Source organism: Aliiglaciecola sp. 3_MG-2023, assembly GCF_030548205.1.
GTDB lineage: Bacteria > Pseudomonadota > Gammaproteobacteria > Enterobacterales > Alteromonadaceae > Aliiglaciecola.
In genome coordinates, this window is record NZ_JAUORV010000004.1 from 288357 (window position 1) to 341705 (window position 53349).

The following is a 53349-nucleotide window of genomic DNA, read 5'->3' on the forward strand; positions in this document are numbered from 1 at the left end:
TTGTCATTTTCTATTATCAATTGACAATAATTGTGAAAATTTGTAACCCTGAGATGTCCCATTGTAAAAGGTCTGTTAACCTTGAATATTGAGGGAAGTTTTGCATATTAGAATTGCACTAATAAAAGGTTGAGGACTGGGGTGTTAAAACACTATCTTAAATACGTTATCTTTTTCATTGCAACGAGTTATGCAATACCAACTTTGAGCTGTGAAGCATCTAAATACTGCATTCAAGAAGGAGAATGGGATATTGGTGTGGCGTTTGGATTAGGTTTACGTACAAATCCATTAGTAGACGGCGACAACTTCCCGAACCTTATATTGATTGATGTTGCCTGGTATGGCGAACAGTTTTATTTTGATAATGCTGAACTAGGCTACCAATGGTTGCAAACTCAAGAATTCGGCGTTGAAAGCTATTTAACCCTAGATCGTGAGAAAACATTCTTTGAGCTTTGGCACCCTGGCAACGTCACTGTCCCTGCCGTTCTCCCCTCTTCTCCTTCAGTAGACACGCCTGATAAAGGCTCAGAGGATGAGCCGAATTCTGATAACCTAAGATTGTCTGTTGATGAAATTAGTGACCGCAATTGGGCAATGAATTTCGGTACTCGATTTCACTTCTATAGCGGAAATCATGAAGTCAGTTTCTCCATCGAAACCGATGCAAGCAAAGTGCATAACGGTCAAAAGGCCAATTTATCCTATCAGTATTTTTGGTCAGGTGATGACTGGCAATTTGTCGTTCGTCCAAGTTTAATTTGGAAGAGCGCTAAACTAGCAAATTATTACTATGGGATTAACGAAAAAGATACTATCGACTCCAGCTTTCACTACTCGGTCTCATCTGGAATACAGCCGGGGTTATCCTTTTTATACACCCAAAAGCTGAATGAAGATTGGCACTGGGTAGCTAACCTAGCATATCGTAAACTCCATGCTTCAATGGTTAATAGCCCCATTGTTGAAGAAGACAATGTCAGCAATGTATTTTTAGGCGTGGGGCGTCGATTTTGATGATTCACCGCAAACCAACAACCTTTTTTGGCTACCTATCAATGACGAGTATGTTAGCACTTGCATACTTGCCGAGTACCTGGAGTCAAACACCGAGCTGGCGTGTACAACCAAAAGTATGCATCGTTGAAAACTTAGGGGATACCTGTGAAATGGTTTTAACCCTCAAATTTGAGAATTTAGCACCAGGAACATACTGCTATTATCAAGGGCAAACTCGATTAAACTGTTGGACAGGTGCTGCAGTTAACAAAACCCTTAATATCCGTTTCACAGAAGAAACCACGCTATATCTTAAATCTGAAAATGGTAAGGTCATTTTATCCCATCAACTGGATATCAAAGCCAGAGCGAGTAAAAAGCAAGTTAGACGGGTAAGGCAACCTTGGAGTCTATTTTGAGCAAGCGTATTTTACTAATTGAGGATGACAAACGATTAAGTCAATTAATGGCTAATTTTCTAAATCAGCAAGATTTTGAAGTTCAGTGTTTATATGACTCTGTTAATTTGCCCAACACCATGAGCCAATTTGAGCCGGACATCATTATTCTGGATATCATGCTACCAGGGGAAGATGGTTTCGAGTTATGTAAAAAATTGCGTAAAACCTTTACTGGCCCCCTGCTATTCGTCACAGCGAAAAGTTCCGATTTCGATCAAGTGTTAGGCTTGGAGCTCGGTGCAGATGATTATGTGATAAAACCCGTCGAACCTCGCGTATTATTAGCTCGGATTAATGCCTTGTTGAGGCGTAGCGAAACATTAAGCAATGACACTCAATCCCAAAGCGATCAATTACATTTTGGGCAATTGCGTATAAATCGTAGTTCTCGACAAGTATTTTTAGCAGATGAGACCATCCAATTGACCAGTCATGAATTCGATATGTTGTGGAAATTAGCCAGCAATCCATCCAAATTGGTTGAACGAGAAACCCTTTACAGCGAATTAATTGGCAGAGAGTATGATGGTTTAGACCGATCCGCTGATGTCCGCATTTCTCGTTTGCGCAAAAAACTCAGAGATAATCCGCAAAACCCGTACAAAATCAAAACAATTTGGGGCAAAGGATTCTTCTTTGTCCCTGATGCTTGGGAGTAACTCCATTTTGAACCAATCCCCAGCAACAACATGACTCGATTATTTCTAAGCCTTTATATATTTATCGCCTTATCCCTAGTTGCATTAAGTGCTTTACTCAACCATGTCTTTTTTAACGATGACGCCATTAATCAAAGTGATGCCTTGTTAATTAATTCACTCACGGCTTTGCATCAGCGAGGAGGGATCAGGGCCGATGATTTAGATAACAAGCTGTTCTCCTTAAGAACATTGAATACGAGCGATATGGCATGGAACGATGAAGAGTTAGCAATATTAGAAAAACAATTACCCGTTGTGTTATTTGATAACCAAAAGGGTACTCAGATTTATTTCCAATCACCCGGCGAAATATTGCTTGAAATTACCTTGTTATCTAGTCAAACAAGTAACAGCAAGTATTTACTTTACAGTGGTTTATTTTTCTTTTTATTGGCAGGTGTAATTGCGCTTTGGTTATGGCCTTTGTGGAAAGATCTTCTAAAGCTAAAACAAACAGCCACGCGCATTGGCCCAAGCGGAGATTTCCCACCTATCGAAATCGATCGAACTTCAGTAGTGTACCCAATTGCTATTGCCTTAAACGACTTGGGTAATCGGGTACGAGAATTATTAAATACACAAAGAGAACTAACCGGGGCGGTTGCCCATGAGTTCAGAACCCCTTTATCTCGCTTAAAATTTGCCATTGCAGCTCATGATTATGCTCAAGGGGGCCCTTGGAGCGAGATGAATAAAGATATTGATGAATTAGAAAAGTTAGTACAGGAAATGTTGAGCTACACCAGTATGGAAGTGCAAGAGCCAGAGTTAAACATCACAGAGATCCCCCTTCTCACATTATGTAAGCAGCGGATTAGCTATTTACAGAAAGGTATTCCATCCCAGTTAAAAATTGATATTGTGGGCTCAGATTATACTATCTTAGGTGATGAACACTTCATCGAAAGGGTAATAGATAACCTAATTAATAATGCCAGTCGATATGCGCGATCAACAATTTTAATTCAGGTTTCCCGTGACTCAAAAGGAATATTAGTGCGCATGGAAGACGACGGCTTAGGGGTACCTGAAATTTATCAAAAGCGTATTTTCGAGCCTTTCTTCCGCCCAGACAATAGCCGCGATAGAAAACGCGGTGGCGCTGGATTAGGACTGGCAATTATCAAACGCATAATGCACTGGCATGAAGGTGAGTGCTGGGTCGAAAACGCCAAATTAGGTGGCGCAAGTTTTTGTCTTTTATTTAAAACAGCACCTATGATTAAGTCACGTAGCAATTGACCTCATATCCAGATACAAAAGTTATGTTGCGATGCCCCTAGCCAGACTCGCTAGTTTGTAACAAGGTGGAATGACTAATCGTGTGACAAACCAGCTCTAAGTTTGAGCCATTTACGTAAGGATTAATTTCGCGTTCAACGCAATATTTAGCATGAAAATTCACTAGGTTTTCGGAACTATCGGTAATTTGTAAAATATAATCACGCTGAAAATCACGCATTTGTTCAGTGTAAGGAGCCAAAGAATAACGCACATCTTTAAGTTGCGTTTTTTCCATTTTCATCGATATATCAGTCATGAATTGGGTTAAGCTATTTTGAATATCCGCTAGCAAATACTGAGCAAATGGCGAGCGCAGCGCCATGACTAAGATCACTATTTCCGCTAAAATAATTAAATACCTAAACATAGTTTCACATCTAAACAGGGCAAAAAATGCCCAGAGCCAAAACGGAAGTCTAACTTAGACTAACTAGTCTAGCTTTTAAAGACTCAGGTATTATCCATGCTTATACAAGAGTCTTTTAATCAATACCCATATAAACAAATACTTAGCCCAATTTAATAACCAAATAATTGGTTTGTAAAAGCGGGAAGCGAAAAAGCCTCTATGCTGATTGTGTAATTCAATCACACAGATGATGATATCCCCGTTGGAAATAAACTAAAGCGCCAGCTTGTTCTCTCTGCTTGACAGCGACGACTTCACAGAAAATAACATCGTGAGTAGCAACACTTTGAATATGCGTGATTTTACAATCAAAGGCGACAGCAGCGTCTGCTAACACTGGCGATCCGGTTTTCAACCTTTCCCACTTCCCTATTGCAAAACGATCTGCCATTGCCGCTTTACCACCAAATACATTCGACAATGATTCATGGCCTTCGGTAAGGGTATTTATCGCTAAATAAGGGCTGTCAACAAACGCACTATGTACCGAAGCACTTCTATTTAAACAGACCAATAAGGTCGCCGGATTATCACTTACACTGCAAACCGCAGTTGCTGTAAACCCTACATCTCCAGTGGCACTGGATGTAGTTACAATATTCACTGCACCGGCTAAACTTGCCATACTATCTCGAAAACACTCTGGTGTTATGCAAGGCATCGCTTCAGATTGTGAAGACAACTTTTCTATATCTGGTTTCACTGGACCACTCCTAAATACATTCGCTTTTAACAGCAGAGTAAAGCCATAGGGCTATACAATTTCACAGGCATCATCAAAGGCCAAACGAGGAAGTCGCTTATGCACTTTAGAGCCATCACCGTATCCTAAGTTAATCAAGAAATTAACTTTCCACGTGCTGTTTTCAAAGAAGGTTTGATTAAGCAACTCGGGATTAAACCCTGACATCGCGCCCGTGTCTAGCCCTAATGCTCTGGCCGCGCTAATTAAATAAGCGCCTTGTAGAGAGCTATTACGCATGGCAGTTTCGTAAGCTGCATCCGGACTGGATGTAAACCAACTGCGGGCATCTGCGTAGGGAAATAAAGTCGGTAATTGCTCATAAAATTCACTATCGTAGGCAACAATTACAGTACAAGGCGCACTCATAGTTTGCTCTACATTGCCCTTAGATAAAGCAGGTTTTAGCTTCTCTCTGCCCTCATCGGAACTAATAAAAACAAAACGAGCAGGACTGCAATTAGCCGATGTTGGACCCAATTTAACCAAGTCATACAACTGCAACAGCAATTCTTTGGGTATGATTCGGTCCTGCCAGCTAGTGTGAGTATGAGCTTGAGTAAATAATTGCGCTAATGCCGCATTATCTAATTGTGTTGTCATAATTTATAAATTCCAAATCGAGTTGTGTCATAGTCACCTGAAATTAGGCGTTGATTCAATGACCTTTTAAATAGTGATTGAGATGTTCAAGTAAAAGCTGATTAAATTCATCAGTTATGGTTACTGTACACGCATGCCCGCCATATTCAAAAATATGTAATTTTGAATTCGCAATTCCATCAGCCAAGATGGCTGAACGTTGCCATGGCACTAAGGCATCGTCTTTATTGGCTATTATTAAGGTATTGGCTTTGATTGCATTGAGTTGACCGTCGATATCAAATTGACTCAATGCGGAGATTCGTGCCAGTAAATTTTGTTTATCGGGGAAGTTTTTTAACATATGTTGTTCTTCGACGTTGAGTAATTCGGCATTTTTTGCAATCCAATCCGGTGGATAGAGCATAAGTGCCTGCATCTGCAAATACACGTCGGCAGAACAGTTATGTAATAGTGCCTTGCGAATATTAAAACATCGAAGGGTGTGTGGGTTTGGGCTACTCCAGGCGTTAATGAGTACCAAAGATTGAAGGATCTCTGGACGTTGCAGGGCAATTTCTAACCCCACTAAACCGCCCAATGCATGGCCAACAAAATGACATTGTTGTATTTGGATATCGTTTAATAATGCGAGTAATTCTCTGCTCATCGATTTTATCGAATAGTCGTTAGGTAAACTCGCTGGACTTCTTCCTGTTCCATTATGATCATAAACAATTACCCGCCATGAGGATTCTAAAACCGGTATTAGTGTTTCCCAAAAATGCCCAGAGCCACCCAGTCCCGAACTTAAAACCACGGTGGGCGCAGTACTATCTTGCAAACCAACTACTTCGTAAAACATGTTGCTCACTTATTCATTTAAGATAGTTAAAATGCATGCACTCAAATGAAAAGCATTGCCTAGGGCAACACCATACTACTAAATGCATCGGATTATTATCCTTGGTCTACATGCGCAACACTGGCAATCTCAACCAGTGCATCCGGCTTCACTAAGCCACATTGGATACAATAACGAGCGGGTTTTTCGCCAGCAAAATATTCTGCATATACTTGGTTGATGGCGGCATAATCCTCCCAATCACGCAGTAGTATAGTATTGAAGGTAATATCATCCATAGTTCCGCCAGCAGCCTCAACGACACTTTTAATACTTTCCAATACATGACGCGTTTGCGCTTCGGCATCACCAACGTGTACCACATTGTTGTCTTTATCAAAGGCCAAAGTACCTGAAACATACAAAATATTATCAGCCATTGAGCCAGGCACATAAGGTGCTAAAGGCTTGCCTGTACCTGCTGGTATAATTGATTTTTTAGTCATACTGAATTACCTATGTTTTAGGGTTTAGGAAAGTTGAGTTAGCGTGTTTTGCCATCATTAGGCAACGACTTTGCAGAAGTCTTCGACGGTTGACACCCAACCAAAAAATGTAGAAATGTTATATAGAGCTGACTCTTGAATCATATCGGGGCCAGCTTGATGGGTTGCATCCGCTAACACCACACCAAAATACTCCAAGAAAAAACCATCCCGTAAGGTAGATTCCACACATACATTGGTTGCTATGCCGGTGAACACTAAATTTCGAATACCGCGACTGCGCAGCATGCTGTCTAAATTTGTATTGAAAAAACCACTGTAGCGGGTTTTGGGAATAACAATGTCACCTGGTTTTGGACTGAGCTCATCAACCAACTGATAATCCCATGACCCTTTTGCTAGCAAAGTACCTTTTAGTTCAGGTTGCTTACGCATTGTTTTTAGCGCATTAGACTTGTACCAATTGGGCGAACCAGGTCCGCCCGCTTCAGCATATTCTGCGTCCCATCCATTTTGGAAAAACACCACGGTTATGCCTGCTTTTCTCGCTGCGGCTATGGCTTTAGTGATATTAGCAATCACTGGACCGGTACTCGATATATCAAAACCCGCTTTATCTAAATAGCCGTCTTTGCTGGCATAAGCGTTTTGCATATCGACCACGATAAGCGCTGTTTGTTTAATATCCATTGCTAAAGGCTCTGGTTGCGCCGACAAAATGACTTCATTGCTTTTATCTGCGTTGCGAAGCCCAGCAATACTCAATTCACCGTTATTCAGCATCAGGCTTCCTTAGCTTGAGGTTGGGCAGTAAGAATATGTTGGCGAGATTTCATTAATGGTTGTATTTTTTGACCAAAATCATCCATTCCTTGAATAAAATCATCGAAGGTGAGGAGCACGCCTTCGCAACCGGGGACGGTGTCAATTTCATCCAACATTGCGGCCACCGAAGCAAATGAACCAACCAAGGTGCCCATATTCAAATTAACCGCAGAAGTGGGATCTGTCATATCACGAATGTTAGTGTCTTTACCTGACTTTTTGTCCGCAGCGCCTTGAGTCGTCATCCAATCCAACGCACTTTGGTCTTTGCCATCTTTATATAATTGCCACTTTGCCATGGCGTTTTCATCGGTATCTGCGGCGATCACCATGATTAAGACCACCGAGCCTACATTCCGACCCACTTTTTGGGCCGCATCCTGCAATCTTTCAGCAGTAGACGCAAAGGCAGTTGGCGTGTTTAAACCTTTTCCGAAACAGAAGTTGTAATCGGCATGTTGCGCAGAAAACGCCATTCCTGCGGCACTTTGACCAGCACAAATAATTGGGATGTTTTTTTCAGGTTTTGGCAGCATCCTGCAATCATCCATTTGAAAATGTTCGCCTTTGAAATCACTCTTACCGGTTTCCCATAGTTCTTTACAGACTTTGATGTATTCCGCAAGATACTCATAACGATTAGAGAAAAACTGATCCCCAGGCCACATTCCCATTTGCGAATATTCAGGTCTTTGCCAACCAGTTATTAAGTTGATCCCAAAACGACCGTGTGAAATAGAATCTATGGTTGTAGCCATTCTTGCAACAATGGCAGGCGGCATAACCAAGGTAGCGGCGGTCGCGTATAATTTGATTTTTTCTGTCACCGCGGCCAAGCCCGCCATTAGCGTAAAGGATTCGAGGTTGTAATCCCAAAACTCGGTTTTGCCGCCAAATCCTCGCAATTTGATCATCGAAAGCGCAAAGTCCAAACCATAATGTTCAGCCTTAACAACAACATCTTTATTCAAATCAAAACTAGGTTTGTACTGGGGTGACGTACTTGAAATTAACCAACCGTTATTCCCAATTGGGATAAATACACCTACTTCCATTGTTGCCTCACTTATTGTTCATTAGATAACGAGCAGCCAACCCCTTAGACATTTTGTTTAGTCAACAGCATTTAGCAACAGCGGGGGTTTGAGATACCGAAGTTTATTGATAGCACTAACTGAAAAGCACAAAGTGCGCCAACCAAATATAAAGCATAAATAACAAAGAGTTACTGCAAACCCACCAAAAAACATGGACCATTTGGTCTACATTGAGGCACTAGGTTTGTGCAATTTGCGCACAAATGATGCAGCACCTTGTTGGGTTATTTATTTAAGTTTAAAATCAGTTAGGTTTGCTTAATAACAAAATCTTGGTTAAAACATAGTGGACAGGGAAACATTAAAATAGGATATCCATAGTCAGATGAGTTCTACTCCAGCAAAAAAATCATTAAAAAAGTCGACACGCGAATCAAGCTCTAAAACGCAAAGTAAACGTATTGAAGCAAAACGAAATAAGCGTAAAATTATTATGCAAGCTGCGCTAGATTTATTTTCTAGCAACGGGGTTCACGGCACCAGTGTTGAACAAATCGCTGATTTAGCCAAGGTATCAAAAACCAACTTACTGTATTATTTTGCCAGTAAAGAGCTGCTTTACGTTGAAGTGATACAGCAGTTATTGGATGTATGGTTAGTGCCACTTAAAGGATTTAATTCAGAGCAAGATCCCATAGAGGCCATTGCAAATTATATAGAAGTAAAATTAGCGTTATCGCGCGACAACCCTAAAGAGTCCCGTTTATTTTGTATGGAAGTAGTGCAAGGTGCGCCACTTTTGTTTAATCAATTGGGATCACCATTACGAGCAATTGTCGAAGCAAAAGTTCAAGTCATTTCAGATTGGATTAAAGCCGGAAAGTTAGCGCCTATTGATCCCTACCATTTAATTTTTAGCATTTGGGCCACAACCCAACATTATGCAGATTTTCGTGTCCAAGTGGAGGCCGTTACTGGACAAAGTTTAGACAATCCTGAATTTTTTGCCGCTACATTACATAGCATTCAGACAATTATTCTTAACGGTGTTAGGCCCCAACATAGCTGAAACGCTAAAAAAACCAGTTAATTGATTGATCCAGATTAACAATAAGCGAACAGTCTGTGCGATAATAGGGAGATAATTTGTTAACTTATAAAAATTTCGATTTAATCGTAATTTTTAGCAGTCCCGTAAAGGATAAATGAATGAGTGAACGCATTCCAATCAAAGATGTCACCGCCGTAAAAGTTCACCAACCAGAAGCCAGTAAGCATGAAAATGCTTATACACCACGAAGTCGAATTTATGTCCGCGCAGTTGAGGGGACGTTAGAGACTTTTCGACGCTTCTTCGGCTTAATTTTTCTAGGTATTTTTGCAGTCATCCCTTGGATTCAATACAATTCAAATCAAGCGGTTCTATTTGATATTGGAGCCCAGCGCTTCAATATATTTGGCCTCACCCTTTGGCCACAGGATTTAACCCTACTCGCCTGGATTCTGATTATTAGCGCCTTCGCGCTGTTCTTTGTCACCACCTTTGCTGGCCGAGTTTGGTGCGGATTTATGTGCCCGCAAACCACTTGGACATTTATTTATATTTGGTTTGAAGAAAAAATAGAAGGAGCTAGAAACAAGCGCATTAAACTTGACCAACGAAAAATGGATTTCGACAAGTTTTGGCGCAAATCGTTAAAACACTTTGCTTGGATAACAGTGGCGTTGCTGACAGCTCTTAGTTTTGTAGGTTATTTCACCCCAATAAACCAATTGTTTATGGACTTTTTCACCTTCAATGTCAGTTTTTGGGCGGGGTTTTCAGTTATCTTTTTTACGGTTTGTACCTATGGAAATGCTGGCTGGATGCGAGAAATCATGTGTACTCACATTTGTCCTTATGCCAGATTTCAATCTGCCATGTTTGATAAAGATACTTTTACCGTTGCTTATAACCCTAGCCGGGGAGAAAAACGCGGACCCCGTTCACGGAAAACCAGTTACGAAGAAATCAAACAAAAAGGCATTGGTGACTGTATCGATTGCAACTTGTGTGTTCAAGTATGCCCAACAGGCATCGATATTCGCAATGGTCTTCAATACGAATGCATTAATTGTGGTGCCTGTGTTGATGCATGTAATGGGGTAATGGAAAAAATGAATTATCCCAAGGGGCTAATTAGTTTTACATCGGAACATGAATTGGCCGGCGGTAAAACTAAGATATTCCGTCCAAAATTGATTGGATACGCCGTCGTACTATTAATTATGACGTCTCTTTTAACCTACGAGATTGTCTCCCGTGTGCCACTTGAAGTCGACGTTATTAGAGATCGCAATTCGTTGTTTAGAGAAACCAATGACGGTTTAATTGAAAATGTCTACACCTTAAAAGTATTAAACAAATCTCAGACTGAACACACCTATAAAATTGATGTAGTCGGTTTAGAAGGTAATAAATACATAGGTCCAGAACAAGTAACAGTTGCAGGCGGAGAAGTATTAAACTTACCAATTAGCCTTGCCATTGACCCTTATGCATTAGATGAAACAGTTACTGAGTTTAAGTTTAAAGTGACTTCTATCGATGGTCATGACGCCCCAATTGAAATGAGTGAAACCAGTAAGTTTATCTATCGATGAGTGACTCAATTGCCACTACGTTTGATTTCGCGCAACTGGGTCCCGATACAATTTTGGATGCTATTGAGTCTAAAGGCTATTTAGTAGACTCAGGCTTACTGGCGTTAAACAGTTATGAAAATAGGGTTTATCAATTTGTTTGTGACGATAAACGGCGCTATGTGGCCAAGTTTTATCGCCCTCAGCGTTGGAGTCGCGAACAAATTCAAGAAGAACACGACTTTGCCCAAGAACTAAATGACCATGAAATCCCGGTGGTTGCGCCCTTGCGCACTGATAATGAATCATTGCATAGCTATCAGGGGTTTCATTTTGCTATCTTTCCATCTGTAGGTGGTAGGCAATTCGAAGTGGACAATCTTGACCAACTGGAATGGATGGGACGCTTTATCGGTCGCATTCATCAAGTATCAAAAGGTCATTCGTTTGTTTATCGTCCGACCTTCAGTGTACAGGAGCACTTGCTTGATGCGGTAGCAACCTTGCATAAAACGGAACTCATTCCCAGCAGTTTACACACCGCATTTTTCACCATTTTAGAACAAGTAAGCGGGTTAGCAGCAAGCTTATATAAACCTAACACTAGCATACGTCTTCACGGTGACTGTCATCCGGGCAATATTCTATGGCGAGATGGTCCAACCTTCGTAGATTTGGATGATTGCAGAATGGGCCCAGCTATTCAGGACTTATGGATGATGTTATCTGGTGACACTTACCAGCAACGAATACAAATGGACACACTAGTTGAAGCCTATGAAGAATTTTCCCAATTCGACAGCGCACAACTTAGCTTAATTGAACCTTTGCGGGCAATGCGCATGGTTCACTACATGGCGTGGTTATCCCGTCGTTGGCAAGATCCCGCATTTCCTCAAGCGTTCCCATGGTTTGCCGACGCTAAATATTGGGAACAACAAATATTGGCCTTAAAAGAACAATATTCCGCCCTTCAAGAGCCCAGTTTGACGTTATTTTAATAACAGAAAAAATAAAGACCTATTTTTTTAAGAACAGATGGATATAATGCACTCCTCTTAGGTGCCACCATAGGTGGTTAAACGGGAAGACAGTGCAATCAGATCTTTATCTGATTTATGCTGACGCTGCCCCCGCAACGGTAAACAAGTGATACCCAAAGGTATAGTTGATTAATAAGTCACCACTGTTTGAAAGAATGGGAAGGTATTAATCAAGTCTTTATTAGGCACTTGTGAGCCCGGATACCGGCCTGAGAAGCATAGGTTCGTGATTAAAACCACGAACTGTCACTCATATGATCTAGTACTCGGGCGGAGTACTTAACAAGGCTTAACAAAATGCAAAATAAAACGACTCTTATAGGGTTAAGCGTTAGCTTGGCACTAGCATCCTCCAATCTCTATGCTCAATCAAACTCGCAAGAACAACAAGACATTGAAAAGATGACCGTTGTTTCTAGCCGAATTCAATTACCAACTAATCGACTCGCTACCAGTGTTTCTGTGTTAGATGAAAATGACATTGAAATGCAAACCGCAATCAATGTCACTGAAATTTTGCGTCAAACCCCAAGTGTTGGCGTGTCAAATTCAGGCGGTTTAGGTAAAAGTACCGCTGTCAGAATTCGTGGTGAAGAAGCATTCAGAACCAAATTATATATTGATGATGTTGAATTAAGTGATACCTCATCGCCACAAGTCGCGCCGATTTTTGATGATGTATTAATTAATCAGTTATCTCGAATTGAAATTTTAAGAGGCACCCAAGGCTTGTCTTATGGCGCTGATGCTGGCGGTATTATAAGTCTATACAGCAAGCAGCCGGTAAAAGGTTTTGAGGCCAGTGGCACCCTAGCGGCAGGCTCATTTGATACCCAAATATTTAATGCGGATATTGCCGCAGGAAACAACTCAGGATCATTCTTTTTGTCCGCATCAAAGGTGGAAAGTGACGGTTTTAATGCTAAAACCTCTGATGATAGCGGCGAAAAAGATGGTTATGACAACCAAACAGTGCATTTTAAAGGTCAATTAGCTTTAACTGAAAATATCGCTGCTTCTGTAGTGTTTCGTAATGTCGATGCCGAAAATCAATACGACGGTTGCTACGATAATGCCACTTTCGCACTCATCAATTCTTGTACCACTGAAGCCGAACAGCAAACCGTTCGTGGCGCGTTAAGTTATCAGGGAAGTCACAGCCAACATCAACTTGCCTATAACAAAACGGATGTTGACAGGGATTTTTTCAATAATGGCGAGTACGGGTTTAGCAATTCAGGTAGCATCGACAAGTTTGAATATCTAGGTAGCCTGAACTGGCAACGGCATGATTTGGTATTTGGCCTTGAAAAAGAAACTCAAGAAATCGAAAACAGTGATTTAAGTCGAGATCAAAAATCCCTATTCGTTGAATGGTTAGGCCAGTTCGACAATCAACTCGCCTTTAACCTTGGTTATCGATTCGACGATAATGACACCTTTGGAAAACACAATAGTGTGCGCTTAGGTGCAGTCAAAGTCCTGCCCTTTGATTTTGCTGACGTAAAGTTTAAAACGACCTATGGAACGGGTTTCCGCGCGCCAAGTATTTATGAGCAAAGTTATAACGACGGCCCTTATGCATACGGTGAGGCTGCCGGTTTACAATTGGCCGAAGAAAATAGTGAAGGCCTCGACCTAGGCGTTGTTATCGATACAAAAAATGGATTGAACGCGGAAATGGTCTTTTTCAAACAGTCCATAGAAAATGAAATTGTTTTCGATTTGGCATCTTACCAGGGCTACTTGCAATCCAGTGGAAAAAGTAAATCTAAGGGAATTGAAACCCGTGTTGAGCAAGTATTTGCTAACGGCTTAAGATTATGGGCTAATTACACCTATAACGATGCGGAAGACAGTGCTGGTGAAGCCCGCTTGAGAAGACCTAGAAACAAGTTCAACTTAGGTATTAGACACGGCTGGTTAGACGATAAAGTGTCAGCAGAGCTTACCTATAGAAGTGTTCGAAACGCTGTAGACATAGCGGGTGCTGAGATTGAAGACTACCAAGTAACAAACCTAAGTGCCCGTTGGCAAATCGTTGAATCAGTTAGTATTAAAGCCGGTGTAAATAATCTTTTTGATGAAGATTATCAGGAGGTAAATGGCTTTAATACTGCCGGACAAAACTTTTTTGTATCCACCACCATTACCTTGTAGAAAAGCCTAGATTTATAAAAACCGCTTCTTAAAGCGGTTTTTTTATGCATTTCATCTGCAGATTGTATTCATCTGACTGATTAACTATACCTAATCTTTTACTAGCTATGATAACCTTTAGCAAATTTTTGAAGGAATTGATTGATATGAAAAAGCTATCAACTGTATTAGCGCTATTTTTACTTTTATCACTACAAGCATGCTCTAAGGAGAGCTCATCAGAACAATCGGCACCGCCTTCTAAATGGAAAGAAGGTACCCACTATCAAATCATTAGCGACACGGCATCAGAACAACCCGAAGTACTAGAATTCTTTTCTTTTTGGTGTCCACACTGTTATAACTTCGAACCCATTGTTGAACAGATAAAACTTAAAATAGATAAAGATGTCACATTCAAAAAAGTGCATGTGAATTTTATGCGTTTTACCAGTCCACAAGTTCAAGATGCGGCGACTAAAGCCCTTCTGATTGGCAGAACGATGGATAAGGAAGAAGAAATGAATAGCGCTATCTTTAGTTATATTCATTTACAACGTCAACTGATCACTGGTATTCCAGAATTAAGAAACATTTTCCTAGCCAAAGGGATCGACAGTGATGAGTTTGATAAAATGGAGTCGAGCTTTCAAATTAATAACCTACTCAAACAAAATAACCAAACTATTGAAACCTATCGTGAACATTTAAGTGGTGTCCCTAACTTTATTGTGAACGGGAAATATCAAGCCCAAGTCGTTGAGGGTATGACCAGAGACGATATTGCAGAATTGGTTGTATGGTTATCTAAACAAAATTAATAACATTACTTTTTACAGGATTTTATTTTTATGATTTTCAAATTGACGCGCAATCTTTTAATAGCATTTGTATGCGCAGTTCCAGCTCTTGCTATGGCACAATCCAAATGGGAAGAAGGTGAACACTACACAGTGTTGAAAGAGGTACCAAGCCAAACTAAACAGGTTCGCGAAGTGTTTTCATTTTGGTGTCCACACTGTTTTACGTTTGAAAGCATTGCAAAAGAGCTTAAAGGTAAATTACCCAGTGATGTGACATTTACCAAAGCCCATGTGAACTTTATGGGAGGCGCAACTCAAGAGACTCAGGTTGCAGCGACCAAAGCGATGTTAGCTGCACGACAACTGGGGCAAGCAGATAAATTTAACACAGCACTATTTACCGCGATTCATAAAGAGCGCAAAAGCATTGCATCCATGGATGATATTTTGCAGGTTTATACACAAGCAGGTGGTGATAGTGCTAAGTTGAAGAAGTTAGCCAATAGCTATGGCATACGCGGCGCTGTGCGCAAAAACGATAAGTTAACCCAAGGCGTACGCAGTGTTCCAACCTTTATCGTGAACGACAAGTATAAGGCAATCTTTGGCGCAAAAATGACTCCAGATGAGTTTGTTGAATTAGTTATTTGGTTAACGACGCAAAAATAGTTTGTCTGTTAAGGGGGCGATTAGCCCCGCAAGGGACATTTGAACCCCATGGCCTAAAGACCATGCTACAGGTGATGACAAATTTCCTCCTGTAGGCGGGCGCTTTAGCCCCGCGATATGGCCTAAAGACCATACTACAAATTTCCCCCTGTAGGCGGGCGCTTTAGCCCCGCAAGGGACATTTGAACCCCATAGCCTAAAGACCATGCTACAAAGAAGCACTTGTAGGCGGGTGCTTTAGCCCCGCGATATGGCCTAAAGACCATGCTACAGGTGATGACAAAATTTTACCTGTAGGCGGGCGCTTTAGCCCCGCGATATGGCCTAAAGACCAAGCTACAAATTTCCCCCGTAGGCGGGCGCTTTAGCCCCGCGACAATGTCACAGATGCGGTTTCACCCTTCCACGGCTAAATAAACTGAATCTGTCGTCATAAAAAAAGGCCGATATTAATTACCGGCCTTCTAATAGGATACTGCTTTAGGGAAATCCCCTATTAATTTTTTAACCTAATTTGTCAGATGCGATGCGATAACGTGGGTCTTCATTCACGTTCATTTCCACATAATCTTGTGCCTTGGTTAGCAAATTACTGCATTCGGGGCTAATGTGACGAATATGCAATTTTTTACCCTGGACTTTGTACTTATCTGCCAAACCATCAATGGCATCCAAACCTGAAGAATCCCAGATTCGTGAATCACGGAAATCAATTACTACATCCTGCGGATCATTCTGAGGGTCAAATAAATCTCTAAAATGTAAAACCGAACCAAAGAACAACGGCCCTTCAAGATCGTAAACCTTCCAACCATCTTCATCTGTATGAGTTTTCGCGCTAATATGAGTTGCGTGTTTCCAGGCAAAAACCAACGCTGAAACAATTACACCAACAACGACCGCAATGGCTAAGTCGGCAGCAACGGTAATACCCGTAACCAAAAACAACACAAATGCGTCTTCTTTGTTTACCCCACGCACGATGCGGAATGAAGCCCACTCAAAGGTGCCAATTACAACAATAAACATAACACCCACTAATGCGGCTAAGGGGATCATTTCGATTAACGGTGCGGCAAAAAGAATAAAACCAAGTAACACTAAAGCAGCGGTAATACCTGATAAGCGTCCACGACCACCTGAGTTAATGTTAATCATGCTTTGACCTATCATCGCACAGCCCCCCATACCACCGAAGAAGCCATTAACAGTATTGGCAACGCCTTGACCAACACATTCTTTGTTACCACGGCCTCGGGTATCTGTCATTTCATCTATTAACGACAAAGTAAGGAGTGATTCTATTAGCCCCACCAAACACAAAATGACGGAGGTAGGTAAAATGATATACAGGGTTTCCATGTTCAACGGCACCATAGGCACAGTGAAGCTGGGTAATTCACCTGCTAAGGTAGCCGTCGCTTTTTGATCTTCAGGTAACATGCCTCTCACAAAATCAATTACTGTGCGCGCTTCTAAATCTAAACCATGAACTAATAAGGTAACAGTCACAATGGCGACAAGTGAAGCCGGAACAGCAGTGGTTAGCTTAGGTAAAAAGTAAATAATAGCCATAGTTAATGCCACTAAACCCAACATCCAATACAGCATGCTGCCTTGCATCCACTCCTGAACGCCAAGCTCATTAACTACTTTGAATTGGCCTAATTGGGCAAGAAATATTACGATTGCTAAGCCATTTACAAAGCCCAGCATGACTGGGTAAGGCACCAAACGTATAAATTTCCCTAACCTGAAAACACCTGCGAGAATTTGCAAAATCCCGGCCAGAATGACTGCGGCAAATAAGTATTGAATATCATGCTCAGCAACTAACGCGACCATGACCACGGCCATTGCGCCCGTAGCACCAGAAATCATTCCAGGTCTACCACCAATTGCAGATGTTATTAAGCCCATCATAAAAGCGGCATAGAGGCCCACCATAGGCTCAACGCCGGCGACAAAGGCAAAGGCAACCGCTTCAGGAACCAATGCCAAGGCAACAGTTATTCCTGATAGCACGTCATTTTTGACGTTACTGTCACGGTTGGTTATCAGGTCAATCATTTACTACCCCAAGTTTGTTATTTTATTAATTTAGTTGTTTGATCGCACATTTTAGCAGCTAAGCCAGTACAGGTCTTTTAATGGTTTGTTAAAAGACACAAAAAAAGGCCGGAAAAATCCGACCTTTTCAATGGATATTTGCTATTACTAAGCAACGATATCTAATAGTTCCACATCAAATACTAACGTACTGAAAGGACCAATTGCACCACCTGCACCTTGCTCACCATAAGCTAAGTCGTGTGGTACGTGTAGACGCCATTTAGAACCAACAGGCATCATTTGTAATGCTTCTGTCCATCCTTTGATAACTCCGTTTACTGGGAACTCAGCAGGTTCTCCACGCTCGTATGAACTATCAAATACATTACCGTTAATTAAAGTACCGTGGTAATGTGTACGTACTTTAGAAGTCGCAGCAGGTTTTTCACCTTCACCGGCAGTCAATACTTCATATTGTAAGCCTGAAGGAGTGACCGTAATTTCTGCACGCTTAGCATTTTCAGCTAAGTATGCGGCACCTTCTTCGATAGCACCTTTATGCTGTTCAGCTTTAGCAGCTTGCATGCGTTGGTGAATTTCGTTGAATGCAGCACCCAAGGTCTGATTGTCAACTTGGGGGGCTTGTTTAGCAAAAGCGTCTTCTAAGCCAGTTTTAACTGCTTCGATGTCAAGACCTTCAAATGGATTAGAAGCCAATTGTTCGCCCATTTGGTAACCAATACCATAACTTGCTTGAAGCTCAACACTGTTATATTTTTCTGTCACGTTATATCCTGTTTTGATTGGGAAAAGATAAAACGGCGATGATAACATAATTAAGGTGTTGCCTTGTACCCCAAAAACTAATTGGTTAGATACAAAAAGAGTAAAATAATAAAAGTCGTAAAATAAGCATCAAAATAACCATAAAAACTTATTCAAACGGCCTAAATATATAAGAAAGTTTTAACTTTGTACCCGAACTAAAACATATTTAATAAATAATAAATTCTAATTTGTATATTCAGTTTGGAGGATATGTGAAAGAGCAACTAGCAGTTCAATTAAAGGAATCAGTACGATTTCTAGGTTCGACTCTCGGAGACACAATTAAAGCTCAGCTTGGTGAAGAGTGGCTTGAACGAATAGAGTCAGTGCGTATCGGAGGACGTAAGTCTCACTTAGGCGATACCGATTCAACTCAGCAGTTAAAAGATCTATTTGCTGAACTTAACAATGAAGATCTTCTGACAGTAGGAAGAGCATTTTCACAATTCCTAAATTTAGCCAATATTGCCGAACAGGAATTCAATAGCATTTCCATAACAGATGACCCTGTGGAAAAGTTATTTGAACATTTAGATGACGCTAAAATCGATCAGAAAGATTTTGCGGATGCTTTCGAGCAGCTTAAAATTGACTTAGTACTTACCGCTCACCCAACAGAAGTGACCCGTCGTACCTTAATTCATAAACACGGTGAACTGGCTCGTTGCTTACGTGAAATGCATCAAAGCATGCTTTCAGACGACGAACGTGGCGAAATAGAAACCCGCATTGCCGACCTAATTAGTCAAGCTTGGCATACTGAAGAAATACGTTCTGTGCGCCCGACTCCAGTGGATGAAGCTCGCTGGGGGTTCTCGGTCATCGAAAACTCATTATGGGATGCCGTTCCTGCCTTTATCCGTACTTTAGATAAAAAAGTAAACAACAAATTCGGTATTTCTTTACCCATTGATGCATCACCGGTGCAATTTAGTTCATGGATGGGGGGTGATCGCGATGGTAACCCTAACGTTACATCAAAAATTACCCAAGAAGTTTTATTATTAGCCAGAAAACGGGCGGCTAAACTCTTTGCTAAAGATATTGACGGTCTGCAAGTAGAACTGTCTATGGGTGATTGTAATCAAGCCTTAAAAGATATTGTCGGTGAAGATAAGCTAGAACCCTATCGAGCCTTACTACGCCCTCTTTATCATAGGCTCGCTAAAACTCAAGAAGGTATCGAAGACTTCTTAGCTGGTCACCAAGTAGATGACAGTAATTGGGTTACCTCCCAAGATGAGTTACTTTCACCTTTGTTAGTTTGCTACGAATCCTTGCATGCATGCGGTATGCAAGTAATCGCTGATGGCAAATTACTCGACACCATTCGACGAGTACATTGTTTTGGTGTGCACTTACTCAAGCTTGATATTCGACAAGATTCAGAGCGTCACGCTCAAGTATTCGGTGAATTAACACGTTACTTCGGCATGGGTGACTACATGCATTGGAGTGAAGAAGATAAGCAAGCGTTCTTATTAAAGGAATTAGGCTCAAAACGGCCATTAATCCCAGAAAATTGGGAACCATCAGCAGAAGTCCAGGAAGTATTAGATACCTGTCGTATTATCGCTAAAAACAATCGACAAGGCTTTGGCATTTATATTATTTCAATGGCAAGTTTACCCTCTGACGTACTTGCCGTGCAGCTTTTACTTAAAGATACGGGTGTGGATTGGCCTATGCCTGTTGCCCCGTTATTTGAAACATTGGATGACTTAAATAACGCCGCATCGGTCATGACCCAATTACTCAGTATTGATTGGTATCGCGGCTACATTCAAGGCACTCAGTATGTCATGATAGGTTATTCAGATTCGGCGAAAGATGCAGGGGCTTTAGCCGCTGGTTGGGCACAATATGAGTCTCAAGAAGCCTTAGTGAAACTCGCAGATGAATTTGATACCAAGTTAACCTTGTTCCATGGTCGTGGTGGTACAATTGGCCGAGGCGGGTTACCTGCTCATGCTGCCATCCACTCACAACCTCCAGGTTCACTTACTGGTGGTTTCAGGGTCACTGAACAGGGTGAAACAATACGCTATAAATTTGGTATGCCAGAGCTTGCTAAAGGAAGCTTAGGTTTATATGCAAGCGCGATTCTAGAAGCAATTTTGTTTCCGCCCCCTAAACCTAAACAAGAGTGGCGAGAAGCCATCACGTCCATGGCCAACGAAGGCCGTGATAACTATCGCAAGATAGTTCGTCATGATGAAAACTTTGTCCCTTATTTCAGAGTGGCAACCCCAGAGCAAGAACTTGGAAAATTGCCCCTAGGAAGTCGCCCCGCGAAACGCAAACCCACTGGCGGTATTGAAAGCCTTAGAGCCATCCCATGGATCTTTGCCTGGGCGCAAACTCGCTTAGTATTGCCGTCTTGGTTAGGGTCTATGAAAGCTGTGACTGATTACTATCAATCAGGTCAACAACAAACCATAGATGACATGTTGGAAAACTGGCCCTTCTTCCACTCGCGCTTATCGATGCTTGATATGGTGTTTAATAAAGCAGACACCAGAATAAGCAAAGAATATGATGATCGTCTTGTACCGGCTGAATTGCAGTATTTTGGTGAAGCATTGAGAACCGAGCTAGATGAAAGCATTGAATCTTTGCTCAAATTATTAGGCCAAGAGACTGTAATGGAAACGGATCCGCGAGGAAAAGAATCCATGAGTATTAGAGCGGGTTACTTGCAACCTTTGCACTTCTTGCAAATTGAATTGTTATCTAGAATAAGAAAATTAGATGACAGTCAACACGATGCGTTATTGGAAAGAGCAATGATGGTAACCATCGCAGGTATTGCTGTGGGCATGCGTAATACAGGTTAATTCTGGCTGAACTAGCCTGCATAAAAAAGCCCCTTGTAGTTAACTACAAGGGGCTTTTTGTTAGGTTCGGTAATAGGTTAAATGCTTAACCTTTTACGAATTTAACACCTAACTCAATATCGCCACGCAAACCGTCAAGCATTGAATCTTTTGCGTTTTGTTCAAATTCACTCAACTCACCGTAGGGTAGAATTTCTTCTACACCGTTAGGACCTAGTCTTACAGGGTGAGAGAAGAATACTGCGTCGTCTGAGTTGGTTTCAACATAAGTATATTCAACCACGTTGTCGCCTTTCATAGCAGCTACTAGAGACAAACAGAATCTTGCCGCAGCTTGACCCATTGACAAAGTAGCAGATCCGCCACCGGCTTTTGCTTCAACAACTTCAGTACCAGCGTTTTGAATGCGAGTAGTTAAACTTGCTATTTCATCATCGCTAAATGTCACACCTTCAACTTGTGAAAGTAGAGGTAAAATAGTTGTACCAGAGTGACCACCAATAACTGGAACGTGCACACTAGTAGAGCTCAAACCTTTCAATTCAGCTACAAAAGTTTCAGAACGGATAACATCAAGAGTAGTTACACCGAACAATTTGTTTTTGTTGTAAACACCCTTAGCTTTTAACGTTTCTGCAGCAATCGCAACAGTAGTGTTAACTGGGTTGGTAATAATACATGTACATGCATCAGGACAGTTATCCGCAATACCTTCAACTAGGTTCTTAACGATACCCGCATTGATATTGAACAAATCAGAACGATCCATACCTGGTTTACGAGGTACCCCTGCTGGGATCAAAACAATATCACAACCTTGTAACGCAGTTGCTAAATCATCTTTACCAAAACCTTCAACTTTTACGTCTGTAGGGATGTGGCTCAAATCAACTGCCACTCCTGGCACAACAGGTGCAACATCATATAAAGCTAACTCGGAACCAGCTGGTAACTGGGTTTTCAATAAAAGAGAAAGGGCCTGACCGATACCGCCTGCAGCACCTAATACCGCTACTTTCATAGTTGTCTCCTGTGGGACTATTAAATTGACGGCAAACCATAGAGTAAGCCGCATGAAAAAACAATTTATTGTGGTGAATGTTCACTATCTGTTTTGCAATATAACTCTTTTAGCCTAACATTCAGTTAGTTTTTAAGGCTTAACAGAATATATGGGTTAGATGCTACGAATTCAATACTTAGTAGTAACTCAAAACAGACACTTTAACTATATGATATTAATGCAAAGTATTTTGCTGCTTGTAAACAAGGCTACCTACCCTGTTTAGATTGTGTCAAACTATAGCAGTTAATAGCGAGGGTGGCATGTCTAATACAAAACAAGAAGAATTGGTCAAAGCATTTAAAGATATTTTAAAAACGGAAAGCTTTGGCTCTCAAGGTGAAATTGTTGATGCACTAACGGAACAAGGCTTTGGCAGTATTAGTCAATCCAAGGTTTCCCGTATGCTAAGTAAATTTGGCGCGGTACGCACCCGCAATGCGCGCGGTGACATGGTTTACTGTTTGCCACCAGAGATGGGAATGCCCACGGCAAAAAGCCCATTGCGTCAATTAGTATTAGATATTGTGCACAACAATGTCATGGTAATCATTCGTACCAGTCCAGGGGCCGCGCAACTAATTGCCCGCTTACTCGATTCTCTTAGCCAAAAAGACGGCGTACTAGGCACTATTGCTGGAGACGATACGATTTTTATCGCACCTGCTGACATCAGCAATATTGAAGAAACCCGTAAAAAAGTTGAAGCCCTATTTGAGAATGTTTAACGATTTTCACTCTAACAAATAGGCAGCTACCCGTTTCAACTATAAATTAAAACGTGACATTACCCTTTAGAGATCCTTTCGTATAATTGTGAGTTGTTTAGCAATGATAACTATCGAGCATTTTCATCATCCTAAATTAGCCGTAAAATCTTGGCGAATTTGTAAACATAGCGCCGTAGCGGTGTTAGGCAAAAATGGTTCAGGGAAACAATTTGTCGACCAACTTCTGTTAGGAAAATTAAATAATGCCGAATACAGCAGCTTAAATTTACCCGCAAGGGATTTAGTTGCACTGGTGTCTTTTGAAACCTTGCAGGCCGTATATGAAAACGAATTAAAGATTGATGAAACCGATATCACCGATGAAATTGATTTTGGCACTCCGGCAAAAGACTTTTTACCCCAAGACAAACTTGACCACCCATTTATTGCCAGCTTCCACTTAGAACATCGCCTTGATACCGGTTTTCGACAGCTCAGTACTGGCGAGTCGCGCAAGCTGTTAATCTTAAAAGCGATATTATCTGGCGCTACCTATATTATTTTGGATAACCCATTTGATGATTTAGATCCATCATCAAGGGCGCAATTAAGTCAGGTGTTAAGTCAGCTAAAACACCAAGATATCACCTTGATTATATTACTCAGTAATCGTCAAGACATCCCAGACTGGATCACAACATTCGCGCTGGTAGAAAATAATAGTTTGCATGATTTGAGTGGATTATCAGTAAGTGATGCGCAAGCCACTATCGACACCATATTTGCTTTTGATGCACTAGATAAATCATTACTTGAGCGGATGATATCCGATAAACATAGCCACAATAAAAAACCGCTAGTGCGCATCAATAACGCAAATGTTATTTATACCGAAAATCATGCACTCAAAGCCGCCAATTTAAGTATTGATACGTTCCAGCACACAATCATTACCGGACCCAATGGATCCGGAAAATCAACATTACTGCAATTGGTTACCGGTGACTGTCCACAATGTTTCAGCAATGATGTCATTGTTATGGGCTATAGGCGCGGTACCGGTGAAACCATCTGGGATATCAAAAAACACCTAGGGATAGTTTCCCCTGATATCCACCGTTCGTATCGAGTAAGCTGCAATGCATTAACCGTGGTACTGTCAGGATTCATGGACTCTATTGGTTTGTATAAAGACGTCACTTCTAGCCAGAAACAACAAGCATTAGCATGGCTAGATTTGATTGGTCTTAGGCCACTGGCCAACAGTAGCTTCAAACAGCTTAGTTTTGGTGAACAGCGTTTACTACTCATTGCCAGAGCCTTAGTTAAGTTCCCATCACTTTTAGTGTTAGACGAGCCCACACAAGGTTTAGATGAAATTAATCGGCGCTTAGTACTAGATGTGATTACCACTATTGCTAAAAAACAGTTGGCAACCATTCTCATGGTTAGCCATCGTGAAGATGAACGCTTGCCAATCTTTGCCCAGCACAAAGAATTGCAGGCTGGATAGTCGCAAGGGTTAACCTACAATATGTAGGTTATTTCAACTCAACTTCGCGCCACACTAGGCGATGATCAGATGATGCTTGTCGTTCTTCAACTAATTCACTACCTGGCTCACTTTTACTGGGCCAGAATACCCCTGAGTCGAGTATTGAAAGGCCAGCTTTAGATGGCAGCACATAGTCAACAGTTAAGCCCCACTTTGCGGTATGATATTTGGCATTAGGGTTATTCAAGGTAGACTCTTTCGCACCTGCACTTTTGGGTAATTCGTGTTGAGCAACACGGGGATGAGCAAGTAAATCAGCCATCATAGTGCGTTCTCCATCGCCTTCATTTGCAGATGCATTCAAATCCCCTAATATAACAAAACGCTCGCCACTAAAGCCGCCTCTGTTGCCCTTATCATCATAGATATAGTCAGCTTTTGAACCGGCGTCTAAATAATCATTCCAAAATTGAATTTCATCATGATTTCGCAAACCATTACGATTTTCCGGCCCATCAAATACCGGAGGAGTTGGGTGACTTGCAAGTATATGAACCACTTTCCCTTCTACCTTGATGGGAATATCCCAATGGGATTTAGACGATAATCGCAGAATTTGCGTTGCTTGAGGTGAATACCAAAGTGAGCCGTCGTCGTTCTGAATTTTCGCCAAACTATTATTCGGCATATCTTTCCACAAGAACTTTTGGAACGTTCGTGCGCCTTCTAAATCTATAGGGTAATGACTGAGTAATAACATTCCATATTGCCCAGGATAACGACCATAACCAAATGCATCATTACCTGAATTTTCTATTTTACCGTCGTTATTTAAGTCAACGCCGCTAGCAACCCCTGTGTTGACCGGAGCATAGTAAAAATATGGGTAATCAATAGCCCGCTGCCCTTGCTGTGAAACCTGCAAATAATTGTTGATAAAAGCGTCAGGACCCAGCGACGGATCGCTGCTGTAATCAAACTCATTTAGCAGAATAATATCAGGTCGAATTCGTTGAATAATCTGTGCAATATTTTTTATCTGTTGGTTATCGCCTGTGGCTAAATGCTTAAACAACAAAGTCGGATCATGCTGGTCTTGCTGCGCTTCTGTCCCTCGATAATTATCCGCTTCCATACTCACATTAAAGGTCGCCACTCGAATTGTTGGTTGAGAATTAGCACAGCTAACTAATTGCATTGCGATTAGCACTCCTAAGATTATCGAAAAGAACTTCATTTTTTATCAACCCGCATATTAAATACCTCGAATCTATTAGTATATCTTACCTTCAAACACAAAAAAGCCGGTCATAAAGACCGGCTTTTACATTGGTTTAACTTACAAATTAGAATTTGTAGCTAATACCTAAACGCATTTCCCATAAAGAAGCATCACCTTGACGACTTTCAGGTGAAGTGTCACCTAAGCGCGCAGTGTTATAGTTAACTTCTTCTAAGATACCCCAATCATCATTTAGCATGTTAGTAAAGTTGTCGATAGTTAAACTTACTGATGCTGAATGATCTTCAGAGAACGCTGGAATTTCTTGTCTAACGGCAATATCTACCTTAGTCCACCAGCCACTTTCTTCGCTGTTACGCTCAACACCGATTGGCAACACACTGTCGCTATCTAGGTAAGGAGTATATCCAAATATGCTATTACCATCTGTACGGGCAAAGCTATAAGGACGACCAGACTGAGTCAATGCATACATATTGAAGCGAGTATCCAATCCTGGGATTATCTCAACAACATAACTAAAGTCTGCAGTAAGACGGTGTTCAATGTTCCAATCTGATAACGAAGAAACGTCTTCATTAGGATTAGTGAACGCTCTGTATTGGTAGTTAGAGAATGCAACCGAGCTAGTCATTGGTTGTACATCTTCAGCATGGTTATAAGAGTAACCCGCTACCAAACGTATACCGTTGTCCCACGACTTTTGAAGTGTGGTAGTTAATGAGTAAGAGGTTGATACTTCACCAGAGTTAGTTAGTTCAAGTGAACCATAACCATTGCGGTCGTAATCAATATACCCTTCATCAGTGAAACCAACTTCTTCAATACCTACGTATTTGATCATTGCTTGATCTTGGGTAAACGACACTAACAAGTCTGCATTTAAAATGTAATCAGATTCAGTTACGTGAGTCACACCAGCAGATAATTTCCACTCACTAGGCATGTCAAAATCAGGGTCTAGGTTGTTAGACTCAAAGTTAGAAGCAACGCCGCTATCCATCAAGGCATCTAGTTCAGACGGAACACCGTAACCAGGACCTACTGGAGCACCATCTTCTACATTTGTCCAAACAACATCGTCGTCGAACAAGCTGCGTGAACCATCGTCATAACCGAAGTCACCGCCGTCAACTTCACCACCAGCTACGTTAGTACCAGAGTAGTTATTTGACATCCATACGTTAGGGTTACCACCAGAGAACAAGCCAATACCACCACGGATTTCAGTGCTGTCATTTAACGTATAGTTAAGACCGATACGAGGTTGAAGCAAGCTAACACCGTCTAGGTTGGCAGAATTACTGTAACCATTTTGCGCAAGAAAATCTGCATTCTCTTCAGGATAATCAGATGAAGTGATCCAGTCGTAGCGTAAACCAGCAACGACTTTCAAATCATCAGTTAAATAAAACTCGTCTTGGATATAAGTACTGTGAGCCGTATAACCCCAGCTAGCAGCGCGGTCGTCTAAGTTACCAGAGAAAGCACCACCATATTCAACATCACTTGCGAAACCGTTTTCGAAGTCTTCGATGCTATCAAATGAAAGTGACGTTTCAGCATGTTGAATGAAAACGTTAAATACGTCTAGCTTGTCGCTTTCGTAACCGAAGGTTAGTGTATGACCATTATCGAAGTAATAGTTACCGCGGAACATTAGACTTAATGCATCCCAGTCCAAATCATTGGCTTGGCGACTATCATCTGAACCTAGGTAAACAGTTACGTCATCTAAGTAAAGTTTAACTTCACCGAAATCGTTTCCATAAAGGGTTCCATCACCGGTAAGTGAATTTTGACGATTGTCTAAATCTGTGTAAGAAACACGTACTTCAGTGGTGAAGTTATCTGTCCAATCTGAATAAAGCACACCTGAGTAAGATGTCATTTCAGCGCCACGCTCATACAAGTGACTTGAAAGTTCAAATTCATCAGAATCACCATCAGACTCAGAGTAGTTGTTACCATCATTGTAATTGTATGTGAATGAAGCACGGTGCTGCTCGTTAATATTCCAGTCTAGTTTAATAAGAATTTTTTCATCTTCATTTGCAAGACTTGAAGGAGTAGTACCTGGGTCAAATTGATATAACTCGTTAGAAATACGGATAATTTCATCTAACTGAGTTTGTGTCAGCGCAACTTCGTTGATAGCGCCTGAATCAATAACACCACGGTCGAATAAGTTAGCGCCTTCTAATTTCTCATAAGCAGCAAAGATAAATAATTTATCTTTGATTAGAGGAGCACCGATACTGAAACCGTAACGTTTTTCAGAGTAATCACCGATATTAACGTCTTCACCTTCTAAAGAGTCGCCTCTAAAGTCATCACTTCCGTAGTCGTAGAAAGCGGTACCGTGAACTTCGTTAGTACCTGTTTTACTTACTGCACTAATGTTACACGCTGAGAAACCACCATAGATTACGTCAAAAGGTGCGATTTCAACTGCAACACCTTCAATGGCGTCGTAAGAGAAAGGCATTCTTTCAGTTGGATAACCATTAGAATTAAGACCAAACAAGTCATTCATGCGAACACCATCAACAGTCAAGCTGTTGAAGCGAGGGCTTTTACCGACACATTGAATTCCACCGCTACCGCCTTCATCTACATATATACGAGGGTCGATACGAACAATGTCAGTAATATCACGGTTTATGGCTGGTGCATTTTCTAAAGTAGAAAGGTCAAAGTTAGCGCCTGGGCCAATTTTACCAAAAGATAAACTGCTAACTTGAGAAGCCGTTACTGCAATACGCTCAACGCTTTCAGTAGAAGCTAACTCACGGTAAATTGATGCTGTTTCACCCAAGTTCAAGTAAACATCATTGATGGTTTGATCAGAGTATGTATCTGAATCAACTTCAATAGTGTAAGGACCACCAACTCGAAGGCCGTCAAGGTTGAAAGTACCGGCTGCGTTAACAGTTGTTGTTTTCACGGCACCTGTAGGTACGTGAGTAACTTTAATGACTGTTCCTTCAGCTGGATTGCCATTTGGCCCGACAATTTGCCCATTCATACCTGAAGAGGTAACTTGAGCCATTGCTGCTGTTGACATGCCAACAGACATAGCCACTGCAATCGCAATACGATTCAGTTTGGTTTTTTTAAACATTGTGTTTTCCTAAGTAGTGTGTGTTCTTTTCTGCCTATCCAGTTTTCATTCACAGTCTTGTAGCGCTGCTTCATGAAACTATGATGCTTAATTTCAAATCGGGCGTATTGTATCAGTTCAATTATTACACTTTTATGACTCTGGTGTCAGCAATAAAATATAATTGCAAAATTAACCCCAAAGCCACATGGTTATAACCTTCCATTTACTTTCTTGACCAACTGGTCAATCCGATTTAAAGTAAAAAACAATAAAATCTAGACTAAACAGTCACATACAAATCAGACCATTTAGTCTAGGGTTAATTTATACTTAATTTTTGAACAAATTAGTATAATTTTTTTTGATTCAGACTGACTTTTTTTGCGATGACTGGTATCTTTTGCCAAGTTTTTATTGATTCAGGGTCGAAATGGCTTCTCCACTTATTATCGCAATTGCTGGTGCTTCTGGTTCTGGTAAATCTTTGTTTACAGAAAATCTTCTCAATGAGTTTGCCCAACAAGGTCGACCTGTTCAAATTTTGCGCGAAGATCATTATTATCGCGCGCAAGATCATTTGCCTATGCATGAACGTGAGAAAAACAACTACGATCATCCCAAAGCATTTGAGCATGAATTGTTGGTTAAGCACTTGATGGACTTGAAAGAAGGTAAATCCATCGAGTACCCGACTTACTGTTACAAAACCCACACTCGACTGCAACAGAGAGAGGTTTTGGATTCTGCACCCGTAATCATTGTTGAAGGTATAATGTTGCTGGCAAGTCCTGCATTGGAACCGCTATATGATGTCAAAATCTTTGTAGATACGCCGTTGGACATCTGCCTTTTACGAAGAATAAAACGAGACATTGCAGAACGGGGAAGGACCTTAGAGTCGGTAGCTCACCAATACGAAAGTACTGTGAAACCTATGTATCATCAGTTTATTGCGCCAAGTAGATTTACCGCAGATGTGATTGTCACCCAAGGTGGTGAAAACTATATCGCTCTGGATGTTATTAAATCGCACATCCAGCAAGCATTACTTAATGAATAAAAATCAACTAAAAAAATAATAATAAAAAGGAAATACCATGATCGGTTTACTTGGAATTGTGGTGTTGATAGCCATAGCATATGGCTTATCGGCCCACCGCAAAAGCATTAACTGGCGAACAGTTGGCGGTGCTTTTTTTATACAAGCAATTGTAGGAGCTTTGATTCTTTATGTTCCTGCAGGCAAAGATGCACTGCTTAAAATGTCTGCCGGGGTGCAGTGGATTTTGGATATGGGTCAAGCAGGTATTGATTTTATATTTGGTCCTCTTGGTAATAAATCAATGGGATTTATTTTTGCTTTCAATGTATTGCCGGCAATTGTATTTTTCTCATCTTTGATAGCTGTTTTGTACTACATCGGTGTAATGCAGTGGGTAATTCGCCTAATTGGTGGCTTCTTACAGTTTTTCCTAAAAACTAGTCGGCCAGAGTCCATGTCTGCAGCGGCCAATATTTTTGTTGGTCAGACAGAAGCGCCCCTTGTTGTGAAACCATTTATCCCACAAATGACCCGTTCAGAACTATTTGCAATTATGGTTGGCGGTTTGGCGTCGATTGCAGGTGCAGTGATGGTAGGTTACGCCCAATTGGGTGTGGATATTAAGTTTTTGTTAGCAGCCAGTTTTATGGCCGCACCAGGCGGTTTGCTTATGGCTAAAATTATCATGCCTGAGACAGAAACCTATAAGAACGAATTAGACGAATTGCAAAAAGAAGATGACGGTTATGCAAATGTTTTTGATGCCGCTGCAACGGGTGCCGCATCAGGTTTACATTTAGCTTTAAACGTTGGGGCAATGCTGTTGGCATTCATCGCCTTAATTGCAATTTTAAACGGCTTAATTGGTGGTATAGGCGGCTGGTTCGGGCAAGGTGAGCTAAGTTTACAAATGATTTTAGGATATCTATTCCAACCCTTAGCATGGGTATTAGGTGTGCCATGGGACGAAGCCAATTTGGCAGGCAGTTTTATTGGCCAAAAAATGGTCGTAAATGAATTTATTGCTTATTTAGACTTCATTAAATATCAAGAAGAATTATCCCTTAAATCTCAAGCTATTATCACCTTTGCATTATGTGGATTCGCCAATTTTTCTTCCATTGCTATATTAATGGGTGGAATAGGCGCTCTTGCTCCTACACGACGTAAAGAAATCGCTCGTTTAGGTTTAAAAGCAGTCATTGCAGCAACCTTATCTAACCTGATGAGTGCCACGCTAGCAGGTCTTTTTGTCACCTTATAGGTAAGTTTTTTACCGGTGTCATTTACAAAATTTGCAGCAATTTATGGGTATTGCTGCAATTGACAGGAAATATTATGAAATTAGAAGCAGTAGATTATACAAAGCCAGGGGCTGACAAGTTATTTGTTGAGTCCTTGCACAAAACAGGGTTTGGCGTATTAAAGAACCATCCCATATCGCAATCATCCGTAAGCTCCATTTACCAAAACTGGCAGGCTTGGTTTGATTCCGAAGATAAACAAAACTTTTTGTTTGATAAAGAAACCCAAGATGGCTTTTTCCCTATCAGTGTTTCTGAAACAGCTAAAGGTTTTAAGAAAAAAGATATTAAAGAGTATTTTCATTATTACCCTTGGGGTAAATGCCCTGCTCACCTGAAACAAGAAGCTGCAGCATACTATCAAGGGGCTATGGATTTAGCTGCCGAGCTGCTTACATGGGTTGAAAAATACTCTCCTGCTGATGTCGCTGAACGATACAGCCAGCCACTTAGCAACATGATAAAAGACAGTGAGCAAACTTTACTTAGGATTTTACATTACCCACCACTTACCGGTAATGAAGAAGCCGATGCTATCCGTGCCGCTGCACATGAAGACATTAACCTGTTAACGATTTTGCCAGCCGCGAATGAGCCAGGTCTGCAAGTAAAAGGCACGGGCGATGAATGGATTGACGTACCAAGTAATTTTGGCAACCTAATCATTAATATTGGCGACATGTTGCAAGAAGCCTCTGGTGGTTATTTTCCTTCTACTACCCACAGAGTAGTTAACCCTGCGGGCGCAGATATGACTAAATCTCGTATCTCTTTGCCACTATTTTTACACCCTCGTCCCGATGTGGTTTTATCAGAACGTCACACCGCGGATAGCTATTTGAAAGAACGTTTGCGAGAGCTCGGAGTCGCTTAATAGATAAACGGATACATAGCATCACTCACAAGAATTGAAGCACTTACTCTGTTTAGACTAAGTGCTTTTTTAGCGTGGTATGTTAGTCCGTTAATTGGTCCATCAATTTTAAGATGTTAAAACTGGTCTCTACTGCAGCTTGAAAGAAGTTCTGATCAACGGTTTCTACGATATCCTTTTCCGTGTGATAGTACTTGTGTTCTCCCACCCCAACAAATAAATAGGGAATATCCACTTTGCCAAACGATGCGTGATCACTGGCTTTACGCCAATCCGGCCCCATAGCCATTGCATAACCCCGTCGATTTCTTCTATGTTGATTCACCAAGCACAAGCCGGCCTCTTCAATAGCTTTAGCAACAACCCCTTTGAAAGGAGAATAATATCGTGCGCCAGAAACATATAATCGGCTTTTTTCTTGGTTCTGAGAGATCATATCTAAATTCAGATTATATTTAATTTGTTCTAAGGGAACCGGTGGGTTTTGTACAAAGGCTTTAGAGCCATACAATCCTTTTTCTTCGGCGTCTGTGGCAAGAAAAATAATAGAGTGTTGTGAACCCTGCTGGGCAATTTCATCTGCTATGGCCAACATAGCTGAAACGCCAGATGCATTGTCATCGGCACCATTGAAAATTTTGTTGCCGCGCATTCCTAGATGATCATAATGTGCCGTTATTACAATATATTGCTGTGGGTAGGTTGTGCCAATAAGATAGCCGCCAATATTGACACCATCAATATGTGAAAAAGTGGTTTCGTAGCGAAACGGCATGCGAAATGTCTGATTTTGGGAAAGTGTTTTTAAGCCTATTTCTGTAAAACGAGAAATTAAGAATTCCTGAGCCAACAATGAACCAGACGAACTGTTTTTACGCCCTTGCATGTCATCGGATGCTAAATAACTAAAGTCTTCCCATAAACGCTCACTATCAATAGTGTTATAAAGTTCAAATTTGTTGCAATCTGCGTAACCAATTACTGGCAATAGCAAGCACAAGCTTGCAATTAATCTAATGTTTTTTACTATCATCTCGGCTAAGTAAATCCAACTTTCCTTGGTATCTGTCTTGATCTTGATAACTACGCGCACGATTCTTGGCTTTCTTAAGATATAACTGACTGCGACGCACATCCCCTAATTCATAATAAACTTTTGCCAATCCAAAATAAATTTCGTGTTTGCTTCTATCTAACTTCAACGCATTTCGATAATGTTGCAGCGCCAATTCAAATTCTTTATTTTCAAAAGATTGCTCGCCTTGAATAAAGTGATGGAAGGGGTTGTCACTTCTCACTCTTTCGATCCTGCTGGTAATCGCTTCGGCCTCATCTCTTCGCCCAACCGTTTCGTATAAAAACGCCAGATTTTCCCAACCTGTTAGATTATCTTCATCTAACTGAAGTGCATGCTTGTATGTGTTCTCCGCCGATTCATAGTCGCCAACTAAGCGATAAAGAATGCCCAGATTAATCCAGGTAGAAACAAAGTCAGGCGACAGTAGCGCCGCTTTTTTAAAGTATGCGTAAGCTTCAGAATAAGACTCAGAAAGTAGTGCATCAGCCCCTTTATTGTTGTAGAACATAGAGGTAACAGAGCGTTTAGTGACTATCCGCTTAGGAAAACTTTTCTGCGGGTTTTGCGGATCAAAATCAACTTGCATACCGGTGTTGATTAAGTGAATGACTCCTGGCTCACGGGGCATAATCATGAGGTTAATGTGGCCATTGAGCAAACTATATCCCGCCCGGCGCGTCCAGTATTCAGGAATTTGAACATCTTGGAAACGTACCGAAAATCCAGCCTCTTTGGCCAACGCATAAGTCATAATAGACATAGATAAACAATTTGCTGCGCGACGTTGAAAGGTTTCACTTGCTACTGTGTTGGCGCTGCCCATATACAGTAGATTAAACTCTGAACGGTCAAATATAAGCCTTACCAAGGTCTCCATTCTATCAACTGGATCTTTGACAACAGCAACCTGCTCACTGATAAACTCTTCAGCTTCTTGGTTTAAAGCAAAAATATCTTCTTCACTTTCGATTTCGATGGTTTGATACTCAGGAAAAGTGTCGTCGTTGAGTAAATGACGAGACTCAATAGCGATGTGGTTGGTGGTGCTTTGGCATCCAACTAAACAAAGTAAAGTGCTACATAAGATTAAAAACAGTTTCATACACAACTCCTAAAACTTACTATAACCATAGTACATTACCCGACATTAGCCATATTTTTCGTCGTCTTTAAGCCGCTACTCGTCTGGATAACAATAATCTTCGGTGAGCAAGAGTTACCTGTAGGAGTTATCAGATTCATACGCTCTCCAAGAATTGAAACAGAATTTGATGAGCACTAAGTGCTAGTCCAATTAACATGTTATGATTCAATTTGTTAGCTTAGATAGTATGTAACTTAACGCTGATAAAGATCGCGTTACCTTATTGACCATAATAGGGGTCACTGCCCTATCCACTTTGTCTATGATCCTCTACCCAATCTTTGCGTCTCAACTGAATCTAGATCAGACGCAAACGGGAATTTTTCTAGGTGCCACAATTCATTATGTCGCGCAAGTAGTAGGGGCGGGTTATTCAGTGTCAGATCATAGTGGTGACTTAGCCACATTGACAAAATTAGTTCGCGTCGCCTTCTTAATGCCTGTGGTGATTTCAGTTTTACTGGTTTTAAAATTAAAGTTTAAACACGTTGGGCAAATAAAGCCCCTGGCATCCCTGGGTTTCTGATTATTTTTGTTGTTCTGATGATTATTAACAGCGTATTTTCTGTTCCCACTGACATCACCGATACTACTTCTCATATTTCGCGCTTTGCTTTGGTTGTTTCAATTGCTGCAATCGGTATGAAATCTAATTTAAAACAACTGGTTGAAGTTAGCACTAAACCAATATTACTACTCGTAATTGAAACCGTTTGAATTGCTTTACTGATTTTACTGAGCATCCCAATTTGATAAATTCACCACGCCCCAGTCCATTAGTTTTTCTAATACTAAGAGTGCAAAAAATGTTCATTGCGCTGACACTTTGAAGGTTCTACAATCCGCCAATCAAATAGCAGTTATCTAGCAAGGGTTAGATAAATTATTGTGTTAACTAAGTCTTCATAGAATTCTTAAAATCTAAACAGTAAGTGGCGAAGCAGTGGACAAATCGGAATTTATTCAAATACGCAGATTTATACTTAAATTGGGCAAAATGTTGCACAAATACGGCTCGCCGTCGTTTCGGCTTGAGGCGTATTTGAGTGAGATCGCCGCATATTTGGGTGTAAATGCTTCCTTTATTTCCACGCCAACGTCATTGTCAATTGTCTTGTGGAGCGACCGACACGAAGAAGAATATAACCATGCCGCCCGCATTGAACCCGGCGAATTGGATATGAACTCTTTATCACTGACCGATGAACTGGCTTATCAATTATTAAAAGGTGAAATTAGCCTAGCTGATGCAGACAAGCGTTTGGATCAAATTGATGCTATGCAAAGTCCCTATAATAAAACCTTAACTGGAATAGCGTTTGGTACTTCAACCAGTGCCTTTGCGATGCTGATGGGAGCGGGTTGGCCAGAAATATTCTGGTCCGGCGTATTAGGATTGGTTGTATATTTTTGGACACTTTGGTCACTGCGCTCAAAGCGAGTCAACTTGATGTTGGAATCAGTGGCGTCTTTTACGGTTGGCTTTGCTGTCTGCACCATAAATTATTTTTTTGAGTCTGGACTGAATATTTGGCTAATTATTTTATCGTCGCTAATAATATTAGTACCAGGTTTGTCCTTAACCATCGGCCTTGCGGAACTATCATCCCGTAACTTGGTTTCAGGTACCGCCAGGGTCATGGATGCCATTATGCAATTATTTAAATTGTATTTTGGTGCGTTTATCGGTATCACCCTAGGTTACCAGCTCTATGGCCAGCAAGAATTGCAGGTTGCAGATACCCTACCATTTTGGGTTAACTGGCTAGGCGTGCTGCTGTTAAGTATTGGACTAGTAGCCATATTTCGTACTCGAATGAAACATGTGCCTTGGGCTGTTGTTTCTACATTTATTGCTTATGGAGCGTCAACCTGGAGCTCGGCATATTTGGAAAATGGTTTAGGTGCATTTGTCGGAGCCTTCGCCTTAGGCGTCTTTTCAAACTTATTTTCTAGGATCATGAATGCGCCATCAACCATAGTTGCCATGCACGGTCTGATTGTGTTGGTGCCAGGTTCAAAAACCTACATAGGTCTGAATTCATTTATCTCCGGGCAAGATTTTATAAAGGCAGACCATATAGGTCAGGAGACATTTTTGATTTTAATGTCCTTAGTCGCCGGATTAATTTTTGCCAACATCGTAATGCCCACCAAAAAAGCATTGTAAGAGGGTGCTTTAACCCCGCAGAGACGTCCTGCCCTCCATGGCCTAAAGACCATGCTACTGGTGATGACAAAATTTTACCTGTAGGCGGGTGCTTTAGCCCCGCAAAGATGCCCTGCCTTTCATGGCCTAAAGACCATGCTACAGATGATGACTAAATTTTACCTGTAGGCGGGTGCTTTAGCCCCGCAAGGGACATTTGAACCCCATGGCCTCAAGACCATGCTACACAGTCTAGGGGTTAATTCTTTGAGGCCTTACTGTGCCTTTAAACACTTTTAGTGCGCCTGTTCCTGTCAATGCCGACAGCGGCTCCCTGCCCTTACTATCTAACTGACTTAATTGCGCAAATAACAATTCCATGGTGGCGACTGCGTCATCAAGCGCGTTGTGAGCCGGCGCTAAAGGTAAATTATGACGCTGTCGACAAGAAGTGAGTGTTGCCGCGTTCGGCGCTGGTACACTCTCTGATTTGCGAATTTGATAAAGCGCTAACTGCAAGGTATCTAGAGTCACAATATCCTCTAAGGGCATGCCTAATTTCAAAAACACTTTATTAAGTACTGACATATCTAAATTGGTATTGTGAAACACCCAAACATGTGACTCTGCATAGTGGCGTAATTTCTCCAATGCGACTTTTACCGGCTCTCCTTGAGCAATGTGTTCATCCAATAAGCCATGGATCACTGGGCTTTGGTTTAATGAGGCTTTGGTGGCTATAACCTGGTAATAACAGCTCGCCAAAGCGATGGAACTTTGCTTACCTTCAACCCAACCTATAGATAGAATATTAGACTCTTTTGCATCCAGTGACGTTAGCTCGAGATCAATGGCTAAAAACGGAATTTGCTGCCAAGGCAGATGACGAAAATGCGCTGGAATAGTAAATTTAGGTAAAAACCAATTTTTCAGTGTTTGCCACATCGAATGCTAATCCTATTTAGTCGACATTTGTGTTTTATCGCATTTTTTAATTAATAACCTAACGCTAACCATTCCATAGACCGTATTTAACCACCCGCAAACTTCATGGAAACACCTTGCTGACTGCGTTTAATGGTTTTAAACGCTGCTTTTAATTGGTGGCGTTGTATGGAAGATAAGTCGCTAATGGATACATAGTTATTTGTCACACTATTTTGTAATTGATGACGCCAACGTAATCGGTTTAGAAACAACCAAATATCCCGTAAATCATTGCCATCACTTTCAGTCAATTGGGACTCCTCTTTTAAATTATCCAAACGCCCTATGGTTGATGGCATTTCCAAGCCTTTTGCTAACGCATAGATCCGCACCAAATTATTAATAATCGCAATGGCGTTTACTTTTAAGTCGATGCAATCTTCCGGTTGATGACCCTTTTGAAACACAAACTTTTGAAATACAGATAAAGGAACGGCAACGTCTGCCGCTTGGCGAGCCAAAGCAGAGAGAAATAAAGGCTGTTTCAATAGCGGCTTCCGGGCGGCTTGTAACGCGGTAAACAAGTCCTTATTACCAGCAACAGCGCGCACATCTAAAAAGATATTAAAATGTAAAATAGCGTCTAAAGTAGGTTCTTTGACCCACTTTTCTGACTCGTTAATGGCGTCTTCGACGCTAAGCCGCAGCTCAGGGTTTGACGCCATAATGTTACCATCGCACAATTTTATGCCACATTTTCCTAAACCTTCACACACATACTGTGACATCTGCGCGAAATACTCATCCTCCTGTTGATTGGGACGTCGTTCTAACAATAATCCATTATCTTGATCTGACCCCATATTTTGATCTTCACGAGCTTGAGAGCCATACACCAGCCAACAAAAATCAAAAGGTGGATTGCCATTTTGTTGCTGAAAAAAAGTTAAAAGTTTGCGAGTCATAATGTCCGTTGCTTGGGAAAGTACTTTCCCAGCCACATCAAAATCACCTAAACGCTTAGCATGTTTGGCAAAATAATGAGGCAATTGCCAACTCAAACGAGTTAGTTCATATAAGTTTTTCGCTTTTGCTAACTCATCAATTAAAAACAGAATATTGCCCCGCTGATGACGGATCATATCGCTGGAGGTTAACATTCCCAGAGGAGTGTGGGTTATTCGGTCAATGACTGGAAGGTGATGAATATTGTGTTCTGTCATCATGCACAAAGCATCAAAAAGTGTTCTATTCTCGGTAATCTTAAATGGCTCTTTAGTCATCACTTCAGATACAGGTAAGTGAACACTTACCTCCTTTGAAACCACTCTATTTCTTATATCTCTATCTGTTAAAATTCCAACCAGCTTATCGCCTTCGGTGATTAATAATGAGGAAATGCTGGCTTCCGACATTTGTTGAGTTGCACGCAATATCGAGGTATCAGTGTCACTACTGATAACGGTATCAGAGATAACCTCGCTAATGGGTTTATACAACCACATAGATTTAGAATCCGCCACAGCATCATTGTAAAGCTGATCACTATGGTAGGTTTCAAAGAACTTTGCCACTGCCGGATTTTCGTTACATAAACTATCAAATTGTGCCGCCGGTAAACAATACAATAAACCTGCACTATCCACCTTAATATCAATAGCATGATTCAATTTATTGAGTAAGTTACCGACCCCAAAGAAATCCCCTTCACTCAGGTTTTGTTCAACTTCATTGGAGTCTTTAACGGTAAATTGGCCGCTACTAATTAAGAACAGATTGTTATCCCTGTCTGCCAGTATTTGTGCAGCATTCTCAGACGTTAAATAGGCAACAGTAATATGCCGCGCCAGCGCCATCAACCTTTCAGTTGATAGTTGATCAAAAGGAGCAGAAGCTTTTAAAAAATCCAGCGATTGTTGGGGAATGCTAGTCACTTGACTCTCCTATTTTAGGTTTAGTGTTGAATTTAAAATAAAAAAGCCCGATTGAAGTCGGGCTTAATTTATTTTTAGTTTTACCCGTCTCACTTAGTGAGCAGAAGCTTCCCCTGATCCTTTCGGATAACGAATATCTTCTACTAGTTGTTGAATCTCTTCTGGTGAATCACCGGTGAATTTCAACACTACTAATGCTACTGCAAAGTTAACCAGCATACCTATAGTACCGATACCTTCAGGTGAGATTTCAAATAACCAGTTTTCAGGAACATTTGCAGCAGGATTTACAAACTTGAAGTAGATAATGTAAGCAGTAGTAAATGTAATCCCTGCTAACATACCAGCAATTGCCCCTTTGTCGTTCATTCGCTTCATGAATATTCCCATAATAATCGCAGGGAAGAAGGAAGACGCGGCTAGACCGAACGCGAAGGCAACCACCTGTGCCACAAACCCGGGGGGATTAATCCCGAAGTAACCAGCAATACATATGGCGACCCCTGCTGCTAAACGTGCATAAAACAGTTCTTTCCTATCGGTTATATCCGGCATCAAGTTTCGTTTCAATAAATCATGGGAAACTGAGGTAGAGATTACCAATAGCAGTCCAGCTGAAGTCGAAAGCGCTGCGGCAACACCACCGGCGGCGACCAAAGCAATTACCCATGCTGGTAAGTTTGCAATTTCAGGATTGGCCATCACCATGATGTCACGGTCCACATCCATTTCATTGCGTTCATCTCCAGAGTAAAACATTTTTCCATCGTTGTTTTTGTCGTCCCAAGTAATCAACCCGGTTTTTTCCCAATTGGTGATCCAGCTTGGCGCTTCACTGTAATTGGTGCCCATTTGATCGGTACCATTAATGGTTTCGATCATGTTGACCCGTCCAAAAGAAGCCAAAGATGGTGCAGTGGTATACAAAATGGCGATAAATGCTAATGCCCAACCTGCACTGTAACGCGCATCACGAACCTTAGGCACAGTGAAGAAACGCACAATAACGTGTGGTAAACCGGCAGTACCAACCATCAAGGCGGCAGTAATACAAAACACATCGATCATACTTTTGTTACCCGTCGTGTATTCGTTAAACCCTAACTCCAAGGAAAGTCCATCGAGTTTGTCTAGCATATACACCCCCGAACCATCAGCGAGTGTCGCTCCAAATCCGGTTTGCGGTAAAATATGACCAGTTACTATCATTGAAATAAAGATGGTAGGCACAAGATACGCGAAAATAAGTACACAATATTGAGCGACTTGAGTGTAGGTAATACCTTTCATTCCGCCCAAAACGGTATAGAAGAAAACGATTGCCATACCAATAACGACACCAGAAACAATATCCACTTCAAGGAAGCGACTGAATACCACTCCTACGCCCCGCATTTGTCCAGCTACATAGGTGAAACAAACAAAGATGGCACAGATTACGGCTACGGTTCTCGCTGTCTGTGAGTAATACCTATCACCAATAAAGTCTGGCACCGTAAACTTACCGAACTTGCGTAAATATGGCGCAAGACAAAGGGCAAGTAATACATATCCGCCTGTCCATCCTAATAGGTAAACTGCACCATCGTAGCCCATAAACGAGATTAATCCCGCCATGGAAATAAACGAAGCAGCTGACATCCAATCGGCAGCTGTCGCCATGCCGTTGGCAATGGGATGCACCCCGCCTCCAGCCACATAAAACTCATTGGTTGAACCCGCTCTGGCCCAAACTGCGATACCGATATAAAGTAAAAATGAAGCACCGACTATAATAAAAGTTAAAATTTGTACGTCCATTTGAGTTCTCCTACTCTTCGTCTACGCCGTAGCGTTTATCTAGAACATTCATTTGACGAACGTAGACAAAAATCAACGCCACAAATACGTAAATTGCACCTTGCTGTGCGAACCAGAATCCAAGTTTGAAGCCGAAAAATCTCACTTCATTTAGTACATCTACTAGCAGAATGCCGAATCCAAACGATACAACAAACCATACAATCAGCAGTTTTAACATTAACGAGAGATTGTCTCGCCAATAGGCTTTTTTATCTTCTTCTGTTTTAAACGCCATGCTCATTTCCTCTTGCTTTTAGTCTGGCAATTAACCTTGGAATGGCACAAACGCAAAAAATAGTGCCGCCCAAAGCCTTGAATTTTTTCAATCAGAATGACTGCCATTCCGAACGTTTTCTAATCTATCCATGTATTACTAGTAGTGAAATGAGACTATGGTCGTAGTACCACAATTTATTTTTCAAAAGTGTGCTAAATTACTAATATCGATAGTGTTTTAGGTACAGAATTAAATGACATTGGGTTGGGTTTTATTAGCCTTAATTTATCTAACAGGGTTATTTTGGATCGCTCGCTGGGGTGATAGAAACACGCCTTTGGCGCGTGCGATCACGTCGCATCCAATCGTATACTCCCTTGCTTTAGCAATTTATTGTTCAGCCTGGACATTCTTTGGCATGGTGGGAGAGGCGTCTCGGAATCAATGGCAATATATTGCTATTTTGTTAGGGCCAATATTGGTTTACCTGTTTGGTTATCGCTTCATTTATAAGTTGATTTTGGTCAGTAAGAGACAAAATATTACGACTATTGCCGACTTCATTGCCTCTCGGTACGGTAAGCGACAAACCGTTGCCTTGTTAGTCACCTTTATTGCGCTTTTGGCAACGATTCCCTATATGGCACTGCAACTCAAAGCTATTGGCTCGGCATTTCAATTAATTACCGAACAACAACACAGTGAAGTCATTGTGTTAATCGCCTCTGTATTTATTGCATTCTTTGCGATTTATTTTGGCACACAACACTCAGATGTGACTGAATACCGAAGAGGATTGATGCTCGCCATTGCTTTTGAGTCCAGCATAAAACTCATTGCTTTAATCGTAATCGCCTCCCTCGCTTACGTTTGGGCGGTAGTCGACAACCCCGAAGAATTTAGCAAAGCACTTTCAAAATTTAACTCAGCTGCACAATTCAGCACCTTACCATTTTTCGCTCAAACCTTGATGTCTGCTGCTGCCATCATCTGTTTACCACGGCAATTTCATGTGGCTGTCGTAGATAATTTAAAGCTATCTCACCTGAAAACTGCGCGCTTCTTATTTCCACTTTATTTAGCTGTCACTGCCGCTGTTATCCCCATCATTACCGCAGCTGGACAAACCTTGATTGGTGCTCAAGAACCCGATACCTACGTGCTTAGCTTAGCCATATTGTCAGACTCACTATTCGTTAAAATCTTGGTCTTCATGGGGGGCTTATCCGCGGCAATGGCGATGATTATTATCGCCACCTTAACCCTCAGTACTATGGTTACCAATGACGTAATCTTACCTAAGATGTTGTCTCGTCAAAATCACAATGCGCCTTTGTTTAATTATGCTAAAACCATTCTGTTAGTCAGACGTTTGGTTATCGCAACACTCATTGCCCTAGCCTATTTCTATCATCAACAAATGACTGGCAGTCGTTCATTACTGTCCATTGGATTAGTGGCATTTTCGTTAGTTGTGCAGTTATTGCCTGCTATTTTAGGCGGACTTTATTGGAAAAAAGGGCATGCCCATGGCGTTTATGCGGGCTTGCTTGCGGGTTTTTTAACTTGGGTGATGTGGTTGATGTTTCCCATGTTAAACGAGGTCACCACCTCTCAATTACAGTCAGAAGTAATTAGTGTGGCGGCAATGGTTAGTTTGTTCGCCAACACAAGTTGTTACTTGCTCTTTTCCCATTTTGCACAAGATCGCTTAGTTGACCGAATTCAATCTCAAGCTTTTGTGTCTCCGCGGGAAGAGAATATCGAAGAGTCTCAAAAGCAGCGCAAGAGCGCCACTATTGGCGATCTTTCCACACTATTATCTACTTTCCTTGGGGAGTCTAGAGTCAAGATTCTAATGGAGGATTTTGAAAATCGAGCCAAAATAAAACTGCATGACCAACAATCCCCCGATCATGAATTTCTCCAGTATTGCGAACGGGCATTAGGTGGCGCATTAGGCGCTTCAAGTGCAAAAGCCTTAATTGATAGTGCTCTGGGCGGAAAAAAATTAGATTTTGAAGAAGTGGTTAATTTTTTCGATGACACCACTCAAGCAATGCAATTCAACACCACGGCTCTATTCACTTCAATAGAAAGTCTAGATCAAGGAATAAGCGTCATCGACAAAAACCTGAATATGGTGGCTTGGAATAGGCGCTACCTAGAGTTATTTAATTACCCTGCTGATTTGGTTAATGTTGGCACCCCCATAGAAGATTTGGTTCGTTACAATGCTCAACGGGGTGAATGCGGTGTGGGTGAAATTGAGTCTTTGGTTCAAAAACGCGTGGCACACTTGAAAGCAGGCCATCCACATAAATTTATTCGTCAGCGCAGTGACGGCAAAATGATTGAAATGGTTGGAAATCCCCTTCCTGGTGGTGGTTTTGTAACTAGTTTCAACGATATTACGGCCCATATAGAAATTCAAAAAGCCTTAGAAGAGTCAAAAATAAACTTAGAACGTCGTATTGAAAAAAGAGGTGAAGAAGTTCAAGCAATTAACGCTGAATTACGCAGTGAAATAGAACGCAGAGCTCAACTTGAAGAAGATTTAGTTCAAGCTCGCAAAGCTGCTGAAGATGCTAATGCAAGTAAAACACGTTTTCTTGCTTTGGCCAGCCATGACGTTTTGCAACCATTAAATGCCGCTAAATTATATTTGTCAGCATTAGGTGAAATCGATGTTGATCGTGAAGCTAAAGAGATTCTCAACAAACTTAGCGATAGTGTCAATTCCAGTGAAACCCTGATTGCCACTTTGTTAGATATAGCTCGCCTCGATCAAGGTGAAATGAAGTTAACCATGGAAGATGTGTTATTACCCGAACTACTCAGCTCTCTAATAGATGAGTTTGCCATGAAAGCAGAACAAAAAGGATTACAACTGCGCACCCAAATTCCAGCTTATTGGGTCAACACAGATAAAACCCACTTGTATCGTATTGTACAAAACCTGCTTTCAAATGCGGTGAAATACACAAAAAAAGGCAAGATACTATTGAGTGCAAGAAAACGACAAGGTCGCATACTCATTCAAGTTTGGGATACAGGAATCGGGATTTCAGCTGCAGAACAGAATAGAATATTTAACGACTTTTATCGCGTCGATGGTAGCCCTCAACATGGAGTAGGTTTAGGTTTGGGTGTTGTCACCCGTATGTCGAGTAAACTTGCGATTAATGTCAGTGTTCGTTCTACCCCAAACAAAGGCAGTTGTTTTAGTTTTGACCTCCCATTAGGCGAGTCACATTCACAACAACCGGACACAGTAACCACTAACAAAACTGGCTTGAAAGACATGCTGGTATTATGTATTGATGACAAAGATGAAAACCTGGATGCCATGCAAACGGTATTAAGTAAATGGCAGGTGAATATCATCACGGCATTGGATCTTCCGCAGGCTAAAGTGCAGTTAAACTCGCGTATACCGGATGTTATTTTGGTTGATTATCATTTGACAAATAACGTGAATGGATTGGATGTGATAGAAGCCCTTCGTAACCAATTTGGTGAGAACTTACATGCTGTTTTAGTGACTGCAAATCAACAAACTGAAATTGTAGATCTTTGTAAAAAACTCAATATTAGCTATTTAAGCAAACCCGTTAAACCCGCTAAATTACGGGCTTTATTAAATAGTTTTAGGCTTTCCATATCACCCCAATAAGTCCAAATATGGCAAATAGTATGGGTTGATGTACAAGATAAATAATTAAACTATGTTTACTGGCAAATAATACTATTTTACTGCGCGCTAATGTGCGCGCAGGATCCCGTAAAAACCAGTCTTGGTAAGCTAGCCAAATACCTATTAAAACTACTCCCGTCCACGGAAACAAGCCAACGTAATCGTTCGTGTATCCAGGCAATAAATGCCGAATTGGCTGAAATGGCCAAATACTTCCCACCCAGTTCAAATTAAACGCAAGGATAATGAGAATGCCAATGAGTAATGCGCTTTTAGGAAATCGAGAAAGGGGTACACAAATTAAACTAGCGACAGTAATGAAGTGCAACACACCAAAGAATATCCAATTGTTAGGTGCCATTATCAACGATGAAATCGTCACTGCTGCAGACGCCAATAACAACTGTATCAATCGCTTAACAAAGTGCTTCTGTCTAAACCCTGAGCCATGGACTGCCGCAAGTGAAAACCCGACACATAAGAAAAACAGGCTCAAAATTACGTAGCGAAACTCACGCCAGCCTTCACCATCAGGAATAGAAGAAGGTACCCAACCAAAAAATTTGAGATCATAAATAAAGTGAAAAATAACCATTAGAACAATGGCTAAAAAGCGCATTAAATCGACAGTATAAATGCGTTTAGAAGCAGGTTTAGCAGACATTAGCGCACTCTAAAACAATAAGTTTGACTATTGTAATAGGAATTAACCTTAATTTCGCGATTATTCCTTTTTCATAAAAAGTGCGTCGCAAAACTGAATCACTTCATCACTGAATAATAGGCGAGTTTATTTATGACACAACTCAGGGGCCGGTGGAGTAAGCTCCAGTTGCGAAGCAATTAATACTGCTTGGGTACGATTGTTAATGCCAAGCTTCTTAAATAACGCAGTTACATGGGCCTTTACCGTCGCCTCAGCAATATCTAATTCAAAGCCTATTTGTTTATTTAACAAACCATCTCGCATAAAACACAAGACTTTGTATTGGGCGTTAGTCAAACTAGAAACTTTGTCTGCTAATGCGGCAAATTCACTATCCATTTCATCAATTTCGTTAACCATGGATTTCGGGATCCAGGTATCGCCATCGAGGATAGTTTCAACTGCATTGGCAATATCTTCAGAACCCGTTGTTTTAGGAATGAATCCCATAGCACCAGTATTAATAACTTTGGATACAATGTTTTTATCTTCAAGACCTGAAACCACAGCAACAGGTAACTCGGGATAAAGTTTGCGAATATGAATTAAACCAAATAAGTCATTACTGCCGGGCATGTGCAAATCTAACAGCAGTAAATCGACGTCATTATTTTGAATAATATCGAGAGTTTGCGTTAAGTCACTAGCTTCTAAAATCGTTAATTGATGTTCAGATAAATTTAGCGCAAAGCGCAATGCATCTCGATAAAGGGGGTGATCATCAGCAATTAGCAATGTGAACATAGTGTTATCAGCGTGTCTATAAAGTGTTCTAATTGAATCAGGACAATACGCTTAAATCAACCAAAAATCTCGAACTTAACGAATAAAGGGGCAAATATTGCCCCTTTATTGTTAGATCAGACTAATTATCACCAATTACTTCTTATTTAGCGATTTAACCTAAGTTCAATTAGACTATCTACCACACTAGGATCGGCTAATGTTGAAGTGTCACCTAATTGTTCATATTCATTGGCTGCAATTTTACGCAATATTCTGCGCATAATTTTACCAGAGCGCGTTTTAGGTAAGCCATTTGTCCACTGAATCAAATCGGGGACCGCGATTGGACTTAATTCTGTGCGCACCCATTTACGGATTTCAGCAGTCAACTCATCTGTTACTTCCACACCTGAAACAGGGGTGACATAAACATAGATGGCCTGACCTTTAATATCGTGAGGATAACCCACTACAGCAGCTTCAGCTATGGCGTCGTGAGACACGAGCGCACTCTCAATTTCAGCGGTACCAAGGCGATGTCCTGAAACATTCAATACATCGTCCACTCGACCGGTGATCCAATAGTATCCATCTTCATCACGGCGGCAACCATCACCGGTGAAATAAGTATTTTCGTAAGTACTAAAATACGTTTGTACAAAACGAGCGTGATCGCCGTAAACCGTTCTTGCTTGAGCTGGCCAACTATCTTTGATAATCAGATTACCTTCAGTAGCGCCGCTGAGCTCATTACCTTCACCGTCAACTAGTGCAGGTTGAACCCCAAAAAATGGAATCGATGCCGCACCGGGTTTAAGAGCAGTAACACTAGGCAATGGCGTCATCATGATGCCACCTGTCTCCGTTTGCCACCAAGTATCGACAATCTGGCAACGACTGCGGCCAATAGTTTCGTAATACCATGTCCAAGCTTCTGGATTAATGGGTTCCCCAACCGAGCCTAGCAATCGAAGTGAATCTCCTGTAGTGCCTTCGGCGGCAAATTGCCCTTGTGCCATTAGCGCTCGAATAGCCGTTGGTGCAGTGTAAAGAATATTAACATCATGTTTGTCGACAATTTGACAAATACGGCGCACATCAGGGTAAGTTGGAACACCTTCAAAAATTAATGTGGTTGCACCATTAGCCAGGGGGCCGTAAACGATATAAGTATGACCTGTGATCCAACCCACGTCGGCGGCACACCAATAAATTTCCCCATCTTGATAATCAAATACGTATTTGTGCGTCATCGAAGCGTAAACTAAATAACCACCTGTGGTGTGCACTACGCCCTTAGGTGTGCCAGTTGAGCCTGATGTATACAAAATGAATAAAGGATCTTCTGCATTCATAACAGTGGGCTCACAAGTAGCTTCGCATTGAGCAGTTAACTCGTGCCACCAGACGTCTTTTTCTCCTACCGCAACCTCATTACCAGTATTTTTGAAAACAATCACGTTTTCAATACTGGGACAACGATCATTTTTAAGGGCATCGTCCACATTTACCTTTAGAGGCACGCAGTTGCCTCCTCGTCGACCTTCATCAGCAGTAATAATTAGCTTAGCATCAGAATCATTAATTCTATCTGCAATGGCATTGGGAGAAAAACCACCAAAGATAATTGAATGAATCGCGCCAATACGAGTACAGGCCAACATGGCAACAGCAGCTTCGGGGACCATTGGCATGTAAAGGGCTACGCGATCGCCCTTCTGAATTCCCAGCTTTTTCATACCATTGGCAAGTTGACACACTTGATCGTGAAGCTCTTGATAGGTCACTTTACTGTCGGTATCTGGAGAATCACCTTCCCACACAATAGCCACATCATTGGCTTTCTCAGGAAGATGTCTATCAATACAGTTATAACTTACGTTTAGTTCACCATCTTCGTACCACTTGATACTCACATCGTCTTTGGCAAAAGAAGTATTTTTAATTTTAGTTGGAAAAGTAAACCAATCTAAGTTTGCCGCTTGCTCCTTCCAGAACTGATCGGGCGATTCTATTGATTGCTGATACATCTGCGCATGCAGTTCGGGGGTTAAGTGGGAATTTAGCTTAGCGGTCTCTGGGACCGGATATAGTGTATCTGTCATAGGGTTCTCCAACACAATTTTTAGCAACTGCACATACTGTAACGTTAATATTAAAGAGTGGAATGCGACTTTGGTCTTAGCGAAGCTGACTTTGGTCTTACTTAGTTAAAAACATCCAGGTTATTCATCAAGAATTAACTTTATAGACTATACGACTATGGTCTGATAGACCATCCGCTTATATGTAAAAACTGAATCTTAGTTCAAAATTTACTGAGCATTAAACTGCACTAGGAAAAGTCATGAAAACTAAAATTACAGCAGCAATCACGCTAGCACTCGGCACTTTGTATGGTACTGCAACCAATGCCAACCTATTAGACAAAACAAATGTTCAATTTAGCGGCTATTTAAAAGCCGATGCCATGTTCAGCAGCTATAGCGATGGTACTTTAGCCTCTGGTAGTATCGGAAGAGACTTCTATTTACCCAGTCTCACCCCCGTCGGCGGTGAAGAAGAATCGACTCAATTTGATGCCCATATTAAGCAGACACGGTTTAGATTCACTACTAATACCGATCTTGATAGTGGCGATAAAGTTGTCGGCGTTCTCGAATTCGATTTCCAAGTCACCCCAGATGGAAACGAACGTGTAAGTAACTCTTACGAGCCCAGAGTCAGACATGCTTTTATTAAGTATAACGATTGGATGATAGGACAAACTTGGACTACCTTCATGGATGTCAGGGCGCTTCCCGAAACCCTAGATTTCATTGGTTCAACTGACGGTACAATATTTGTTCGACAAGTCATGGTTAAGTACTCAACAGGAAACTTTGAAGTTTCGTTAGAAAACCCAGAAACCACGGTTTCTCCATTAGGTGGTGGTACTCGCATTGTAACTGACGATAACCCCGTACCAGATTTAGCCGCACGATATACTTTTAAAGGTGATTGGGGTCACTTTGCAGTTGCAGGCCTCTTACGCCAATTGTCCTACGTCGACAAGCAAGGGGAAAATGATATTGACACCTCAACTACCGGTGCTGGTATTAGCTTAACTGCTAAGTTTAATCTGGGCCAAGACGATATTCGTATCGCTGCCAATTATGGTCAGGGTTTAGGTCGATATATGGCGCTTAATGCTGTCAATGGTGCAGTTCTGAACGCCGATAATGAACTAGAAGCCATTGATTCCGCAGGCTTCAGTATTGCTTATAGACATGTTTGGGATCCTCAGTGGAGAAGTAACTTCACCTACTCTATGTTTAGCGCTGACAACGAAATAGCGTTGACTGGCAGTTCAACTACCAAGCAAACATACAGTGCTCGTGCAAATATTTTGTATTCTCCAAGCAAAGAACTTACTTTCGGTGCAGAATATGCCTATGCGAAACGAGAACTTGAAACGGGTGCTGACGGTGATATGAGCCGCCTACAATTTTCAGCAAAATATGCTTTTTAAATCAAATAAAACGACGTTTACTCTTTGAAGGCTGCAAGGTTATTGCCAGGCAACTTTCAAGTCTAGTCTAAAATAGTGGCCCTATAGGGCCACTATTTTTTTAGCTACCAACCTACCATTTGTTGATAATGTTTATCTAATTTCTTAGCAAAATCTTTACCGCTTATTGCCACCTTTTCAAGCATTTCTTCTTCTTTGCTGTGTGGTGTAAACGTGGGGACTTCAACTGGAGTGCCGTCTTCATCTATGGCCATAAAAGTAATAAAACAACGGTTTGTATCAGTGATTTCCTCTTTTTTCGGATCCGATGCCCTTACAACCACATAGATATGCATACTGGTTCTGCCGGTATGCACAATGCGAGCAGTAATGGTCACCATTTGCCCCACTAAAATGGGCTGAATAAAACGAATTGCATTGGCAGAAACCGTTACACAATAATGTTTACTCCATTGTGCAGCACATGCATAAGAGGCTTGATCTATCCATTTCATAACCATTCCGCCATGTACTTTACCGCCAAAATTAACATCTGTTGGCTCGGCTAGAAATCGAAACTCAGTCTCGCTATTTTTATTCATAATCAAGGCCTTATATGTCAACTTGTCGATTTACTATACTTTAGATGACAAAAAATGTTCAATTTAATTTTATTTGTCTCCGAAATGGCCTATCTATTATTTGTTGCCCTGAATTTACCATGTTAGATTCAAGCAAATTACATCCAACAGGATATTTATTTGACTGTTTAAGGTAGAATAACGTCAATCAACAGAAATTGGCCTTTTTATGAATCACAACGATATTTTACGCCGTCTGCGCTTTGCCCTCAGTCTTGACGACCCTGCGACAATCGCTATTTTTAAGTTAGCAAACTATGAAATGGAAAAAGACTACTTATCGATGCTCATGAAAAAAGAGGAAGAGCCAGGGTTCATGCTCTGTCGCGACAAGATACTCAGTCTTTTTCTAGATGGATTAATCATCCAAAAACGCGGTAAACAAGAAGGTGTTGAGCCTGTTGTTTTAAAAGGTAGCCAGCGTTTATCCAACAACGACATTTTACGCAAAATACGTATTGCCATGAGTTATCGCGACGAAGACATGTTGACGGTATTAAAATTAGCTAACTTTCGTTTAAGTAAAGGTGAGTTAAGCGCGATGTTTAGGAAACCTGATCATCGAAATTACAAAGAAAGTGGCGATCAAGTAGTACGTTACCTGTTAAAAGGTATGACGGTTAAGTATCGTCCAGATGCCGCAAAAACAAGCACTACTCCTGTTGCTAAGAAAGACAAATACAAAAAAGCCAATACAATTCGTCAAAAAGAAAGTGCAAAAGATAATGCTAAGTCTCCCTCTGTCGAAAATAACTCTGTTTGGGGTAAGGTCGATCCTAAATGAAAATAGCGCAAGTTGGAGAAGCAATTCTAAGAACCCCGGCGGTAGCTGTGCCACCGTCAGATTTGCTAACAGATGAATTGAAACAATTTATCTTGGGCTTAAAACAAACCATGTTAGACGCTAACGGTATCGGCATTGCAGCTCCGCAAGTATTTGATCCACGAGCAATAATGATTATTGCGTCGCGACCCAACGCCCGTTATCCAGATGCTCCACATATGGAACCCTTAGTTCTGATTAACCCGAAAGTGATAGCCAGCAGTGATACTCAGGAAAAGGATTGGGAAGGGTGTCTATCTGTCCCAGGTTTGAGGGGGAAAGTAAAACGCTTTACATGGATAGAAATTGAATATCTGGCCGAAAATGGCGACAGGGTAAAGCGTTTATTTGAAGGCTTTGTTGCACGTATATTTCAGCACGAATATGATCACCTTATAGGTAAAACCTGGCTTGATCACATCGAATCTGCAGAAGATATTATGGCTAATGAAGTTTGGCAGAATAAGTACGCCTGATCCTTAAACAGGCGATCTAGCCCGTCATTTTATTCATCCTATTCCATAACCTGTAGGCGGGTGCTTTAGCACCGTGGCGTATTTGAAACATTCCATGGCCTGAAGACCATGCTACAAAATTGTAGGCGGCGGCTTTAGCCCCGTGACGTGTTTGAAACATTCCATGGCCTGAAGACCATGCTACAAAATTGTAGGCGGCGGCTTTAGCCCCGCAGCGCATTGGAAACATTCCATAACCTGTAGGCGGGTGCTTTAGCCCCGCAGCGCATTTGAAACATTCCATAACCTGTAGGCGGGTGCTTTAGCCCCGCGCTAAATGGAAACATTCCAAGGCCTGAAGACCATGCTACAAAATTGTAGGCGGGTTCTTTAGCCCCGTGACGTGTTTGAAACATTCCATAACCTGTAGGCGGGTGCTTTGGCCCCGTGACGTGTTTGAAACATTCCATGGCCTGAAGACCATGCTACAACACCTGCACCAACAGTACGGCCACGTTATTCCATACATCCATGTATTCCACCCCTTCGGGGCCAGCCTTCGGCTGTTCTAATTTGTTCCCGACAAATTAGTCACTCCGTTCAGGTGGCCTAAAACAAAAAAGCCGCTCTAGGAGCGGCTTTCTTAATTTTTTAGCTATTATCGAGATTAAGCGATGATTTTAGCTACAACACCTGCACCAACAGTACGGCCACCTTCACGGATTGCGAAGCGTAAACCTTCGTCCATCGCGATTGGGTTGATTAGCTCAACTTTAAATTTCAAGTTGTCGCCTGGCATTACCATTTCAACACCTTCTGGTAACTCTACTGCACCAGTGATGTCTGTTGTACGGAAGTAGAACTGTGGACGATAGCCTTTGAAGAATGGAGTATGACGACCACCTTCATCTTTAGACAATACATACACTTCTGCTTCAAACTGTGTGTGAGGAGTGATTGAACCTGGCTTAGCCAATACTTGACCACGCTCTACGTCATCACGCTTAGTACCACGTAGTAGTACACCAACGTTCTCACCTGCACGACCTTCGTCAAGCAACTTACGGAACATCTCTACACCAGTACAAGTTGTCTTAGTAGTATCTTTGATACCAACAATCTCAACTTCTTCACCTACTTTGATGATACCTTGCTCTACACGACCGGTTACAACTGTACCACGACCTGAGATTGAGAATACATCTTCAATTGGCAAAATGAATGGCTTATCAATGGCACGCTCTGGCTCTGGGATATAGCTATCAAGGGCTTCTGCAAGCTCAATGATTTTTGCTTC

At 41.4% G+C, this 53349-nt stretch carries 45 protein-coding genes, 1 pseudogene and 1 riboswitch; of the genes and pseudogenes, 22 read left to right on the forward strand and 24 right to left on the reverse strand.

Going from position 1 to position 53349, the window contains the following annotated elements; all coding sequences use genetic code 11:
* Window positions 1–141 precede the first annotated feature (141 nt).
* Genes Q4574_RS06510 through Q4574_RS06525 form a run of 4 tightly spaced genes read left to right on the forward strand, consistent with a single transcriptional unit; the run spans window position 142 to window position 3406 of the window.
* Complete coding sequence (locus Q4574_RS06510; protein WP_303472752.1) at window positions 142–1020, forward strand: MipA/OmpV family protein; 879 nt, start codon at window positions 142–144, stop codon at window positions 1018–1020.
* A complete protein-coding gene (locus Q4574_RS06515) occupies window positions 1020–1421 on the forward strand; it encodes a DUF3019 domain-containing protein (protein ID WP_303472852.1) in 402 nt (133 codons plus the stop codon). Before Q4574_RS06510 ends, Q4574_RS06515 begins: the two co-directional genes overlap by 1 nt.
* Complete coding sequence (locus Q4574_RS06520; RefSeq protein ID WP_303472754.1) at window positions 1418–2122, forward strand: response regulator; 705 nt, start codon at window positions 1418–1420, stop codon at window positions 2120–2122. The genes Q4574_RS06515 and Q4574_RS06520 overlap by 4 nt, the downstream gene beginning before the upstream one ends.
* 30 nt (window positions 2123–2152) lie before the next feature.
* Window positions 2153–3406, forward strand: a complete 1254-nt coding sequence (locus Q4574_RS06525; RefSeq protein ID WP_303472756.1) for an ATP-binding protein — start codon at window positions 2153–2155, stop codon at window positions 3404–3406.
* Window positions 3407–3443: 37 nt separating this feature from the next.
* Here Q4574_RS06525 and Q4574_RS06530 read toward each other — a convergent pair whose 3' ends face one another.
* The 7 genes from Q4574_RS06530 to rutA all read right to left on the reverse strand — a co-directional run bounded on the left by Q4574_RS06530 (window position 3444) and on the right by rutA (window position 8411).
* The gene (locus Q4574_RS06530; protein WP_303472758.1) at window positions 3444–3815 is read right to left on the reverse strand and encodes a hypothetical protein; all 372 of its coding nucleotides are present in this window, start codon (window positions 3813–3815) and stop codon (window positions 3444–3446) included.
* A 217-nt stretch (window positions 3816–4032) separates the two neighbouring features.
* A complete protein-coding gene (locus Q4574_RS06535) occupies window positions 4033–4560 on the reverse strand; it encodes a flavin reductase (protein ID WP_303472760.1) in 528 nt (175 codons plus the stop codon).
* A 51-nt stretch (window positions 4561–4611) separates the two neighbouring features.
* On the reverse strand, window positions 4612–5202 hold the full coding sequence (locus tag Q4574_RS06540) for a malonic semialdehyde reductase (RefSeq protein ID WP_303472762.1): 591 nt from the start codon (window positions 5200–5202) through the stop codon (window positions 4612–4614).
* Window positions 5203–5257: 55 nt separating this feature from the next.
* A complete protein-coding gene (gene rutD, locus Q4574_RS06545; protein WP_303472764.1) occupies window positions 5258–6046 on the reverse strand; it encodes a pyrimidine utilization protein D in 789 nt (262 codons plus the stop codon).
* A gap of 95 nt (window positions 6047–6141) precedes the next feature.
* Entirely contained in the window at window positions 6142–6531 is a 390-nt protein-coding gene (gene rutC / locus Q4574_RS06550) for a pyrimidine utilization protein C (protein ID WP_303472766.1), read from the reverse strand.
* Between the two features lie 57 nt (window positions 6532–6588).
* Window positions 6589–7314 carry a pyrimidine utilization protein B gene (gene rutB, locus Q4574_RS06555; RefSeq protein ID WP_303472768.1) on the reverse strand — a complete coding sequence of 242 codons (726 nt, stop codon included), beginning with the start codon at window positions 7312–7314 and terminating at the stop codon, window positions 6589–6591.
* Window positions 7314–8411, reverse strand: coding sequence for a pyrimidine utilization protein A (gene rutA, locus Q4574_RS06560; RefSeq protein WP_303472771.1), 1098 nt, complete (start codon window positions 8409–8411; stop codon window positions 7314–7316). Before rutA ends, rutB begins: the two co-directional genes overlap by 1 nt.
* A 367-nt stretch (window positions 8412–8778) precedes the next feature.
* Here rutA and rutR point away from each other — a divergent pair, with 367 nt between their 5' ends.
* The 6 genes from rutR to Q4574_RS06590 all read left to right on the forward strand — a co-directional run bounded on the left by rutR (window position 8779) and on the right by Q4574_RS06590 (window position 15669).
* Window positions 8779–9462, forward strand: a complete 684-nt coding sequence (gene rutR, locus Q4574_RS06565; RefSeq protein WP_303472773.1) for an HTH-type transcriptional regulator RutR — start codon at window positions 8779–8781, stop codon at window positions 9460–9462.
* Window positions 9463–9602: 140 nt separating this feature from the next.
* Entirely contained in the window at window positions 9603–11036 is a 1434-nt protein-coding gene (gene ccoG, locus Q4574_RS06570) for a cytochrome c oxidase accessory protein CcoG (protein WP_303472775.1), read from the forward strand.
* Window positions 11033–12016: a serine/threonine protein kinase gene (locus Q4574_RS06575; RefSeq protein ID WP_303472777.1), complete on the forward strand. Its 984-nt coding sequence runs from the start codon at window positions 11033–11035 to the stop codon at window positions 12014–12016. The genes ccoG and Q4574_RS06575 overlap by 4 nt, the downstream gene beginning before the upstream one ends.
* A 42-nt stretch (window positions 12017–12058) precedes the next feature.
* Window positions 12059–12286, forward strand: a riboswitch (cobalamin riboswitch).
* A gap of 69 nt (window positions 12287–12355) precedes the next feature.
* Window positions 12356–14218, forward strand: coding sequence for a TonB-dependent siderophore receptor (locus tag Q4574_RS06580; RefSeq protein WP_303472779.1), 1863 nt, complete (start codon window positions 12356–12358; stop codon window positions 14216–14218).
* Window positions 14219–14364: 146 nt separating this feature from the next.
* Window positions 14365–15018: a thiol:disulfide interchange protein DsbA/DsbL gene (locus tag Q4574_RS06585; RefSeq protein ID WP_303472781.1), complete on the forward strand. Its 654-nt coding sequence runs from the start codon at window positions 14365–14367 to the stop codon at window positions 15016–15018.
* Window positions 15019–15111: 93 nt separating this feature from the next.
* Window positions 15112–15669 carry a DsbA family protein gene (locus tag Q4574_RS06590; protein ID WP_303472783.1) on the forward strand — a complete coding sequence of 186 codons (558 nt, stop codon included), beginning with the start codon at window positions 15112–15114 and terminating at the stop codon, window positions 15667–15669.
* A 504-nt stretch (window positions 15670–16173) separates the two neighbouring features.
* Here the strand turns inward: Q4574_RS06590 and Q4574_RS06595 are convergent.
* Both Q4574_RS06595 and Q4574_RS06600 read right to left on the reverse strand, forming a co-directional pair.
* On the reverse strand, window positions 16174–17739 hold the full coding sequence (locus Q4574_RS06595) for a SulP family inorganic anion transporter (RefSeq protein ID WP_303472785.1): 1566 nt from the start codon (window positions 17737–17739) through the stop codon (window positions 16174–16176).
* 147 nt (window positions 17740–17886) lie between these two features.
* Window positions 17887–18507: an FKBP-type peptidyl-prolyl cis-trans isomerase gene (locus Q4574_RS06600; protein WP_303472787.1), complete on the reverse strand. Its 621-nt coding sequence runs from the start codon at window positions 18505–18507 to the stop codon at window positions 17887–17889.
* 254 nt (window positions 18508–18761) lie between these two features.
* On the opposite strand from Q4574_RS06600, the gene ppc reads away from it, so the two are divergent.
* Window positions 18762–21386, forward strand: coding sequence for a phosphoenolpyruvate carboxylase (ppc, locus tag Q4574_RS06605; protein WP_303472788.1), 2625 nt, complete (start codon window positions 18762–18764; stop codon window positions 21384–21386).
* An 85-nt stretch (window positions 21387–21471) separates the two neighbouring features.
* Here the strand turns inward: ppc and mdh are convergent, their stop codons facing one another.
* Window positions 21472–22407 carry a malate dehydrogenase gene (gene mdh, locus Q4574_RS06610; protein ID WP_216047589.1) on the reverse strand — a complete coding sequence of 312 codons (936 nt, stop codon included), beginning with the start codon at window positions 22405–22407 and terminating at the stop codon, window positions 21472–21474.
* Between the two features lie 305 nt (window positions 22408–22712).
* On the opposite strand from mdh, the gene argR reads away from it, so the two are divergent.
* Window positions 22713–23177, forward strand: a complete 465-nt coding sequence (gene argR, locus Q4574_RS06615; RefSeq protein WP_216047590.1) for a transcriptional regulator ArgR — start codon at window positions 22713–22715, stop codon at window positions 23175–23177.
* A gap of 103 nt (window positions 23178–23280) precedes the next feature.
* On the forward strand, window positions 23281–24672 hold the full coding sequence (locus Q4574_RS06620; protein WP_303472792.1) for an ATP-binding cassette domain-containing protein: 1392 nt from the start codon (window positions 23281–23283) through the stop codon (window positions 24670–24672).
* Between the two features lie 28 nt (window positions 24673–24700).
* Here Q4574_RS06620 and Q4574_RS06625 read toward each other — a convergent pair whose 3' ends face one another.
* Together Q4574_RS06625 and Q4574_RS06630 are read right to left on the reverse strand one after the other, a co-directional pair.
* Window positions 24701–25852, reverse strand: coding sequence for an endonuclease/exonuclease/phosphatase family protein (locus Q4574_RS06625; protein ID WP_303472793.1), 1152 nt, complete (start codon window positions 25850–25852; stop codon window positions 24701–24703).
* 148 nt (window positions 25853–26000) lie between these two features.
* Window positions 26001–29021: a TonB-dependent receptor gene (locus Q4574_RS06630; protein WP_216047593.1), complete on the reverse strand. Its 3021-nt coding sequence runs from the start codon at window positions 29019–29021 to the stop codon at window positions 26001–26003.
* Window positions 29022–29433: 412 nt separating this feature from the next.
* Between Q4574_RS06630 and udk the strand changes: the two genes are divergently transcribed.
* The 3 genes from udk (at window position 29434) to Q4574_RS06645 (ending at window position 32223) form a co-directional block, all read left to right on the forward strand.
* Window positions 29434–30063, forward strand: a complete 630-nt coding sequence (gene udk, locus Q4574_RS06635) for a uridine kinase (protein WP_216047594.1) — start codon at window positions 29434–29436, stop codon at window positions 30061–30063.
* Window positions 30064–30100: 37 nt separating this feature from the next.
* The gene (locus tag Q4574_RS06640; RefSeq protein ID WP_303472795.1) at window positions 30101–31309 is read left to right on the forward strand and encodes a NupC/NupG family nucleoside CNT transporter; all 1209 of its coding nucleotides are present in this window, start codon (window positions 30101–30103) and stop codon (window positions 31307–31309) included.
* Window positions 31310–31383: 74 nt separating this feature from the next.
* On the forward strand, window positions 31384–32223 hold the full coding sequence (locus Q4574_RS06645; protein ID WP_303472797.1) for a 2OG-Fe(II) oxygenase family protein: 840 nt from the start codon (window positions 31384–31386) through the stop codon (window positions 32221–32223).
* 82 nt (window positions 32224–32305) lie between these two features.
* On the opposite strand, the gene Q4574_RS06650 is transcribed toward Q4574_RS06645, so the two are convergent.
* Together Q4574_RS06650 and Q4574_RS06655 are read right to left on the reverse strand one after the other, a co-directional pair.
* Entirely contained in the window at window positions 32306–33256 is a 951-nt protein-coding gene (locus Q4574_RS06650; RefSeq protein ID WP_303472799.1) for a M20/M25/M40 family metallo-hydrolase, read from the reverse strand.
* Window positions 33237–34403 (reverse strand): tetratricopeptide repeat protein, encoded by a 1167-nt coding sequence (locus tag Q4574_RS06655; protein WP_303472801.1) that lies wholly within the window; start codon window positions 34401–34403, stop codon window positions 33237–33239. Before Q4574_RS06655 ends, Q4574_RS06650 begins: the two co-directional genes overlap by 20 nt.
* 244 nt (window positions 34404–34647) lie before the next feature.
* Here Q4574_RS06655 and Q4574_RS06660 point away from each other — a divergent pair.
* Window positions 34648–35162, forward strand: a pseudogene (locus Q4574_RS06660) (YeiH family protein); the annotation flags it as partial.
* Window positions 35163–35388: 226 nt separating this feature from the next.
* The gene (locus Q4574_RS06665) at window positions 35389–36615 is read left to right on the forward strand and encodes a threonine/serine exporter ThrE family protein (protein WP_303472802.1); all 1227 of its coding nucleotides are present in this window, start codon (window positions 35389–35391) and stop codon (window positions 36613–36615) included.
* A gap of 231 nt (window positions 36616–36846) precedes the next feature.
* On the opposite strand, the gene Q4574_RS06670 is transcribed toward Q4574_RS06665, so the two are convergent.
* The 4 genes from Q4574_RS06670 to Q4574_RS06685 all read right to left on the reverse strand — a co-directional run bounded on the left by Q4574_RS06670 (window position 36847) and on the right by Q4574_RS06685 (window position 41532).
* The gene (locus Q4574_RS06670) at window positions 36847–37539 is read right to left on the reverse strand and encodes a 3'-5' exonuclease (protein WP_303472804.1); all 693 of its coding nucleotides are present in this window, start codon (window positions 37537–37539) and stop codon (window positions 36847–36849) included.
* An 86-nt stretch (window positions 37540–37625) separates the two neighbouring features.
* Window positions 37626–39455 carry a putative nucleotidyltransferase substrate binding domain-containing protein gene (locus Q4574_RS06675; RefSeq protein ID WP_303472806.1) on the reverse strand — a complete coding sequence of 610 codons (1830 nt, stop codon included), beginning with the start codon at window positions 39453–39455 and terminating at the stop codon, window positions 37626–37628.
* Between the two features lie 93 nt (window positions 39456–39548).
* Complete coding sequence (locus Q4574_RS06680; protein ID WP_303472808.1) at window positions 39549–41255, reverse strand: sodium:solute symporter family protein; 1707 nt, start codon at window positions 41253–41255, stop codon at window positions 39549–39551.
* Between the two features lie 10 nt (window positions 41256–41265).
* Window positions 41266–41532, reverse strand: coding sequence for a DUF4212 domain-containing protein (locus Q4574_RS06685; RefSeq protein ID WP_303472810.1), 267 nt, complete (start codon window positions 41530–41532; stop codon window positions 41266–41268).
* 235 nt (window positions 41533–41767) lie between these two features.
* Here Q4574_RS06685 and Q4574_RS06690 point away from each other — a divergent pair, with 235 nt between their 5' ends.
* Window positions 41768–45190 (forward strand): PAS domain-containing hybrid sensor histidine kinase/response regulator, encoded by a 3423-nt coding sequence (locus Q4574_RS06690; protein WP_303472811.1) that lies wholly within the window; start codon window positions 41768–41770, stop codon window positions 45188–45190.
* Here the strand turns inward: Q4574_RS06690 and Q4574_RS06695 are convergent.
* From Q4574_RS06695 to acs, 3 genes are all read right to left on the reverse strand, one after another.
* Window positions 45165–45875 (reverse strand): heparan-alpha-glucosaminide N-acetyltransferase, encoded by a 711-nt coding sequence (locus Q4574_RS06695; protein ID WP_303472813.1) that lies wholly within the window; start codon window positions 45873–45875, stop codon window positions 45165–45167. The genes Q4574_RS06690 and Q4574_RS06695 overlap by 26 nt on opposite strands.
* 126 nt (window positions 45876–46001) lie before the next feature.
* The gene (locus tag Q4574_RS06700; RefSeq protein ID WP_303472815.1) at window positions 46002–46661 is read right to left on the reverse strand and encodes a response regulator transcription factor; all 660 of its coding nucleotides are present in this window, start codon (window positions 46659–46661) and stop codon (window positions 46002–46004) included.
* Between the two features lie 146 nt (window positions 46662–46807).
* Complete coding sequence (acs, locus tag Q4574_RS06705; RefSeq protein WP_303472817.1) at window positions 46808–48748, reverse strand: acetate--CoA ligase; 1941 nt, start codon at window positions 48746–48748, stop codon at window positions 46808–46810.
* A gap of 242 nt (window positions 48749–48990) precedes the next feature.
* On the opposite strand from acs, the gene Q4574_RS06710 reads away from it, so the two are divergent.
* A complete protein-coding gene (locus Q4574_RS06710; protein WP_303472820.1) occupies window positions 48991–50154 on the forward strand; it encodes a DcaP family trimeric outer membrane transporter in 1164 nt (387 codons plus the stop codon).
* Between the two features lie 104 nt (window positions 50155–50258).
* Here the strand turns inward: Q4574_RS06710 and Q4574_RS06715 are convergent, their stop codons facing one another.
* A complete protein-coding gene (locus tag Q4574_RS06715; protein WP_303472821.1) occupies window positions 50259–50735 on the reverse strand; it encodes an acyl-CoA thioesterase in 477 nt (158 codons plus the stop codon).
* A 208-nt stretch (window positions 50736–50943) separates the two neighbouring features.
* On the opposite strand from Q4574_RS06715, the gene Q4574_RS06720 reads away from it, so the two are divergent.
* The gene (locus Q4574_RS06720) at window positions 50944–51558 is read left to right on the forward strand and encodes a DUF1456 family protein (protein ID WP_303472823.1); all 615 of its coding nucleotides are present in this window, start codon (window positions 50944–50946) and stop codon (window positions 51556–51558) included.
* A complete protein-coding gene (def, locus tag Q4574_RS06725) occupies window positions 51555–52073 on the forward strand; it encodes a peptide deformylase (protein ID WP_303472825.1) in 519 nt (172 codons plus the stop codon). Before Q4574_RS06720 ends, def begins: the two co-directional genes overlap by 4 nt.
* A gap of 16 nt (window positions 52074–52089) precedes the next feature.
* Here def and Q4574_RS06730 read toward each other — a convergent pair whose 3' ends face one another.
* Both Q4574_RS06730 and Q4574_RS06735 read right to left on the reverse strand, forming a co-directional pair.
* Window positions 52090–52302, reverse strand: a complete 213-nt coding sequence (locus Q4574_RS06730) for a hypothetical protein (protein WP_303472827.1) — start codon at window positions 52300–52302, stop codon at window positions 52090–52092.
* 417 nt (window positions 52303–52719) lie between these two features.
* On the reverse strand, window positions 52720–53349 hold a 630-nt coding region (locus tag Q4574_RS06735; protein ID WP_303472828.1), incomplete at its 5' end, for an EF-Tu/IF-2/RF-3 family GTPase.

What these genes read in the sequence shown, in the direction of transcription:
- Q4574_RS06515 (WP_303472852.1), top strand. Translation starts at nt 1,020, where the DNA reads ATGATTCACCGCAAACCAACAACCTTTTTTGGCTACCTATCAATGACG.
- Q4574_RS06525 (WP_303472756.1), top strand. Translation starts at nt 2,153, where the DNA reads ATGACTCGATTATTTCTAAGCCTTTATATATTTATCGCCTTATCCCTA.
- Q4574_RS06530 (WP_303472758.1), bottom strand. Translation starts at nt 3,815, where the DNA reads ATGTTTAGGTATTTAATTATTTTAGCGGAAATAGTGATCTTAGTCATG.
- Q4574_RS06540 (WP_303472762.1), bottom strand. Translation starts at nt 5,202, where the DNA reads ATGACAACACAATTAGATAATGCGGCATTAGCGCAATTATTTACTCAA.
- rutD (WP_303472764.1), bottom strand. Translation starts at nt 6,046, where the DNA reads ATGTTTTACGAAGTAGTTGGTTTGCAAGATAGTACTGCGCCCACCGTG.
- rutC (WP_303472766.1), bottom strand. Translation starts at nt 6,531, where the DNA reads ATGACTAAAAAATCAATTATACCAGCAGGTACAGGCAAGCCTTTAGCA.
- rutB (WP_303472768.1), bottom strand. Translation starts at nt 7,314, where the DNA reads ATGCTGAATAACGGTGAATTGAGTATTGCTGGGCTTCGCAACGCAGAT.
- rutA (WP_303472771.1), bottom strand. Translation starts at nt 8,411, where the DNA reads ATGGAAGTAGGTGTATTTATCCCAATTGGGAATAACGGTTGGTTAATT.
- rutR (WP_303472773.1), top strand. Translation starts at nt 8,779, where the DNA reads ATGAGTTCTACTCCAGCAAAAAAATCATTAAAAAAGTCGACACGCGAA.
- ccoG (WP_303472775.1), top strand. Translation starts at nt 9,603, where the DNA reads ATGAGTGAACGCATTCCAATCAAAGATGTCACCGCCGTAAAAGTTCAC.
- Q4574_RS06575 (WP_303472777.1), top strand. Translation starts at nt 11,033, where the DNA reads ATGAGTGACTCAATTGCCACTACGTTTGATTTCGCGCAACTGGGTCCC.
- Q4574_RS06580 (WP_303472779.1), top strand. Translation starts at nt 12,356, where the DNA reads ATGCAAAATAAAACGACTCTTATAGGGTTAAGCGTTAGCTTGGCACTA.
- Q4574_RS06585 (WP_303472781.1), top strand. Translation starts at nt 14,365, where the DNA reads ATGAAAAAGCTATCAACTGTATTAGCGCTATTTTTACTTTTATCACTA.
- Q4574_RS06590 (WP_303472783.1), top strand. Translation starts at nt 15,112, where the DNA reads ATGGCACAATCCAAATGGGAAGAAGGTGAACACTACACAGTGTTGAAA.
- Q4574_RS06595 (WP_303472785.1), bottom strand. Translation starts at nt 17,739, where the DNA reads ATGATTGACCTGATAACCAACCGTGACAGTAACGTCAAAAATGACGTG.
- mdh (WP_216047589.1), bottom strand. Translation starts at nt 22,407, where the DNA reads ATGAAAGTAGCGGTATTAGGTGCTGCAGGCGGTATCGGTCAGGCCCTT.
- argR (WP_216047590.1), top strand. Translation starts at nt 22,713, where the DNA reads ATGTCTAATACAAAACAAGAAGAATTGGTCAAAGCATTTAAAGATATT.
- Q4574_RS06620 (WP_303472792.1), top strand. Translation starts at nt 23,281, where the DNA reads ATGATAACTATCGAGCATTTTCATCATCCTAAATTAGCCGTAAAATCT.
- Q4574_RS06625 (WP_303472793.1), bottom strand. Translation starts at nt 25,852, where the DNA reads ATGCAATTAGTTAGCTGTGCTAATTCTCAACCAACAATTCGAGTGGCG.
- Q4574_RS06630 (WP_216047593.1), bottom strand. Translation starts at nt 29,021, where the DNA reads ATGTTTAAAAAAACCAAACTGAATCGTATTGCGATTGCAGTGGCTATG.
- udk (WP_216047594.1), top strand. Translation starts at nt 29,434, where the DNA reads ATGGCTTCTCCACTTATTATCGCAATTGCTGGTGCTTCTGGTTCTGGT.
- Q4574_RS06640 (WP_303472795.1), top strand. Translation starts at nt 30,101, where the DNA reads ATGATCGGTTTACTTGGAATTGTGGTGTTGATAGCCATAGCATATGGC.
- Q4574_RS06645 (WP_303472797.1), top strand. Translation starts at nt 31,384, where the DNA reads ATGAAATTAGAAGCAGTAGATTATACAAAGCCAGGGGCTGACAAGTTA.
- Q4574_RS06650 (WP_303472799.1), bottom strand. Translation starts at nt 33,256, where the DNA reads ATGATAGTAAAAAACATTAGATTAATTGCAAGCTTGTGCTTGCTATTG.
- Q4574_RS06655 (WP_303472801.1), bottom strand. Translation starts at nt 34,403, where the DNA reads ATGAAACTGTTTTTAATCTTATGTAGCACTTTACTTTGTTTAGTTGGA.
- Q4574_RS06670 (WP_303472804.1), bottom strand. Translation starts at nt 37,539, where the DNA reads ATGTGGCAAACACTGAAAAATTGGTTTTTACCTAAATTTACTATTCCA.
- Q4574_RS06680 (WP_303472808.1), bottom strand. Translation starts at nt 41,255, where the DNA reads ATGGACGTACAAATTTTAACTTTTATTATAGTCGGTGCTTCATTTTTA.
- Q4574_RS06685 (WP_303472810.1), bottom strand. Translation starts at nt 41,532, where the DNA reads ATGGCGTTTAAAACAGAAGAAGATAAAAAAGCCTATTGGCGAGACAAT.
- Q4574_RS06690 (WP_303472811.1), top strand. Translation starts at nt 41,768, where the DNA reads ATGACATTGGGTTGGGTTTTATTAGCCTTAATTTATCTAACAGGGTTA.
- Q4574_RS06695 (WP_303472813.1), bottom strand. Translation starts at nt 45,875, where the DNA reads ATGTCTGCTAAACCTGCTTCTAAACGCATTTATACTGTCGATTTAATG.
- Q4574_RS06700 (WP_303472815.1), bottom strand. Translation starts at nt 46,661, where the DNA reads ATGTTCACATTGCTAATTGCTGATGATCACCCCCTTTATCGAGATGCA.
- acs (WP_303472817.1), bottom strand. Translation starts at nt 48,748, where the DNA reads ATGACAGATACACTATATCCGGTCCCAGAGACCGCTAAGCTAAATTCC.
- Q4574_RS06710 (WP_303472820.1), top strand. Translation starts at nt 48,991, where the DNA reads ATGAAAACTAAAATTACAGCAGCAATCACGCTAGCACTCGGCACTTTG.
- Q4574_RS06715 (WP_303472821.1), bottom strand. Translation starts at nt 50,735, where the DNA reads ATGAATAAAAATAGCGAGACTGAGTTTCGATTTCTAGCCGAGCCAACA.
- Q4574_RS06720 (WP_303472823.1), top strand. Translation starts at nt 50,944, where the DNA reads ATGAATCACAACGATATTTTACGCCGTCTGCGCTTTGCCCTCAGTCTT.
- def (WP_303472825.1), top strand. Translation starts at nt 51,555, where the DNA reads ATGAAAATAGCGCAAGTTGGAGAAGCAATTCTAAGAACCCCGGCGGTA.
- Q4574_RS06730 (WP_303472827.1), bottom strand. Translation starts at nt 52,302, where the DNA reads ATGTTTCCAATGCGCTGCGGGGCTAAAGCCGCCGCCTACAATTTTGTA.